Source organism: Mesorhizobium sp. ISC11, assembly GCF_037162595.1.
GTDB classification, from domain to species: domain Bacteria; phylum Pseudomonadota; class Alphaproteobacteria; order Rhizobiales; family Rhizobiaceae; genus Mesorhizobium; species Mesorhizobium ciceri.
In genome coordinates, this window is record NZ_JAVSPW010000002.1 from 395,028 (window position 1) to 451,457 (window position 56,430).

At 60.0% G+C, this 56,430-nt stretch carries 52 protein-coding genes and 3 pseudogenes (2 of these 55 running past the window's edge); 25 read left to right on the top strand and 30 right to left on the bottom strand.

Annotation, left to right across the window (positions count from 1 at the left end; translation table 11 throughout):
* Positions 1-94: the 5' portion of a pyridoxamine 5'-phosphate oxidase family protein gene (locus RPF88_RS32900; RefSeq protein ID WP_013525374.1), read on the bottom strand. Its footprint begins 353 nt before the window's first position; the window shows 94 of its 447 coding nt (coding positions 1-94); the start codon lies at positions 92-94; its stop codon lies off the left edge, out of view.
* 185 nt (positions 95-279) lie between these two features.
* Here RPF88_RS32900 and RPF88_RS32905 point away from each other — a divergent pair, with 185 nt between their 5' ends.
* Positions 280-489 (top strand): hypothetical protein, encoded by a 210-nt coding sequence (locus tag RPF88_RS32905; RefSeq protein ID WP_013525375.1) that lies wholly within the window; start codon positions 280-282, stop codon positions 487-489.
* Here the strand turns inward: RPF88_RS32905 and fixJ are convergent.
* Both fixJ and RPF88_RS32915 read right to left on the bottom strand, forming a co-directional pair.
* Positions 486-1,100: a response regulator FixJ gene (fixJ, locus tag RPF88_RS32910; protein ID WP_013525376.1), complete on the bottom strand. Its 615-nt coding sequence runs from the start codon at positions 1,098-1,100 to the stop codon at positions 486-488. The two genes, RPF88_RS32905 and fixJ, sit on opposite strands and share 4 nt — an antisense overlap.
* A complete protein-coding gene (locus tag RPF88_RS32915) occupies positions 1,087-2,643 on the bottom strand; it encodes a PAS domain S-box protein (RefSeq protein WP_013525377.1) in 1,557 nt (518 codons plus the stop codon). Before RPF88_RS32915 ends, fixJ begins: the two co-directional genes overlap by 14 nt.
* 188 nt (positions 2,644-2,831) lie before the next feature.
* Between RPF88_RS32915 and RPF88_RS32920 the strand changes: the two genes are divergently transcribed.
* The gene (locus RPF88_RS32920) at positions 2,832-3,644 is read left to right on the top strand and encodes a universal stress protein (protein ID WP_337124089.1); all 813 of its coding nucleotides are present in this window, start codon (positions 2,832-2,834) and stop codon (positions 3,642-3,644) included.
* 159 nt (positions 3,645-3,803) lie between these two features.
* On the top strand, positions 3,804-4,073 hold the full coding sequence (locus tag RPF88_RS32925; protein WP_013525379.1) for a DUF6455 family protein: 270 nt from the start codon (positions 3,804-3,806) through the stop codon (positions 4,071-4,073).
* A 57-nt stretch (positions 4,074-4,130) separates the two neighbouring features.
* Here RPF88_RS32925 and RPF88_RS32930 read toward each other — a convergent pair whose 3' ends face one another.
* Positions 4,131-4,829: a CBS domain-containing protein gene (locus tag RPF88_RS32930; RefSeq protein ID WP_013525380.1), complete on the bottom strand. Its 699-nt coding sequence runs from the start codon at positions 4,827-4,829 to the stop codon at positions 4,131-4,133.
* Between the two features lie 148 nt (positions 4,830-4,977).
* Here RPF88_RS32930 and RPF88_RS32935 point away from each other — a divergent pair, with 148 nt between their 5' ends.
* Entirely contained in the window at positions 4,978-5,193 is a 216-nt protein-coding gene (locus tag RPF88_RS32935; protein ID WP_013525381.1) for a DUF1858 domain-containing protein, read from the top strand.
* 2 nt (positions 5,194-5,195) lie between these two features.
* On the opposite strand, the gene RPF88_RS32940 is transcribed toward RPF88_RS32935, so the two are convergent.
* Positions 5,196-5,897, bottom strand: a complete 702-nt coding sequence (locus tag RPF88_RS32940) for a Crp/Fnr family transcriptional regulator (RefSeq protein WP_013525382.1) — start codon at positions 5,895-5,897, stop codon at positions 5,196-5,198.
* 150 nt (positions 5,898-6,047) lie between these two features.
* Between RPF88_RS32940 and RPF88_RS32945 the strand changes: the two genes are divergently transcribed.
* The 3 genes from RPF88_RS32945 (at position 6,048) to RPF88_RS32955 (ending at position 8,514) form a co-directional block, all read left to right on the top strand.
* Positions 6,048-6,485, top strand: coding sequence for a pseudoazurin (locus RPF88_RS32945; RefSeq protein WP_013525383.1), 438 nt, complete (start codon positions 6,048-6,050; stop codon positions 6,483-6,485).
* Between the two features lie 102 nt (positions 6,486-6,587).
* The gene (locus RPF88_RS32950; RefSeq protein ID WP_013525384.1) at positions 6,588-7,763 is read left to right on the top strand and encodes an NnrS family protein; all 1,176 of its coding nucleotides are present in this window, start codon (positions 6,588-6,590) and stop codon (positions 7,761-7,763) included.
* 253 nt (positions 7,764-8,016) lie between these two features.
* Entirely contained in the window at positions 8,017-8,514 is a 498-nt protein-coding gene (locus RPF88_RS32955) for a cytochrome b (RefSeq protein ID WP_024505308.1), read from the top strand.
* A 56-nt stretch (positions 8,515-8,570) separates the two neighbouring features.
* Here RPF88_RS32955 and RPF88_RS32960 read toward each other — a convergent pair whose 3' ends face one another.
* From RPF88_RS32960 to ccoN, 10 genes are all read right to left on the bottom strand, one after another.
* On the bottom strand, positions 8,571-9,440 hold the full coding sequence (locus RPF88_RS32960) for an SUMF1/EgtB/PvdO family nonheme iron enzyme (RefSeq protein WP_013524993.1): 870 nt from the start codon (positions 9,438-9,440) through the stop codon (positions 8,571-8,573).
* A gap of 52 nt (positions 9,441-9,492) precedes the next feature.
* Positions 9,493-10,599, bottom strand: a complete 1,107-nt coding sequence (gene nirK / locus RPF88_RS32965) for a copper-containing nitrite reductase (protein WP_013524994.1) — start codon at positions 10,597-10,599, stop codon at positions 9,493-9,495.
* A gap of 183 nt (positions 10,600-10,782) precedes the next feature.
* On the bottom strand, positions 10,783-10,938 hold the full coding sequence (gene ccoS, locus RPF88_RS32970; RefSeq protein WP_013524995.1) for a cbb3-type cytochrome oxidase assembly protein CcoS: 156 nt from the start codon (positions 10,936-10,938) through the stop codon (positions 10,783-10,785).
* 5 nt (positions 10,939-10,943) lie between these two features.
* Positions 10,944-13,223: a cation-translocating P-type ATPase gene (locus RPF88_RS32975; protein WP_337123968.1), complete on the bottom strand. Its 2,280-nt coding sequence runs from the start codon at positions 13,221-13,223 to the stop codon at positions 10,944-10,946.
* The gene (locus tag RPF88_RS32980; protein ID WP_337123969.1) at positions 13,220-13,717 is read right to left on the bottom strand and encodes a FixH family protein; all 498 of its coding nucleotides are present in this window, start codon (positions 13,715-13,717) and stop codon (positions 13,220-13,222) included. Before RPF88_RS32980 ends, RPF88_RS32975 begins: the two co-directional genes overlap by 4 nt.
* A complete protein-coding gene (gene ccoG / locus RPF88_RS32985; protein ID WP_013524998.1) occupies positions 13,714-15,279 on the bottom strand; it encodes a cytochrome c oxidase accessory protein CcoG in 1,566 nt (521 codons plus the stop codon). Before ccoG ends, RPF88_RS32980 begins: the two co-directional genes overlap by 4 nt.
* A gap of 181 nt (positions 15,280-15,460) precedes the next feature.
* Positions 15,461-16,324, bottom strand: coding sequence for a cytochrome-c oxidase, cbb3-type subunit III (ccoP, locus tag RPF88_RS32990; protein ID WP_013524999.1), 864 nt, complete (start codon positions 16,322-16,324; stop codon positions 15,461-15,463).
* Positions 16,325-16,326: 2 nt separating this feature from the next.
* On the bottom strand, positions 16,327-16,476 hold the full coding sequence (locus RPF88_RS32995; RefSeq protein WP_013525000.1) for a CcoQ/FixQ family Cbb3-type cytochrome c oxidase assembly chaperone: 150 nt from the start codon (positions 16,474-16,476) through the stop codon (positions 16,327-16,329).
* A 13-nt stretch (positions 16,477-16,489) separates the two neighbouring features.
* Positions 16,490-17,221 (bottom strand): cytochrome-c oxidase, cbb3-type subunit II, encoded by a 732-nt coding sequence (gene ccoO, locus RPF88_RS33000; protein ID WP_013525001.1) that lies wholly within the window; start codon positions 17,219-17,221, stop codon positions 16,490-16,492.
* 11 nt (positions 17,222-17,232) lie between these two features.
* Complete coding sequence (gene ccoN, locus RPF88_RS33005) at positions 17,233-18,843, bottom strand: cytochrome-c oxidase, cbb3-type subunit I (protein ID WP_013525002.1); 1,611 nt, start codon at positions 18,841-18,843, stop codon at positions 17,233-17,235.
* Positions 18,844-19,089: 246 nt separating this feature from the next.
* On the opposite strand from ccoN, the gene RPF88_RS33010 reads away from it, so the two are divergent.
* Complete coding sequence (locus RPF88_RS33010; protein ID WP_013525003.1) at positions 19,090-19,506, top strand: hemerythrin domain-containing protein; 417 nt, start codon at positions 19,090-19,092, stop codon at positions 19,504-19,506.
* Positions 19,507-19,558: 52 nt separating this feature from the next.
* On the opposite strand, the gene RPF88_RS33015 is transcribed toward RPF88_RS33010, so the two are convergent.
* Entirely contained in the window at positions 19,559-20,287 is a 729-nt protein-coding gene (locus RPF88_RS33015) for a Crp/Fnr family transcriptional regulator (RefSeq protein ID WP_164778319.1), read from the bottom strand.
* Between the two features lie 157 nt (positions 20,288-20,444).
* On the opposite strand from RPF88_RS33015, the gene hemN reads away from it, so the two are divergent.
* From hemN to RPF88_RS33030, 3 genes are all read left to right on the top strand, one after another.
* Complete coding sequence (gene hemN, locus RPF88_RS33020) at positions 20,445-21,794, top strand: oxygen-independent coproporphyrinogen III oxidase (protein WP_024505301.1); 1,350 nt, start codon at positions 20,445-20,447, stop codon at positions 21,792-21,794.
* 63 nt (positions 21,795-21,857) lie between these two features.
* On the top strand, positions 21,858-22,640 hold the full coding sequence (locus RPF88_RS33025) for a TadE/TadG family type IV pilus assembly protein (protein WP_337123970.1): 783 nt from the start codon (positions 21,858-21,860) through the stop codon (positions 22,638-22,640).
* Positions 22,613-22,888: a hypothetical protein gene (locus RPF88_RS33030; protein ID WP_337123971.1), complete on the top strand. Its 276-nt coding sequence runs from the start codon at positions 22,613-22,615 to the stop codon at positions 22,886-22,888. Before RPF88_RS33025 ends, RPF88_RS33030 begins: the two co-directional genes overlap by 28 nt.
* A gap of 312 nt (positions 22,889-23,200) precedes the next feature.
* Here RPF88_RS33030 and RPF88_RS33035 read toward each other — a convergent pair.
* The 5 genes and pseudogenes from RPF88_RS33035 to RPF88_RS33055 form a co-directional block, all read right to left on the bottom strand.
* Positions 23,201-23,448: pseudogene (locus RPF88_RS33035) on the bottom strand (nucleotidyltransferase domain-containing protein); the annotation flags it as partial.
* A 286-nt stretch (positions 23,449-23,734) separates the two neighbouring features.
* Complete coding sequence (xth, locus tag RPF88_RS33040; protein ID WP_337123972.1) at positions 23,735-24,520, bottom strand: exodeoxyribonuclease III; 786 nt, start codon at positions 24,518-24,520, stop codon at positions 23,735-23,737.
* A gap of 20 nt (positions 24,521-24,540) precedes the next feature.
* Positions 24,541-24,708 carry a DUF3606 domain-containing protein gene (locus RPF88_RS33045; protein WP_081714477.1) on the bottom strand — a complete coding sequence of 56 codons (168 nt, stop codon included), beginning with the start codon at positions 24,706-24,708 and terminating at the stop codon, positions 24,541-24,543.
* Positions 24,709-25,084: 376 nt separating this feature from the next.
* Complete coding sequence (locus RPF88_RS33050; RefSeq protein ID WP_337123973.1) at positions 25,085-25,828, bottom strand: hypothetical protein; 744 nt, start codon at positions 25,826-25,828, stop codon at positions 25,085-25,087.
* A 465-nt stretch (positions 25,829-26,293) separates the two neighbouring features.
* Complete coding sequence (locus RPF88_RS33055; RefSeq protein ID WP_337123974.1) at positions 26,294-26,509, bottom strand: hypothetical protein; 216 nt, start codon at positions 26,507-26,509, stop codon at positions 26,294-26,296.
* Positions 26,510-26,622: 113 nt separating this feature from the next.
* Here RPF88_RS33055 and RPF88_RS33060 point away from each other — a divergent pair, with 113 nt between their 5' ends.
* A complete protein-coding gene (locus RPF88_RS33060) occupies positions 26,623-27,330 on the top strand; it encodes an FkbM family methyltransferase (protein ID WP_337123975.1) in 708 nt (235 codons plus the stop codon).
* 53 nt (positions 27,331-27,383) lie between these two features.
* On the opposite strand, the gene RPF88_RS33065 is transcribed toward RPF88_RS33060, so the two are convergent.
* Positions 27,384-30,179, bottom strand: coding sequence for a glycosyltransferase family 25 protein (locus tag RPF88_RS33065; RefSeq protein WP_337123976.1), 2,796 nt, complete (start codon positions 30,177-30,179; stop codon positions 27,384-27,386).
* Positions 30,180-31,258: 1,079 nt separating this feature from the next.
* Between RPF88_RS33065 and RPF88_RS33070 the strand changes: the two genes are divergently transcribed.
* The 6 genes and pseudogenes from RPF88_RS33070 to RPF88_RS33095 all read left to right on the top strand — a co-directional run bounded on the left by RPF88_RS33070 (position 31,259) and on the right by RPF88_RS33095 (position 41,650).
* Positions 31,259-31,573, top strand: coding sequence for a hypothetical protein (locus RPF88_RS33070; protein ID WP_024505825.1), 315 nt, complete (start codon positions 31,259-31,261; stop codon positions 31,571-31,573).
* Positions 31,574-31,654: 81 nt separating this feature from the next.
* A pseudogene (locus RPF88_RS33075) lies at positions 31,655-32,104 on the top strand (DUF4347 domain-containing protein); the annotation flags it as partial.
* Positions 32,105-35,710: 3,606 nt separating this feature from the next.
* The gene (locus tag RPF88_RS33080) at positions 35,711-35,971 is read left to right on the top strand and encodes a hypothetical protein (protein WP_337124093.1); all 261 of its coding nucleotides are present in this window, start codon (positions 35,711-35,713) and stop codon (positions 35,969-35,971) included.
* Positions 35,972-36,160: 189 nt separating this feature from the next.
* Positions 36,161-38,461, top strand: a complete 2,301-nt coding sequence (locus RPF88_RS33085; RefSeq protein WP_063174076.1) for a peptidase domain-containing ABC transporter — start codon at positions 36,161-36,163, stop codon at positions 38,459-38,461.
* Between the two features lie 20 nt (positions 38,462-38,481).
* Complete coding sequence (locus tag RPF88_RS33090) at positions 38,482-39,885, top strand: HlyD family type I secretion periplasmic adaptor subunit (protein ID WP_337123977.1); 1,404 nt, start codon at positions 38,482-38,484, stop codon at positions 39,883-39,885.
* Positions 39,886-39,931: 46 nt separating this feature from the next.
* Entirely contained in the window at positions 39,932-41,650 is a 1,719-nt protein-coding gene (locus RPF88_RS33095) for a tetratricopeptide repeat protein (protein ID WP_337123978.1), read from the top strand.
* A 368-nt stretch (positions 41,651-42,018) separates the two neighbouring features.
* Here RPF88_RS33095 and RPF88_RS33100 read toward each other — a convergent pair whose 3' ends face one another.
* The gene (locus RPF88_RS33100) at positions 42,019-42,720 is read right to left on the bottom strand and encodes a Crp/Fnr family transcriptional regulator (protein ID WP_024505426.1); all 702 of its coding nucleotides are present in this window, start codon (positions 42,718-42,720) and stop codon (positions 42,019-42,021) included.
* A 162-nt stretch (positions 42,721-42,882) separates the two neighbouring features.
* On the bottom strand, positions 42,883-43,164 hold the full coding sequence (locus tag RPF88_RS33105; RefSeq protein ID WP_024505425.1) for a hypothetical protein: 282 nt from the start codon (positions 43,162-43,164) through the stop codon (positions 42,883-42,885).
* A gap of 380 nt (positions 43,165-43,544) precedes the next feature.
* Here RPF88_RS33105 and RPF88_RS33110 point away from each other — a divergent pair, with 380 nt between their 5' ends.
* The gene (locus RPF88_RS33110) at positions 43,545-44,417 is read left to right on the top strand and encodes an FkbM family methyltransferase (RefSeq protein WP_024505424.1); all 873 of its coding nucleotides are present in this window, start codon (positions 43,545-43,547) and stop codon (positions 44,415-44,417) included.
* 101 nt (positions 44,418-44,518) lie between these two features.
* Here RPF88_RS33110 and RPF88_RS33115 read toward each other — a convergent pair whose 3' ends face one another.
* Together RPF88_RS33115 and RPF88_RS33505 are read right to left on the bottom strand one after the other, a co-directional pair.
* On the bottom strand, positions 44,519-46,825 hold the full coding sequence (locus RPF88_RS33115) for a mannose-1-phosphate guanylyltransferase/mannose-6-phosphate isomerase (RefSeq protein WP_024505423.1): 2,307 nt from the start codon (positions 46,823-46,825) through the stop codon (positions 44,519-44,521).
* Positions 46,826-46,838: 13 nt separating this feature from the next.
* Positions 46,839-46,997: pseudogene (locus RPF88_RS33505) on the bottom strand (phosphomannomutase/phosphoglucomutase); the annotation flags it as partial.
* Between the two features lie 295 nt (positions 46,998-47,292).
* Between RPF88_RS33505 and RPF88_RS33120 the strand changes: the two are divergent.
* From RPF88_RS33120 to RPF88_RS33130, 3 genes are all read left to right on the top strand, one after another.
* Entirely contained in the window at positions 47,293-47,628 is a 336-nt protein-coding gene (locus RPF88_RS33120) for a hypothetical protein (RefSeq protein ID WP_024505421.1), read from the top strand.
* A 173-nt stretch (positions 47,629-47,801) separates the two neighbouring features.
* A complete protein-coding gene (locus tag RPF88_RS33125; protein WP_050580535.1) occupies positions 47,802-49,619 on the top strand; it encodes a GumC family protein in 1,818 nt (605 codons plus the stop codon).
* 166 nt (positions 49,620-49,785) lie between these two features.
* Positions 49,786-50,580, top strand: coding sequence for a sugar transferase (locus RPF88_RS33130; protein WP_024505420.1), 795 nt, complete (start codon positions 49,786-49,788; stop codon positions 50,578-50,580).
* Between the two features lie 12 nt (positions 50,581-50,592).
* On the opposite strand, the gene RPF88_RS33135 is transcribed toward RPF88_RS33130, so the two are convergent.
* Positions 50,593-50,823, bottom strand: a complete 231-nt coding sequence (locus RPF88_RS33135) for a hypothetical protein (protein ID WP_127219079.1) — start codon at positions 50,821-50,823, stop codon at positions 50,593-50,595.
* A gap of 127 nt (positions 50,824-50,950) precedes the next feature.
* Between RPF88_RS33135 and RPF88_RS33140 the strand changes: the two genes are divergently transcribed.
* Positions 50,951-51,088, top strand: a complete 138-nt coding sequence (locus tag RPF88_RS33140) for a hypothetical protein (RefSeq protein WP_164769510.1) — start codon at positions 50,951-50,953, stop codon at positions 51,086-51,088.
* Between the two features lie 104 nt (positions 51,089-51,192).
* Here RPF88_RS33140 and RPF88_RS33145 read toward each other — a convergent pair whose 3' ends face one another.
* Both RPF88_RS33145 and RPF88_RS33150 read right to left on the bottom strand, forming a co-directional pair.
* Positions 51,193-52,500 carry a polysaccharide biosynthesis/export family protein gene (locus RPF88_RS33145; RefSeq protein ID WP_337123979.1) on the bottom strand — a complete coding sequence of 436 codons (1,308 nt, stop codon included), beginning with the start codon at positions 52,498-52,500 and terminating at the stop codon, positions 51,193-51,195.
* A 13-nt stretch (positions 52,501-52,513) separates the two neighbouring features.
* The gene (locus RPF88_RS33150; RefSeq protein WP_337124090.1) at positions 52,514-53,386 is read right to left on the bottom strand and encodes a glycosyltransferase family 2 protein; all 873 of its coding nucleotides are present in this window, start codon (positions 53,384-53,386) and stop codon (positions 52,514-52,516) included.
* A 244-nt stretch (positions 53,387-53,630) separates the two neighbouring features.
* Between RPF88_RS33150 and RPF88_RS33155 the strand changes: the two genes are divergently transcribed.
* Positions 53,631-54,863 carry a glycosyltransferase gene (locus tag RPF88_RS33155; protein ID WP_442921318.1) on the top strand — a complete coding sequence of 411 codons (1,233 nt, stop codon included), beginning with the start codon at positions 53,631-53,633 and terminating at the stop codon, positions 54,861-54,863.
* Here RPF88_RS33155 and RPF88_RS33160 read toward each other — a convergent pair.
* Positions 54,856-56,046, bottom strand: coding sequence for a glycosyltransferase family 4 protein (locus RPF88_RS33160; RefSeq protein WP_337123980.1), 1,191 nt, complete (start codon positions 56,044-56,046; stop codon positions 54,856-54,858). The genes RPF88_RS33155 and RPF88_RS33160 overlap by 8 nt on opposite strands.
* Positions 56,047-56,180: 134 nt before the next feature.
* Between RPF88_RS33160 and RPF88_RS33165 the strand changes: the two genes are divergently transcribed.
* On the top strand, positions 56,181-56,430 hold the 5' end (the start) of the coding sequence (locus RPF88_RS33165; RefSeq protein WP_024505414.1) for a glycosyltransferase family 4 protein. 1,028 nt of this gene lie beyond the right edge of the window; only the first 250 of its 1,278 coding nucleotides appear in the window; it begins with the start codon at positions 56,181-56,183; the stop codon falls past the right edge of the window.

Below are 56,430 nucleotides of genomic sequence, written 5' to 3' on the forward strand. Positions count from 1 at the left end.
AGGGCTGCCCACCCTTCGCGCATGCCAGATGACCGACACGGTTGGCGGTCAGCAATTTCGTGCATTCCAGGGCGGATAATGTGCGGATCAGCATGTGTGATCTCCTGAGTCTATTGGTCGTCCAACAGACTGTTGGCCCAGCCGCCGGAGCTGTCATTGATCGCAATCAAGGCAGCTTGCCGCTCGTCCGCAGCGGCATAGGCGGCAATTTCGTAAATGATTTAAATCAAGGCGCTGCTTGCCGCTTCCCCAGATCATGGGGAGATGTGGAAGCCGATCATGAGCGCTCCGTTTGGTCGCGAACTCGAACTCGCCGTCTTCGACGAGGAGGGCGAACATGCGCTCGTATTTCCCTGTATAAAAGGCCGGCAGGGTTGGAAGCACGCCGGGACTGGCGTGCGCGTCGATATCCGCCCGACCCATTGGCGCTACTGGCAGCCGAAGGCAATGCCGACAGACGGCGGCAAGTCTCTCGGGGACGCTTGCTAGTGTTTGGATTCCACGATCAACGCCATGCGCACGAGATGCGACAGGCTGCCCGCGGCCATCTTGCTCATCACATTGGCACGATGAATCTCGACAGTGCGCGGACTGATACCCAGATCATAGGCGATCGTCTTGTTCGGCAGACCCGACACGAGCCCGTCCAGAACCTGCCGCTCCCGCTCCGAAAGTGTGGCCAGGCGGCCGTGGATTTCGGAGGATTGCGGATGCGTTGCATTCGCCTGGTTGCGGTTGGCCAACGTGGAGCGGATCGCGTCGATCAGCATCTCGTCATCAAACGGCTTTTCAATGAAATCGGAAGCGCCTTCCTTCATTGCCTGAACGGCGAGCGCCACATCGGCATGGCCCGTCATGACAATAACTGGAATTGTATGCCCGCCGGATCTCAGTTGGCGCAGGAATTCGATGCCGTCTATGCCCGGCATGCGCACGTCGGTGACGATGCAGCCGTCGAGGTCGCCCTTTGCCGTCGAGAGAAAAGCCGTGGCCGATTCGTGCAGGCGTACTGCAAAATCTGCAGTCGCCAGAAGAAAACCGAGCGACTTGCGCACGTCCATGTCGTCGTCAACCACGTGCACCAGATCACTGCCGGCCATTTGTGACCTCTTCCTTCTCCACAATGCGCAAGGTGAATCGGAAGGCGGTCCCGCCAGTCGGCATCGCCTCGGCCCATATGTGACCACCGTGCGATTCCACGATGGTGCGGCAAATGGAGAGACCGACACCCATGCCTTGCTTCTTGGTGGTTACAAACGGCTGGAAGAGTTGAGCCGAGACTTCCGGCGCGAGACCCGGGCCAGTATCGATCACGCTTACCTCGGCCATCCCATCATCCCGGGCAATTGTTGTGACTTTCAATTCGCGGCGCGGCGAGTCCTGCATAGCCTCAACCGCATTGCGCATCAGGTTGAGCAAAACCTGCTGAATCTGGATGCGGTCGGTTAAGACCAGTTCGGCGACTGGATCAAGCTTGTAGCTGACGAGGAGATTTATCTCTCTTGCACCAACCAAGGCTAGGGAGGCGGCTTCCTCGATCAGCATTGGCAGTCGTTCGACCTGGCGCTCGCTTTCGCCCCTGGCTACAAAATCCCTCAGGTGACGGATGACGTCGCCCGCCCGCAAGGCCTGCTCAGCTGCCTTTTCCACGGCATCCCGAAGCATGGGCGCATTCTCGTCCCGGCTCTTCTCAAGCAGCCGACGACTGCCTTTGAGGTAGTTCGTGATGGCGGTGAGCGGCTGGTTGATCTCATGAGCAAGCGTTGAGGCCATCTCGCCGAGTGCGGTGAACCGCGCCATGTGCAGCAGTTCCTGCTGCTGCTCCTGGATTCTTGCTTCTGCCCGGTGGCGTTCGGTCAAGTCGCGGCAGAAGCCGGTAAAGAAACGTCCCGTCCCCGGATGCATCTCGCCAACGGAAAGCTCCATCGGGAAAGTCGTGCCATCCTTGCGTGCCCCGGTCACGGTGCGGCCGAGCCCGATGATCCGGCGCTCTCCCGTCGTCAGGTAGCGAAGCAGATAGGCGTCATGCTCGTCGCGGTAGGGCGAGGGCATCAGCATTTTCACGTTTTGACCGATGACTTCGCCTGACTGGTAGCCGAACAGCGTTTCGGCAGCGGTGCTGAAGGATTGAATCCCACCCTGCTCGTCGATGACGACCATCGCGTCCGGCACTGTTGCCAGGATCGACCGCAAATGGTCCTCACGCAGCCGAAGTGCTGCATTTGCAAAGGAGAGTTCGCTGACATCAGTACCTTCAATGAAGATCGCGGTGATCCGGCCATCGTCAGCCTTGACTGGCTGATAAACAAAATCAAGGATGCGCTCTTCGACCGGGCCGTCGGCTATGTTGCGAAGGCCGACCTTCACCCCGTGGCCAATGTAGGGCTCGCCGGTCATGTACACATGGTCCAGATGTTCGAAAAACCCATTCCCTTCGAGCTCGGGAAAGGCGTCCCGCACTGACTTTCCAATCACTTGCCTGTGGCCAGTCAATCGCTGGTAGGCGGCATTGGTCAGCTCGAAAATGTGACCTGGCTCGCGCAGCAGCGCTATAAAGCCTGGTGCCTGATCGAACATTTGAGACAACAATGATTTCAGTGTCGTCCCGCCGGGTGACAAACTGAGTGCTTCGTCTTTGATCACCTGAAGTTCCTGGGTTCGACGGTGCTACCGGGGCTAACTATCACTTCTCGCCGCACACGCAAAACGGATCGAGCCGAGGTTTTCGAACGCAGATGCTGCAGTTGCCGGCCTTTGATGCGCATCAAGGCATTGGACGCTGTCGAATGCAATTCATCCCGCATTCCATCGTTCAGCGAAAGGCGCCCGCAATGTCTTACAAGTCGATCATCGTCAACCTCGCCATCGATGCGCCTCCCGCACCTATTGTAAAGCTGGGGATCGAGCTCGCGGAACGGTTTGGCGCCCGTCTCATCGGTCTGGCGGCTGCGGATGTTCCGCCCTTGGTCGCGACCGGCGACGGTATGGTCTACGAAGGCGAGGTCATGCAGATCCAGCACACCGAAATCGAAAAGCGGCTTGCCGAATTACGCGCCGAGTTCGAGAGGCTGCTTCCTGCATCGATCTTTAGCGAATGGGGCCAAGCTGTTTGCAGCCCAACCCGTTTCCTGAGCATTTCGGCTCGATCCGCCGATCTTATTGTCACCGGCAGCGAGAAGGGGGGAAATGTCTTCCGTGCAGTGGACGTCGGCAGTCTGGTACTTGGTATTGGGCGGCTAGTCCTGGTTGCCGCGAGCAATGTCGAGCCTGTCATGGCAAAAACCGTTCTTGTTGCCTGGAAGGACACCAGGGAAGCGCGGCGGGCGATAGCAGATGCGTTGCCCCTTCTGGCCACGGCCAACGAAGTCGTTATTGCCACAATGGATACCGACCGCGACAAGAGTATCCGCGACAGCCTTGCCGACGTCGCGGTCTTTCTCGAACATCACGGCATCATGGCAGGAACTGAGCTGATCGCCGGCGACCCAGACGGCGACAGGTTGCTGACATTTGCGCGGTCGATCCATGCGGACCTGATCGTCTCGGGTGCCTATGGGCACAGCCGTCTGCGGGAATGGGCGTTCGGCGGGATAACCCGCTCGCTGATTGAGGAAAGCGGCATCAACCGCTTCATGTCGTATTGATGGGTGGACGCCCCAGCAGCCGAGTACGCGGTGGGGTCCAGGAACTTCACTCTACCCCTTTCGCCGCCTTGGCCCGGCGACGGCTCCGTCGGTTGATCGAGATCAAGTCGTCGGCTGCCTGCATGGCTATGAGTCTCATAAGGGGCAGGAGTGACCAAGATGAGCTTTCTCGACTACCTGATTTCAGTCGACGCCAGGGTCGCGTTGATGGGTCGCATGATGCGCAAGCTGGGTGTCGACAGGCAGTTGAAAGTGGTGGCGGACCATGCAGCCGTCACCGATCGTGCGGTCAACCGCTGCCGATCCTGCGGCCATCAGGACGAATGCTCGACTTGGCTCGACCAAAACGAGCAAGCCGATGCTCCGCCAGACTATTGCCGCAACCGCGACCTGATCGCACGGCTACAACATGTGGCCGGACAGCGTTAGAACGTCGGGCGGCCAAGCACACATTTCGCCCCGGGAAATGGTGGTGCTAGCCCTTGGCTACGAGACCAGGATGACGGACAACGGCTCGGCGCAAAACAGATTGTCCTCAACGCCTTTAACGCCGGCTGCATTTTCGGCCGCGACGATTGCTGCCCGGCGCTCGCGCTCGTCGAAGATGGCGCCGTTCAGTTTTACGATCCCTTTGTCGACAGTGACATTGATCAGCTCATTTCGAGCCCATTTCTGCGCTGCAAGCTCCGCGACGATGCTCTGGCGTATCTGTTCGTTGTCAATGGCCATCGGGGTTGAGGCTGGCTGCATGTCAAGTAACGCACGAAGAAGATCGGAACGGGCAATCATTCCGACAACTTTATCGCCGTCGACGATCGGGACGCGTTTGATGCGGTGATGCGTCATCAACTCGACGACCTCGGCAAGCGATGCATTGGGGGATGCCGTGACGACGCTGTCGGTCATCACCTCTTCGATCCGTCGTCCGTTGGCGAGGACATATTCTTCGGCAACTCGTCCCGGGCTAACAAGAAACTCCAGCCAGCGTGGGCGCTTGCGCTGAGTGCCCAGCTCTTCACGGCGCAGGAGATCACCCTCGCTGATAATGCCCACCAGCGCGCCGTCACGGCGAATGACGGGAAGCCCGCTGATCTTGCTGGAGAGCATCAATCCGGCTGCATCGGCGATCGACGCAGACGGATCAATTGCAACGACCGGTGTGGTCATTATGGTTTTGGCTTGCATGCCAACCTCCTCAGATACTTTATCCCATTGCTTATCGAGGTCGCGCGCGCCGTGTCTTGATCTGAATCATTTTCAGATTGCGAAAGCGCAACGAGAGCGGTCCGAACGCGATTTATGAAGAGGCTTCGCAAATCGCGGAGACTTCATCGTGAAGCAACCCAGTTCGATTGACCCCGACATGGTCGTTGACGAAATCATGAGGAAATGGCCGGCAACGGTGGCTGTGGTGCTGAGATACAAGATGCTGTGCGTCGGCTGCCCGATCGGCACATTCCATACCGTGGCTGAAGCGTGCCTTGAACACCACGTCGATGAAAGCCGTTTCATCGCCGACCTGGAAGCGACTGTCCGCCGCAGAGAATGAGATCAGCGCTTGTCCCGGTTCTCGGCCCGAACTACAAGGCGGTGCGCATCCTTCACGGTGACCTTCTGGCGTCCGCTGACGATTATCCCATTGTCTTCCCACTTGCTGAGCAAGCGGCTGACGGTGTGCAGCGTCGTTCCCGTCATCTCGGCAATGTCCTGCCTGGAAATCGGGAAATCGATTTCGATGCCGCTGTCGGTCTTTCGGCCGGTCTGGTTTGCCAGTCGCAGAAGCGCATGCGCAACCCGCTGCTCCACCTGCTCGGTGGACATCTCCACGACCCGCGTCTGCGTCTCCTGCAGCCTGGTTCCAACCGTCCTGTATGTGGCCGCCCCAAACACTGGGAAGCATCCCGCCAGGTCCGGCCACAGAGCGTTTGGCCAGGCGAGCACCACGCAGTCCACCGCCGCAATTGCGCTGGCTGGGTAGGTCGTTCGGCCAAGTGCCGCGGCGACGCCAAAAATCTCGCCTTCGCTGATGTATCTGGCGATGACCTGTTGTCCGTCCGGTGTGGTGCGAACGACACGGATATGCCCGGCGATCAGCACGAAGAAGGAATGAGCCTCGGCTTCCTGCTCGAAGATCGCAGTCTCCTTGGCATAGCGAGACGACCGCGCATCCCGCAGGATCTCGCTCTGCTCGTCGGGCGTCAGACCCTGGAAGAGCGGCAGTCGCGAAATCAGCGATCGGTCCAGCGCAGCCAAGCGATTCCTCACGGCCCTACGGTTCCGCATCAGTCGTGCGGAAGACCTTTCTTATCCTGAGTTTGCGCCAGCGCAAATTGTTCCCAGCCGCGTCAGGCTAAATGGCATGGAACGGCGCAATGCCGCGAAGACGAAACAAAGGACAAATCGATGAAACTCTCCATCCTCGCCGCCGCAGTCTCTATCCTGGCGCTCGCCGGCGGCGCAAGCGCCGAAGAGCATATGGTGCAGATGCTCAACAAGGGCGAAAAGGGCGCCATGGTTTTCCAGCCGGCCTTCGTCAAGGCAGCCCCTGGCGACACCGTCAAGTTCGTGCCGACCGACAAGAGCCATGATGCCGAGTCAATCAAAGGCATGCTTCCAGACGGCGCCGAGCCCTTCAAGGGAAAGCCCAGCGAGGAAATCACCGTTACGCTGACAAAGGAGGGCGTTTACGGCGTCAAATGCGCGCCTCACTACGGCATGGGCATGGTCGCCCTGATCGTTGTCGGAAAGCCGGTCAATCTCGATGCCGCCAAGGCGGTCAAGCATCCCGGGAAGGCAAAGACGGTGTTCGCCGACCTGTTCACCCAGGTTCCGGTCAACTGATCGGCAATCGATACAGCCATGCCTGCCGCATGAGGGCAGGCGAGGGCCGGACGGACCGAGGGCGGCGGTTCATCCGGCCCTGTTCATTTGGAGACGCAAATCATGGGGATTCCACGCCTGCGGGCCTACACAGGACCCGCATTTCTTTCCTACGGATTCAGGCCCTTCTTCTTCCTCGGGTCGCTGTATGCCGCGCTCTCCATTCTGCTTTGGCTGCCGATATATGCCGGCGAAGTCGATGCCCACAGTGCGTTCGTTGCCGTCGACTGGCACATTCACGAGATGCTGTTCGGCTATCTGCCGGCGATCGTTACCGGGTTCCTGCTGACCGCCATCCCCAATTGGACTGGCCGGCTGCCCGTACAAGGCTTGCCACTGCTGGCGCTGGTCGTCCTGTGGCTTGCCGGGCGCGCCGCTGTCTACTTCTCGACCGACATCGGCTGGCAAGCAGCCGCGGTGATCGATGGCTCATTTCTGTTTGTGGTGGCTGCCGCCGCCGCCCGCGAAATCATCGCCGGACGCAACTGGCGCAACCTCAAGGTGCTGCTGCCGCTTGTCGTGATGGCGTGCGCCAACGGCATGTTCCATATCGAGGCGCACCTTCAAGGCACATCCGACATCAGCCGCAGGCTCGGTATGGCTGCGGGGATCGTACTCATCTCGCTGATCGGTGGGCGTATCATTCCGAGCTTCACACGCAACTGGCTCGCCCGGGAAAATCCTGGCAAGCTGCCTGCACCGTTCGGCCGTTTTGACATCGCATCGATAGCCATCTCAGCTATCGCGCTGGGAGCGTGGACGTTCGCCCCCCACAACCGCGTCTCAGGAATGCTTATGGCCGTCGCTGCAATCTGCCAGGTGTGGCGTCTGTCGCGCTGGGCTGGCGAACGCACATTGCGGGATCCGCTCGTGCTCATCCTCCACCTTGCATATGCTTTCGTGCCCGTCGGTTTTGCGTTGGTTTCGGCGTCGATCCTTTTGCCCGCAATCGTACCGGTCGCTGCCGGGCTGCATGCGTTCGGCGTCGGCGCCGTCGGGTCAATGACGGTCGCAGTGATGGCCCGCGCCACGCTTGGCCATACCGGCCGGCAACTACGGGCCGGACTGCAAACCATTGTTGTCTTCGCGGCGATCCTGATCGCTGCCTTGTCACGAATCCTTGCGGTTTTTCTCCCTAAGGACGCGATCGTCAATGTCGCCGGCGTTGCATGGGTTCTGGCCTTTGCTGGCTTTCTCCTAGCCTACGGCGTGGCCTTGACGACGCCGAAGGCCAAGTAGCGATCTGAGGGGATGATGTGACGCTGCCCCACAAGCTCAGACAACTGTGAGGCTAAAACTATAATCCGGACGAGGGACGTGGCCGGTGCCTCCACGAGGCGAGGGCCGCGGACGGCTGTTCGACGTCCCCATCGCCTTACAAATGCGTAAGGTTGCAGCCACAATTCCGGGAGGATTCGAGCCAAATTATGTCGATGTTCCCTGGCTATTCAGTATCGCGATCACGCAGCTGTTAAACGTCAGGAAAAATCAAATGACGGAAACCAGAATTGGCTACTCAACTTCCCAGATTGCGCTTCATTGGATCATAGCTGCGCTGGTGTTATTCCAACTGTTCTTTGGCGAGAGCATGACAACCGTGGTCGATGCTGCCGAAGATGGAGCCGCCGTCTCGTCAGCCGATCAGGCATTGGGCTCTGCCCATTACTGGATAGGAATTTCGACCCTGGCACTCGTGCTGATCCGGTTGCTAATGCGTGTAGTTTCCGGTGCGCCTGAGCCTGCAGAAAGCGGACCTGGCTGGATGCGGATCGCCGCACGTGGTTCACACGGCCTTTTCTATCTGCTCTTGCTTTTAACGCCCATTGTGGGACTGCTCGCTTTCTACATTGGCGACCCATGGGGCGACATCCATTCCCTCAACAAGCCAGTGTTTGTCGTCCTGATTTCGGTCCATGCCGTGGCGGCACTGTTCCACCAGTACTGGCTTCGCGATGGCACACTGAAGCGGATGCTGTCGCCCGGTCGATAAGCGGGTCCGTCACGTTTGTAGCCGCCGCCGATACTAAGATCCGACGGCGCTGACGGTCAGATTATTCTCAGGTGAGAGAGCAGATCGCTCGCCCAGCCAGAGCGGTCTCGCACCAGCCTGAATCCCAGATTGTCGGGAGGCGTACCGACGGCACAGCCTCCGCTTTTTCCGTCACTGACGAAGTTCGACATGTAGGCTCTGTGAAGCCCTTCAAGGACGTGGACACCGCAATTGTCGACCGAACTCGCAACACCGCTTCCATCCGCAGCCAACGTGGTGCGGACATAGCAGGTCGAAGTCCACTCCCAGACGTTGCCAGAAAAGTCGGCAAGGCCCAGGGAATTGAAACCAAACGAGCCACGGCTCTTGGGCATCGGGTCCGGTTTGCGATTGAGGTCCACCTCGGCCTTGTAGCTGGTGAGCCATCGTCTGGCGGGGTTGGTGGCGTCGTTTTCGACACCCTCGAATTCGCCTGCGAACCGCTCAGCAGCGGCAAAGGCCCACTCTTCGTCGGATGGCAGTCGCCATTGGTCGCCGGTCACTTCCGAATACCACCGGGCGTAGGCATTCGCATCGAGATAGCTTACTCCGGTGACGGGAGCTTTGCTTGGGATCGCGCGCGTCTCCTGAGCTGGCTGACAGCCGCCAGCCGACACGCAGTCCGCATAGTCGGCCGCGCCGACCTGGTAGGCCATGATTTCGAGAGGTCTGTCGAGTTGCCGCTCGAGGCGGGGGTTGCCTTGCGGGCGTCCCTCTTTCAGGAACTCGCCCGGAGTCGGATAGATGATCGAACCGGAAAGCAAGACAACCGTCATAGCGATGGGGTGGGATTGTCGATCTCCAAAGACCGCCTCTAGCGAGAGCCCTACCGGAACAGCAGCGGCGGCCAGGGCGACCGGCAGGACCTTCAGGATGAAAAGAGACATGGCTTTTGTCCTTGCCCGGACAGCGGCGCCGTCCGGGCATTTTCGAGTGCCGTCAGTTGGTGGCTATGGGTTTGGGCGCCTCGACCTGCGTCATCAGGTCGGCATCCCACTCGCCTTCGACCATGAAGTGAGCGGTCGCTCCGAGTTCCACGGCCTCAATCAGATTGTGATTCACGTAGGCGTAGACACCTGGCTGCAGGAACGTATACAGCGCCGAGCCCGCCGAGCCGCCACGGATGAACCAGGTTTCCAGGTCCTTGGCCGGCGGGTTGGCGAATTTGCCCTGTTCCCAGACATAGTCGCCGTGACCGCCTATCAGATGCGGCCGGGTATCGCGGTTGGCCTGTGAATGGACGATCAACACGGTCTCGCCGACTTTCGCCTTCATGGCGTTGTCGCCGGTCAGGGAACCTACCTTGCCGTTGAACAAGACATGCGTCGGGATCAGCCCGCGCATGACCTTGACGATGTCATCGTAACCGTCGCCGGCAGATTCGTAGCTCTTGAAATTGCCCTTCTCGTCGCGCGGAATATAGAAGTCGTTCTCGCCGATGTAGAAGATCTTGTCGTATCTGGCCGGCTCGCCCTTGTCGTTCCTGAGCCCATCGCGCGGCAACACCATGATTGCGCCGCTCATGCCGGAGACGACATGCCAAGGGATCATCGCGCCACCAGGTGCGCAGTGGTAGACGAACGTTCCCGTCCGCGTCGCCTTGAAGCGCAAGGTCACCTGTTCGCCGGGATTGATCAGCGTGAGACCGCCACCACCCAGAGCGCCAGTCGCGGCGTGGAAGTCGATGTTGTGGGCGAGTGAGTTGGTGTCGGGATTGATGAGCGTCAGCTCGAGATAGTCGTCCTGATGAACGACCATCAGCGGGCCGGGGATCGAGCCGTTGTAGGTCATCGCATTGAGCGTCGTGCCGTCGGCGTCGATGACAAGAGGCTTTTCCTCGATCGTGATGGTGAACTCGACGATCTTGGGTCCACCCTTGGCAACCTGATCGTGCGGATGGACGAACGGCGGTGCCACGAGCTTGATCTTTTCGCGGGCGAGCCCTCGAATGTCCGCCTTTGTCACAGGTGCCGAAAATGCAGGTAGTGCTGCCACGGCGGCAGCGCCGATCGCTGCCCCGAACAGAGCTTCACGTCGCGTGATCATGTCAGTCTCCTATCTCTCAACCGTTGCGGATGAGCAGAACCTAGCTGACCTGACGCAGCGTTTCTTTGCGCTGGCGCAAATTGGTGGAGTTCATTTTGGAGACCTAAGATTCTCGGACACCGATCTGGCGCGTCATAGTCAAGGTGGAGACGGTCGTGGTCCGGTTATTTTGCCAGCACTTCGCTATCTGCCGATCTTGTCTTCCCGATCGATAAGGATCCGCTCGGCGGCGCCGTCGAGATCTTCGTACTGGCCACTCTTCAAAGCCCACAGGAACCCCCCCAGGCCAAGCGCGCCAAGAAAGAGGGCCACAGGTATGAGGTAGGCAAGGGTTGTCATGAGGATTAGGCCAATTTGGTGATATCGGAACGCCTGTCGCGCCGAACATTTTTCACCGGCGAACTTGGCCTGGAACTCTGCAGACGCAGCGCATTTCCGATCACGAGCAGCGATGAAGCGGACATGGCGATCGCTGCGATAAGAGGCGTGACGTGGCCCAGGATGGCGATCGGCACGGCGACGGCATTGTAGACGATCGCAATCGCGATGTTCTGGCGGATCAGGTGTCCCGCCTTGCGCGAGACATCCAGCGCGAGAGGCACAGCCAGAAGGCTTTCGCGCAGGAATACGAAGTCGGCCGCATAGCGGCCAATGTCGGCGGCGGTGGCCGGTGCGATCGAGACATGCGCCGCGCTCAGTGCAGGCGTGTCGTTGAGGCCGTCACCAACCATCAGAACCTTGTGTCCGTCTTTCGCCAGGGTCTCGATGCGCTCGACCTTGCCGGATGGCAACAGGCACGGAACGAAGTCCTCGATACCCAGCATCTCGGCGGCTTCACCGCAGGCACCCGCAGTATCGCCCGACAGCATCTGCACCGACACCCCGGCGTCGCTCAATAGCTTGATCGCCAAGCCGGCGTCGGCGCGCAGCGCATCCTCGAAATTGAAGGTCGCGACAATGAGCCCGTCTTTTGTCAGCACCGTTCCGCCATAGCCATGTTTGCCTTCACCACCGGTCCGGGCCTTCCATCCAGCCCATCCGCGTCGACCTAGCCGCCAAGTGCTTCCGGCGTCGGTGGCTTCGATGCCAAACCCTGGATGCTCGGTCACGGTATCGAATTTGTGCCGCGCGCCAGGAGCGGCAAAGCCGGCTATGGCCCTTGAAAACGGATGGCGGGAATGCGCGGCCATGTCTCCCGCGACTGCCAGCATGCCCGGATCCATCGAGCCCGCATTGACCAGCCGGGGCTGGCCGAGCGTGAGGGTCCCGGTCTTGTCGAACACTGCTGTATCAATCGTCGCCAGGCGCTCCATGGCCGAACCGTCCTTGACCATGATGCCGTTCTCGAACAGGCGCCGCGCGGCGACCACCTGCACGATCGGCACGGCGAGGCCGAGCGCGCACGGGCAGGTGATGATCAGAACGGCAATGGCGATGGTTGTCGCCCGGTGCCAGTCGCCCGTCGCCGCCATCCAGCCAAGGAAAGTCACGAAGGCGGTGAGATGAACCACCGGAGCATAGAGCGCTGAAACGCGATCGGCGATCCGGCGATAATGCGCGCGACCGCCCTCAGCGGCTTCCATGAGCCGAACCATTTCCGCCAGAAACGAATCTTTCGCGGCGGCTGTCGCCTCAATCGTCAGCGGGCCGGTCAGGTTGAGGACTCCAGCCTGTACGGCTTCGCCTGGCGCTACGCTTCGGGGCGTGCTCTCGCCCGAGACAAGCGAACAGTCCAGGTCCGACGTCCCTCGAGAGACCTTGCCGTCGACGGGTATCCTTTCACCGGCTGCGATCAACAGCAGCATGCCGGGTTCGATCTCGCCAACCGGCAGATAGTCGCGTGCGCCGTCGCCGCGCAGCACCATGGCGCCACGTACGGCCAACTGGGACAGGCCTTTCACGGCGGTCCGGGCACGTTCGCGCATCACGTGATCCAACGTGCGGCCGATCAACAGGAAGAACAGCAGCGACACCGACGCATCGAAATAGGCGTGGTCGCCATGGTTGATCGTCTCGTAGAGGCTCATGGCGTAGGCGAGGGACACCCCGACCGCGATCGGCACGTCCATGTTCATGCGGCCGTGACGCAGCGCGTTCCAGGCCGAGCGGAAGAAGATGCCGCCCGCGAAGGCAAGTGCCGGGATCGCGATCAGCGCCGAGAGCCAATGAAACAGGTCCCGCGTTGCGCCTTCGGCGCCAGACCAGACCGACACTGAAAGCAGCATGATGTTGCCCGCCGCAAAGCCGGCGACAGCAACGGCGCGGATCAGCTCCGAAAGCGTTTTGTCCTTGTTGTCGACCTCGGGGTCGAACAGATGCGCCTCGTAGCCTAGCCGTCCCAGCGCGGCGACGAACGGTGGCACCTGGTTTCCACGCCAGCGGACCGCGACCCGCTTCGTCGACAGGTTGACCCGAGTGCTCTCCACTTGATCGAGCATTCCCAATGCCGTCTCGATCGCCTCGATGCAGGCCGCGCAATGAACCGTGGGGACTGAAAGATCGGTCTGGCGGAGATCATCGCCGAGCGATCGGCTCGCCAGCCTGATCTCCTGGCTGGACGGCAGGACCGATCCGGTGCTGACCAGATCAAGCGCCATTTCGGCGCCCGGTGCACAACAACTCATTGCAGCGCTCCATTGGAAATCATGATCCTGCGGACGTCGCGATACGGCTTTTCCAGACCGGCGTCGGCGTCGACTTCCACAATCCAGACGCCGTCCTTCGGCATGTGCTGGGCTGCGAATTCCTGGTCCGAGTCGGGCGCGAGGATGACCGACTTGTCCTCTTTCTCGTAGGCGGGATGGCGAAACAGCACCTTGACGCCATGCAAGGGAACCGGCTTGCCGGCGGCGTCGGTGAGGCCATAGCGAACTTCGCCCCATGCGATGGTCAGCCTGCCGGTCCAGCCAAGGGCTGCTTGCGCGCGACCCTCCTCGGCCTTCTTGTTGAATTGCTGGCTCGCCACATAGGTGTTCTCGACGACAAGGCCGGTCCAACTGGTGTTGGCGAGCGTGGCCATCGTCAGATTGACCGCGATGACCACGCCGAAGAAGGCAAGGATGGTGAACAGCATGTGCCTGCCGGTGAATTCGCGGGTTTTTTCAGCGTTAGCGGTCATCTGGCGATCTCCGGCGCGTTGAAGGTGGCGGTGTATTCGTCCGCCTCGAAGCTCGACTTGTCCTCGACACGGAACGTGAAGGTTTGCGCTGCGCCACGGATTTGGTCGGCCGGCTGGCGCACGAAGACCTTCAGCATTTTCAGGCGATCGGGCTCGACCGGGATGGCAAAGGAGCGGCCCGCCTTGATGTCGTCTCCGACCACGCTCATTTCGCCTCCTTGCAAGCCCTGCATGGTGACAACAATGATCCGCGGCTCGGGGATCATGTTGAGCAGTTTGACGGTGTAGCCGTTGCGGATGGAGCCGTCGGACAACGTTACGAATTGCGGATTGCGGTCGTGCAGCACATTGACTTGGAGCCTGTCGCGCGTCAGCAGCGAATAGAGCAGACCCAGGCCGATTAGCGACCACAGACCCATGTAGACGTAGGTGCGTGGCCGGAAGATCTTGCTGACATGGAAATGCGCCACCTTGTCGGAGAACAGGCCATCAGCGGTCCTGACCAGCGACGGGTTGACTGAACTGGAGCCGCCCGCGGTCGCCAGCATCATGTTGGCGTTGTAATCGGAGAGCGTTGCGTAGGAAATCAGTCCGCGTTCCCTGCCGAGCTTGCCCATGACGCCGTCGCAGGCGTCGATGCAAAGCGCGCAGGTGATGCATTCGAGCTGCTGGCCGTCGCGAATGTCGATCCCCATCGGGCAGACCGCGACACAGGCATTGCAGTCGACGCAGTCGCCGACCGACTGTCCCGCGGCTTGCACCTTCTTGGCATGACGCGAACGCGGTTCGCCGCGCCAGTCATTGTAGGTGACGGTGAGCGAACTTTCGTCGAGCATGGCCGCCTGGATGCGTGGCCATGGACACATGTAGGTGCAGACCTGTTCGCGCATCAGCCCGCCGAACGTATAGGTCGTGGCCGTCAGCACGGCGACGGTGATGTAGGCAACGGGTGCCGCGGTGCCGGTGAAGAGTTCGCCAACCAGCGTCGGCGCATCGGCAAAATAGAAGATCCAGGCGCCGCCCGTCGCCGCCCCTATGCCCAGCCAGATGGCGTGTTTCGATGCCCGCAGCGCAAGCTTGCGGGCGGTCCATGGGCCGGCATCGAGTTTCATGCGTGCGTTGCGATCACCCTCGATGGCGCGCTCGACGACCAGAAACAGATCGACCCATACAGTCTGCGGACATGTATAGCCGCACCAGGCGCGACCGATAGTCGACGTGATCAGGAAAAGACCGACGCCGGCCATGATCAGAAGGCCGGCCACATAGTAGAATTCCTGCGGCCAGATCTCGATGAAGAAGAAGTAGAAGCGCCGGTTGGCGAGATCGAGCAGCACGGCCTGGTCCGGGGCGAACGGGCCGCGGTCCCATCGCAACCACGGTGTCAGGTAGTAGATACCGAGTGTGATCGCCATCACCAGCCACTTGAACCGACGAAAGTTCCCTGTTGCCCGTTTCGGGAATATCTTCTTGCGCGCGGCATACATCGGCTGGCGCACCTTGGCGGAATTGACCGCTTCGGCTTCGAGCCGCTCTACCTGCGTATTGTCCAGCACATGCATCTCCACTCGCGCAGGCGACAATCTGCCCATGCCCAGGCTGCCAGCGTAGGCAAGTCTTGGCGCGGGGCGGGGGCAGGCGCGTTGATGCAAGTCAATTGCCGGTGCCGAATACAGGTCGAGGCCCGGCATGGCCGGGCCTCGTCGCTTGGCTGGCGAAGGGCCGGGAACAGGTCCCCGCTTCCTATTCCCCACCACCAAGCGAATGGATGTAGACGGCGAGCTCCTTGACCTTGGTCTCGCCCAGGCGTGCGCCCCAGGCTGGCATGACGCCCTGTTTTGGCGCACGGACCTGGGTGGCGATGGCTGTCTCACCGGATCCATAGAGCCAGATCGCATCGGTCAGATCGGGGGCGCCCAGCTCCTTGTTGCCCTTTGCATTGTCGCCATGACAGGCCACGCAATTTTCAGCAAAGACCTTGGCGCCGGGCTCGACGAGGCCGGCATGCTGGACCTTTCCCGACAGGCTGGCGACATAGGTGCCGACCTGAGCGATCTGGTCAGCGGTTATGATGTCGCCAAAGGCAGGCATTTCCGACAGGCGCGTGTCCGGATCGGACGCGAAGCGGATGCCGTGCGTAATCGTCTGCTGGATCTGCTCGGCCTTGCCGCCCCACAGCCAGTCGTCGTCGTTGAGATTGGGAAAGCCCTTGGAACCTTGGGCGCCGGAGCCATGGCATTGTACGCAATTGACCTTGAAGGCGGCACCACCGGCCGCGATTGCGAATTCGCGCAGGCCATCGTCCGCGGCGATCTCCGAGACGCTCTTGGACGCCACCGCCGAGATGTATTTGCCCTTGGCGGCTTCAGCCGCAGTCAGCTCGTTCCTGACTTCGTTGCGGCTGGAATAGCCGAGCAAACCCTTCGTCGCCGAGTGCAGCAGGGGCCATGCCGGATAGGCGATGGTGTAGCCGATGGCCCAGACAATGGTGATGTAAAACGTGATGACCCACCATCTGGGAAGCGGGTTGTTCAGTTCCCGGATGCCATCCCATTCGTGGCCGGTGGTCGAGACGCCGGAGATTTCATCGATATGCTCGTCGCTCATGATCACTCGTCCTCAAGGGGAATCCGGGCAGCTTCGTCGGCCAGCTTGCGGCTGCCGGGGCGGAGCGCGAAGGCAGTCGCGCCGACAAAGAAAAGCGCCATGGCGACCAGGCCCCAGCTGTCGGCAAACTCTCGCATCAAATTGTAATCCATGGGTAGAACTCCCTCAGCGATAGCCCGCGGCTTCGTCGTAGTTCTTGAAATCGACCAGCGTGCCGAGCATCTGGAGATAAGCGACAAGGGCATCCATTTCGGTGACCTGTTGCGGGTTGCCGTCGAAGTCGCCGATCTTGGCTTTGGGGTAGCGGGCTTCGAGGCCGGACGTGTCGGCGTTGGGATCGGCTTGCGCCATCAGGTCGGCATTGGCGCGGGCGATCATGTCATCGCTGTAGGGGACACCGACACGCCTGTTGGCAACCAGATGCGTCGAGAAGTCCTCCACCTCGATCGGCGTGTCTTTGAGGAACGCGTAGCTCGGCATGATCGATTCCGGCACCACCGAACGCGGATCCGTGAGATGCTCGACATGCCACAGATTCGAGTAGCGGTCGCCAACTCTGGCGAGGTCCGGCCCGGTACGCTTCGATCCCCACTGGAAAGGATGATCGTACATCGACTCGGCAGCCAGGCTGTAGTGACCGTAGCGCTCGACTTCGTCGCGGAACGGCCTGATCATCTGGCTGTGGCAGAGGTAGCAGCCCTCGCGCACATAGATGTTGCGCCCGACAAGTTCGAGCGGCGAATAGGGGCGCATGCCTTCCACCTTCTCGATCGTGTTGTCGAGATAGAAGAGCGGTGCGATCTCGACGATGCCGCCGACGGTCACCACAAGAAGAGAGCCAACGAGAAGAAGCGTGGCGTTCTTCTCGATGAGTGCGTGTCTGTCCATCAAGCCCATTGTCTGGCTCCTTATTCGGCAGGCTGAAGGGCGGGAACAGAGCCGGGCATCGGCTCCTCCTCGCGCTGGTATCCGAGGATGGTCATGGCGATGTTCCAGGCCATGATCAGGGCGCCGGAGAGATACATTGCCCCGCCAATGGCGCGCATGAGATAGTAGGGATGCATGGCGGCCACGGTTTCGGCGAAGGAATAGACCAGGAAACCCTGCTCGTCGTATTCACGCCACATCAGGCCCTGCATGACGCCGGAAACCCACATGACGGCGGCGTAGACGACGATCCCCAGGGTCGCCAGCCAGAAGTGCCAGGTGACGAGCCTCAGCGAGTAGAGCCGCTCACGGTTCCAGAGCTTCGGCACCATGAAGTAGATTGCGCCGAACGAGATCATGCCGACCCAGCCGAGCGCACCGGAGTGCACGTGGCCAATGGTCCAGTCGGTGTAATGCGACAGCGAGTTGACCGTCTTGATCGACATCATCGGACCTTCGAAGGTCGACATGCCGTAGAAGGCGATGGCCATCACCATCATACGGATGATGGGGTCTGTGCGCAGCTTGTCCCAGGCGCCGGACAGCGTCATCAGGCCGTTGATCATGCCACCCCATGACGGCATCCACAGCATGATCGAGAACACCATGCCGAGCGTCTGCGCCCAATCGGGCAGGGCGGTGTAGTGCAGGTGATGCGGCCCGGCCCAGATGTAGAGAAAGATGATCGCCCAGAAATGGATGATCGACAGCCGATAGGAATAGACCGGCCGGTTCGCCTGCTTGGGCACGAAGTAATACATCATGCCGAGGAAGCCGGCAGTGAGGAAGAAGCCGACGGCGTTGTGGCCATACCACCATTGCGTCAGGGCGTCCTGGACCCCGGAAAAGGCGGAGTAACTCTTTGAGCCCAGGAACGAGGCCGGCATCGACAGGTTGTTGATCACATGCAGCATCGCGATGGTCACGATGAAGGAGAGGTAAAACCAGTTGGCGACGTAGATGTGCGGTTCCTTGCGCTTGAAGATCGTGCCGAGGAACAAGATGAGATAGGCGACCCAGACGATGGTCAGCCAGATGTCCACGTACCATTCGGGTTCGGCGTATTCCCGGCTCTCGGTGATGCCGAGCAGATAGCCGGTCGCGGCCATGACAATGAAAAGCTGGTAACCCCAGAACACGAACCAGGCGAGATCGCCGCCGAACAGGCGCGCGCGACAGGTGCGTTGCACGACGTACAATGACGTGCAAAGCAATGCGTTGCCGCCGAATGCGAAGACCACTCCGGACGTATGCAGCGGCCGCAAACGGCCGAAGTTGAACCAGGGCTGGATGTTGAGATCGGGGTAGGCAAGCTGCAGCGCGATGACCACGCCGACAAGCATGCCGACGACACCCCAGAACATGGTGGCGATGGCGCCGTAGCGGATTGGACCATCCATGTAAGCGGATGGGTCAATCGGAGCGGCCACCTCGAAATTCGTGTTGCGGATGAGGATGGCGACAAAACCAAGCAACACAAAAAACAGCACCCACATATGCTGTCGAAAGGGCTGGTCCACGCCGAAGCCCGCGGCCACCAGGGCTGCAAATGTGAAAAGGCTCAAAACGAAGATTTGCGTGCCGAACTTCATGAGCTATCCCCGACCTCGGATTCCGATGCGCGGACGCCAATCCGCATAGACACCAATTCAGCAGTCGCGTTGTCGCCGCCTTGATCCATGTCAAAGCCCAGCCCCTTCTGAGTGGGCAGCGTGGTCTTGCACTCGGAGGCCGCCCTTGAGCCGGAAGAAGGGGCTGGGATCGTCGCTGTTCGAAGCAGGCGATGAAAATCCCGCACCGACTGATCGATCCAGCAGGGAAGTGGTCCAGCCGCGGTGATGAAGCGCGCGCACAGGGAAAAGCTGCAGCTCTGCGACGCCCTGGAAAGAATGGCGGGCGCCTTGCCCGGCGTCGATCGCCTGGAGTGTCTCGGCGCGGCCAACGCGATCGTTCCGCTGCTGCGCAACATTGATCAATACGAAGAGACGGTCATCTTTCCCGCCTACGAGGATGCCGTGGTCAGCAGCAATGCGAACCTTGCCTCAACCCGGCGATTGCGGGCCGAACATATGGAAGACGAATGCGTTGGCGGTGAGGTGACCGAAATTCTGCTGGCCATCGGTCATGGCGAGGCGGTCGAAAACCCCGAAGCCCTCGGGTTCATGTTGCGCGGCCTGTTCGAGAATCTGCGCCGGCACATCGTGTTTGAACGCGAGCATGTCCTGCCGATGATCGGGATCGTCGATCGAGACTAGAGTTGACGCAATTCCGGACGGAAAACTGTTTCAGCCTTTTCCTGGAATTACTCTAGGCTCCGGAGCGGCTCGCCAACCGGGCAAGGCTGTCCACAGTCACATGGCGGTTGTTGTCGATCCGGATCACGCCGTCTGTCCGCAGCCGGGTCAACTGGCGGCTCACCGTCTCGATTGTCAGGCCGAGGAAATCGGCGATGTCGGCACGTGTGAGAGGCAGTTCGAAGCTCGTCGGATTGGTGTTTGGATCGAGCGTGGGATCGATGTTTCTGGCAATCATCAGCAGAAAGCTCGCCACTTTTTCCGCAGCGGTCTTGCGTCCCAGCGTGACCATCCAGTCGCGTGCATCGTCGAGTTCGTTCAGCGTCTGCTTGAGCAGGCGGTGCTCGAGATCCGGCGACTCCCTCATCATCCTTTCGACGGAAGCCCTTGGAAACGAACACAGGGAGACGGCCGTTGCCGCTTCCGCGTGGATCACGCTTTCCACCTTGAACGGCCGTCCCAGAAAATCGGGGGCAAACTGAAGCGCGACAATCTGCTGGCGCCCGTCCGAAAGGCTCTTCGTCAGCTTCACGACGCCGGAAAGCACGTTGGAATAGCTGTCGACGGTTTCGGCGTCGCCCATCAGTTCTGACCCCGGTTCAACGGTGTGCTTTGACGAGGTCTTGGCGAGCCCGACCAATTGATCGGGATCAAGGGCACCGCAAATGCCGCGATGCCTTGCCTCGCAGGATTGGCAAAGCACGGGAATACCGGCACTATGAACATCCTGACGCACTGTCATCACGATCGTCCGAGGATCCAGGGTATCGGCAAGATAAGCATCGGCCATTGAAAAAGCCTTGTGGCAGTTTGTCCGGTGCAAAGGCTTTGACCGAAATCAAGGTATCGGCGTGCCGTTGCGGTCATTTTCCGGGCCATGCAACCACAGGAATGGCGAGATGCGACCGGAACTAGCTGCCAGACTTGGCGAGAACGTGCCGCGCTACACGAGCTATCCGACCGCGCCGCATTTCCATCCGGGGGTCGATGCCACTATCTGTCGAGGCTGGCTGGAGGCGCTGGAGAACGGCGACGAGATTTCACTCTATCTGCATATTCCCTACTGCGACAGACTCTGCTGGTTCTGTGCCTGCCACACCAAGCAAACACGTCACTATGAGCCGGTAACTGCCTATCTCCGCTCGTTGCACGCCGAGATCGCCACCGTTGCCCGTATTGTCGGCGGCAAGGCTGGCGTGCGCGCCGTCCACTTCGGTGGCGGCTCTCCGACGATGCTGAAGTCCGAGGACATGGTGGTGCTGGGGAAAGCATTGCGGTCCAGCTTCGATTTCCTTCCGGACGCCAAGATCAGCGTCGAAATCGATCCCAATGATATGGACGACGCCCGTCTTGATGCGCTGGCCGAGATCGGCATGACCCGGGCGAGCCTCGGCGTCCAGGACTTTGACCTGAAGGTACAAAAGGCAATTAACCGCGAGCAAAGCTTTTTGCAGACCAAAGCGGTCATCGATGGCGTTCGTTCGCGCGGCGTCGAATCGGTCAATCTGGACCTGCTCTACGGCTTGCCGCACCAGACCAGGGAGAGCGTCTCCTCAACCGTCGCGCAGGCACTGACCCTGGAACCGGATCGGATGGCGTTGTTTGGCTACGCGCATGTACCCTGGTTCAAGAAGCATCAGACGATGATCGACGAGGCATGGTTGCCTGGTCCGGCACAGCGCCTTGCTCAATCACAACTGGCCGCGTGTCTTATGCTGAACGCGGGGTATGAGCCCGTCGGCTTCGACCATTTCGCCAAGCCCAACGATGCGTTGGCTGTAGCGGCCCGAACCGGCTGCTTGCGCCGGAATTTCCAAGGCTATACCGAGGATCGCTGCGAAACCTTGATCGGCCTCGGCCCATCGTCCATCAGTCAATTTCGCCAAGGCTATGTGCAGAATATGCCATCGAACACGGAGTATGGACGCATGGTCTCAGACGGTGGGCTGGCGGCTGTCCGCGGCATCGCGCTTTCCGACGACGACCGCGTCCGCGGCTGGATCATCGAGAGGCTGATGTGTGATTTCGCCTTCTCAGCCATCGAGCTGGTGGAGCGTTTTGGCAAAGCCGGCCAGAGGCTTCTGCTGAAGGCAAGTTCCACGGCCCTTCATGATCCGGCGCGGTTGCTTGAACTTGATGGTGACCGCTTCGTCGTGCCGGCGGAAAGCCGGCCCTTTGTCAGAAGCATCGCAGCGAAGTTCGACAAATATCTTGAAACCGGCAAAGCCAGGCACTCGGTGGCGGTCTGAGCCGCTCAGAAATGCTCCCACGTCTGAATTGTAGACCGGTTCGCGCGTTCCCATGACGGTTCGATGGCCCCATTGTTTGTTTTCATGCTGGCGCCCATCATCACCGCCATCGGGTTCTCGGTCGACTATACCAGGGCGGTCCAGACCCGGTCCAACGAGCAGCAGGCGCTGGATGCCGCGGTCCTATCGATCACCGGTATGGACACAACCTCAACGTTGGCGCAGCGCCAGACTATGCTGCAGAATACCTTCATCGCCAACCATGGCCTGGGTACCCCGACACTGAACAGCTTTGTGGTTTCCGCCAATGGCACCGCCACCGCGCAGGCCATGGCAAGTTACTCCATGCCCACCGTGTTCATGCAGATCGCCAGGATCAACACGGTGCCGGTCGCCGTTGGGTCGGCGGCGAGCAAGACGCCGGCCCTGGTGCAGACTACCTTCAAGGTTTCCAAGGTGTCGGGCTGGTGGAACAAGACGATGACGCTCTACGGCACGACATTTGGAGCGACGGTGGCCAAGCCGCTGATGTCGATCGAGTATACCTATAACGGCTTCGGTGATCCGAAAGGCTACGGCACAACGAATGTGTACACAATCACCAACAACGGCGGGGCCGACATCAAGACGCTTGTCCAGTCGCAAGTTTGCACCACCGCCAGCGTGAGCACCTTCACGGGTCTGACTGCAGACGCGATACTCCAGACCAGCGGCACCAAGAAATATTCAACCACTTGCCTCAACACCATGTACCCAGCCAACAGCGCCGGCGCGTCGATCGACGTCAGCCAGATGCTGGCCTCTCCCTGCAGATGTACGTGCCATCGGGCAACCCGAAGTACCTAAAGTCGGATGATCCGACCACCTCCAACCGACTCTACAGCGGCGTGGACGCGAACAACCTGACCGAGACCCCGACTGGGCAGAAGGTCGACATCTTCACCATCGTGCCTTGTGGTGTAACCAGCTATCAAGCCTGGGAGGACGGCGGCACAACCGTGCCGACGCCGTCTTCAAATGCCGACTTCTTCTACAGCGTCACCGGCAAGTGCGACTTCAACAAGCGCCCCTCGATAACGGCCCTGACACAGTAGGAGGTGCATCTCTGTGCCCTTTCCTTGTCCCTTCCTCCCTGTGAAAAAGCGGCCGAGCGAGGCTCGGTCAGATGGGAGGTGATCCAGCCGCTCTGAGGGCTGCTCGTACATTACCGGTTTCAGCCAAAACTGGCGGCCCGCAGCACTCGCGCGCAGGGCGACAAAAAACACCGGAGGTTTCGTCTGATGGCCTTCCTGTTGCTGTTTTGGGGAAACACCCCTTTGCCGGCCGCTACGCGGGAACCGGCGACATGCCGATTTCTAAGGCGATGGAGGAGTACCGCTTTCCGTACGGGGCGAACGCCGCCGCGGCAGTTTGCGATTGTTCACCACCACCAGCAGATCGAAATCCGAACGATAGCCCTTCCTGGTATGCGGCTCGTCGACCCAGTCGCCACGCGCATAGGACCCAAAAGTATGATCTTGAGGATGCGCCCACGCCTTTTGAAGTCGGCCGTCCCGCCCTTGAGGGCATCCTCAAACTCCTCGAGAAGGAGTTTGACCGTCTTTCTCAGCTCGCGCTGTTTTGGTGGCGGGAGGTTGTCGATGCTGGATTTCATAAACAAAGGTCGGTCGACCATTGCGTACATAGCCGAGACAAGCCTCGAATCTACAGACTGACGCGTTTGCCCGCGTGAAGCAACGTGGTCAGTTCCCACGCATTCGATGCTGTCGTTCCCAAGTACCTGCTCGTGCGGATCGTATGGAGATCCAAACACAATATTCCGCTCGGTGGCAAAAGTAATGCGCGACGCCACGTGGTCCGAAGAATGACTACAAATGTCGGACAAAGGGGGCGAAGTCTGGAGCAGCCAGCACCGTCTGAATCGGACGGCATTTCAAGTCTCAACTCGGGCTATCAAGTTCTATCCATGCAGGCGCATGATCGCTCGGCTTCTCCCATCCTCGCGTCTCTGCATCCACCCCCGCATTGCGAAGCCGGGACGACAACGAGGGACTGACCAGCAGATGGTCCATTCGCAGGCCAGAACTCCTGTCGTAACCGCCCCCATAGGAGTGATTCCAATAAGTGTAGACACCCTTGTCCGGATGGATGCGCCTGAGCGCATCGGTCCAGCCGTCCTCAAGCATATCGGCATAGGATTGGCGACTCTCGGGAAAGTAAACCGCATCGCCAATCCATCGTCGCGGCACCACGGCATCAATCGGAGTTGGGACGACATTATAGTCGCCGCACAGCACGGTCGGCGCGCCCTCTTGGAGAAGAGCTCGGCCGTAGCGCATCAGACGGTCGAACCAGCGCAGCTTGTAGTCAAACTTGTGACCAGGCGCGGGATTTCCGTTTGGCAGGTAAAGACAGCCGACAACTAGCCCGCCGATCTCCGCCTCGATATAGCGGCTATGGCTGTCGTCAGGGTCGCCGGGAAGCCCGCGTCGGCGCTCGATCGGGTCTACTCCGCGAGCCAGGATAGCGACGCCGTTGTAGGATTTCTCGCCGTGCCAGATCGCGCGGTATCCCGTCTCGCGGATCGCCCCAATTGGAAACTTCTCGTCAGACGTTTTCAGTTCCTGCAGGCAGACGATGTCGTAATTCGTAGTCGTCAGCCACCTAAGGAGCACGGGCAGCCGGCCATTAACGCCGTTCACATTGAAGGTGGCTAAGCGGATCATTTGCGCACGCGAACGGTGGTCTATTCTTTCAGCTTGTCCTCAATCTTCTTGCGGCTGTTGCCCACCGATTTCACGTCAGCCTTCCTCGCGCCGGTCTTGCCCGCCTCGTATTTAACTTCATTATCCTGCCCGCCAGCAACCTTCGCGCGGTCCTCATTGTGTCCACGGGTTGTTCCAGTACTGGCCATTTCGTCCTCCAAAGGATTGCCATTCCAGACCCGATAACGCCGCCAGACTCTTCCGGTTCAATCTGTCGACTACCGCTTTGAACCGAATTCCACGCACACGATTGAATCGAGCCATGAATTCGAGTTCGACAAGTTGATGGGTATCGCGCTCAGGTCGCGATTCCGGCCCATGTTGCATGTCGCGCGGCCTGACCAGTCCTGCCAGAGCTCACGATGGCGGACTCGGCGCCGAAAAGCGCCGCGAGCCGAGATGCCATATCATAACGCCAATGTGCGTGTGAGCCCGCGAGCAAGGAAACGACCGACATGTCTTTGACCGGACACGGTCATCGAGCGCAGGCTAAGCCGGTCCGTCGCCTACCGGCCTAAGCGCTCTTCACTTGGCCCGCTGTTGAACGTGCAGCAGATCACGCAGGCGGATCGGCAATCTGGGCGAAGCGCGCAATTCGACACAACTCGCCTCCCAGTGTCCGAGGTACTCGGCGATCGGCATGCTGGTGCGGCCAGGCCAGCGGTTGAGTGCCCCCAAAGCCTCTACGCAGTCCGGCGCGCGGCCGTATTCGGCGAGGATGGTCAGCGACATTGCCTGGGCGAACGGATTAAGAGCGGGCATTTCGATCTCGCCGCGGTGGTCGGCGAACCACGCAGCGGCGTCGCGCGTGAGCCCCTGGCTTTCAGCGAGCGCTGCATAACGATCGATGATGTCCTGGCGGTACCGGGCGATGGCATCGCCGAAGGCATTGTCGCCGGCGAAGGGCGGCGCCTCCTTCCAGCTTTTCGCCAGACGTGCGAGCCCACGCAGCGAGTGGGCCTCCACCATGGTCTCCTCGATCCATTGGCAAGGCGGCGCCGGCCTGGCGTCCGGTTGCCAGCTGTTGCAGAGCACATGGCCGAGTTCGTGCCCGAACTGGTAGGCGAGCTTCGACCAGTCACGCTCGCCGATATCGACGATGATCCAGGCCATACTGCTGCCGTCCGGATGCAGCCAGATTGCCGGCGTGCCGGAAGTGTGCTCGTCGACACGCAGGCGCGTCGGCTGGCGGTCGGACAGCAGGCGGACGCCGTCGAGGCATGCATGCCGCATGCGTTCGACGACCTGATCAGCGGCTCCCTCAAGCATGTGGCCCCAGTCGCCGGCAAGCTCGATGGGGGCGGTTAGGAGGTTTGGTTGCGAGCTAGCTGAGGAAGGTGGGGAAGACATGACCCCGTAGCCTGTGCTCCAACCGCCCGAGGGTGTCAACGCCACTGGTGTGAGGCTGCCGGCCACTGAACCTGCAAGCAAATTTAGGAGATCTCGTCGCAGCAACTTCGAAACTCGACCATGTTGCCCTGCAAGGAGAAAAATAGGAAGTCCAGCTTGTTCTGCCATCGGCCGAGGTCTAAGCGTAGACCCCTTGAGAGTTGAACTACTCGGAAGCGGCTAGGGGACTCGAGGGTGGGCGAGGCGATCTTTTCCAAAACGTATGTTGGCGATGCTTTATCAAGCTGGCAGGTCGTCCACGAAATGTCGAGTCATATCGTTGGCGGAGCTTTGGTCGTTCGCGACAGTGACCGCCGTGACTGGCATCTTCTAGGACTTCACGATTCAGCTTTTCTGTTTCGAATGGTTCGGATGAGGTGCGTCCTCAGATTCTTCCCCACGACCACCACAAACTTCTATATCCATCACTATGGTTCTTTGGATGTTGCCGAAATTGCACTCGACGGCACCATAATAAACAGGGGTATCAGTCACACCATTTCGATCAACGCTCATCCAGATGACACGATCGAGATCGATGTGAGCTTTTTGAGTTGCCACGGGTCTCTCTCAATAGGCTGCTCCGACAATGGTCGTCCCGTCTACGCCGGCACTGGACTCGAACAGTTTGCACTCTTGAGCGTTCTGTTGAAACGTTTGATGCATACCCGGAGTTGTCTCGCACGCCGGCAGAGGAGCGGATCACCCTCGTCGATGTTGGCGGCCAAGGAGGGCTACAGCTCAAGTGGATGCTGCGAGCCGATCATATTACGCCCGTCGTGTTCGAACCCTTGTCGTCGGAAGCGACGGTGATACGACAAACCCTCGATCGAATTCCGGGCGCGCAAGTGGTGGAAAAGGCGCTGGCAAACACTTCTGGCCCCCAAAAGCTGTATATTACTGCCGGATCATACTGCTCGTCTTTGCGAGAGCCAAACTTTGAGATCCTGCAGAACTACTCAGTAGCCCGTGTCTTCAACGTTGTCAGCATGCAAGAGGTCGAATGTGTTCGATATGACGAATTGTTCCGCGCAAGCGCGGTTCCGTCACCGGATGTTATAAAAATAGACGTCCAAGGTCTTGAATACGAAGTTCTGCTTGGTTTCGGCCACCTTCTGGAATCCTGTTTGGCTATCGAGCTGGAAACGCATGTTGTTCCGATATATCGAGGACAAAAGCTGATTGGTGACATAGTCAACATTCTGGGCGATTTCGGTTTCGCCCTACGCCAGCTTAATCAAGTACCGCACTTCGATGGCGATGCAGTCGAGTTTGATGCCCTTTTTACGAAGAGGCGCGACAAGGTTGCAACTCTTTCTGATCTAGAAAAGCGAAAATTTGCTGTAATCATTCAGGCGTTAGGAATTCTTCCGTACCCGTGAGGCCATGAATAGAACGACCGTTCGCCAGCGATCGAGGTAGAGTCCTTCAAAGCTCACCCCTGATCCGTCGCCACTCGATCTGAAGGTTGCTCATCGTCTAGAATAACGAGTGGCGGCATGCAAAGAAAAGCTTGCATCGAGCCGTATGCCGCACACATCGCGCAGTCAATGCCCGTGTCGTCAAGGACGACGCCAGTTCCAGGAAACGGGATAAGTCTGCTGCGGAGCGGCAGACACTTTTCCAGAAGTATCCGCGCACCCCTTGGTGTGATTGTGTATGCCTGAAGCCCAAACGAATGCTCTACCTTGATAAGGAATCTGGAGAATTTATCGGACTGGAACAAGGCAGTTCTATTAGTATATTGACGATCGTAGAATTCCATTTTGGCTTTTGAGAAACCAAGGTCCAGCCAGAGAAAGGATGGGTCAAAAATATAGCCCCACTGTATGATATCCCAATCTGCCCGTGCTTGAGATATAATACTGGTGGATTCCTCCGTGAATCGAAACGATGACCGAATATCGTCTTCGAAAATAGTTATTGTCTTGTTTTCTGAAGCCGACAGCTGCCACAAGCTGATATGGGATAGAGCGCACCCCAACGTGCCCGGGGGATACGGACAATCACTGGTAATCAGACCTTCCTTGATGAGCGCCTCCCTGTCGAGAGAAGTGCCGTCAACGGCTGATACGCGAACGGTATTGTGCAATAAATGCCAGTTGTTACTTTGGTACCTGCTCCAGCGCTCGACGCTGCGGTCTAGGTTTATCAGGTGAATTTTCGGGGAACCCGTCGGCTCGACAGGCCGGGCTGGCATCGTCCCGGAGACAGAGGGTGTGGCGGCAGTGAATGCGGAGGTATCGCCCGCACCATGCAACAGCGCTCGAGCCCGCTCGATGCCATCACTCACATGGTATTGGCCATCGCCAAAGGTGATGTAGCCATAGACTTGTCGGTTATCCATATACTGGACGATTCCGGCCTTCCTGGCGCTGGCAGCAAAGACAACGTACTCGTACCGCGATGTGCCGTCCTCGTATGTCAGTTCGGTCAGCACGTCAGCCCGGACAAGATATGTGCAATGCACGAGCGGCACCTCGATGGCGCCGCGCACGTGGCGGTTGAGCACCCAACCATACTGATCGCACTGCAAATAATACCCGTTGGCATCGATCTCGGCATGAAAGTTCGAATAATATTGGCCCGGCGAGATAGAGCGAAGCAGAGGCGCGACGATTGGCAAATCAAGCGCGACAAGTTCTCGCAGCGTGGCCGATCGCACGAAATTGTCGACGTCGGCCACGAAATAGAAATCGCAGCCGTGCTCGAGCGTTTTCCGCAGACTTATGTTGCGGATTCGGCCAAGCACCCTGAAGCGCGTCTCATTCCATTCGTGCTCGCCAAACTGCTCAACACGATCGACGACGTCCGAGGCGTCGATTTCGACCGCCGCATAGAGGTGACCCACGCGCTCTACCCATTCGCGCAGTATATGCTCGGTCCTGTCGGTATTGTTGTTTGTCCTGATGTATAGGACGATCGATGCCTTCGGGTAGTCGAGCGCCTCGATGCACTCGAGGTGAAGCGGCAGTGCCGGTTCCTTCTGCTTTGCCAGGATTGCAATCAGGATGCGCGGTGAACCCTTCAGGCGCGACCGCAGCGAACGCTGCCGGATAAGCTTGTGCTGATCGATCAAGCTCTCTGTCCCGAACGCCCCGAGATTCGACGGTTCATGCACCGGAAGCTTGTCAGTGGCGAAACGCGCGTTGGCCACCACGCGCTTCGCCATTTCCGCCGGCAATTTTTCGCTGGCGAGCAATTTCAGACAGGCGTCGAGTGAATCCCGGTAAGCGCCTGTCCAGTAGGCATTGACGGCAAATTCGTCGAGCAATCCGTAATCGTAGACCCAAGGCTGTATGAAAAGTCCGGGGGGTTGCGCAAGGTCGAGCCCTCGACGCGCAAATTCCGCTCCCTCCGCGTTCCGGCCCTGGGTGCGGCAATAGAGGCTCGCGGCGTGAAGAGCTTCAGCGCGGGCGGGAACGGCCTGCGTCGCACGCTCAAAGATTGCAACGACCTCGTCGAATGGCCGTCCCAGCGCTGCCATGAGATTGCCCGCTTCGAGCAGGCTGACATAGATTTCCTCGTCCCAGAAGCCCAGCTCGGCGCGCTTCAGATAGTTTGCCAGCGATTTTTCACGTTCTCCGGAATCCCTATAGCTCTGCGCCAGATAAAAGGTGTATCGCGAAATAAGGAACGGGTCGGTCTCCGTAGCAAGCGCGCTTTCAAGAACCGTCGCGTCGTCCTGGTACTTTCGCGGGTTTTGACTGCGTGCTCCGCCACGCCCCGTCGCCACGCGAAAACCCTTGGCGGTCTCGCGTGTGAGATGGCCGGGAGGGGCCTCGAGATATTCGTGCAGCACGCCCTTGAAGGAGAAGGGAAGCCGGTTGCGGCAAATCTGCGGGCGATAAAACGAAATGCCCCCATGGGACACCTCGACGTCGTAGAGATCGTGTTCCATGTTCGACTTGAACGCGATCGGATCGAAGTCAGCGTCTTGGACCACGACGTCGTCGGCGTCGATGATCATGGCGTAGTCGACCGTCTCGACTTCACGCAGGCGGTCAAGGGCAAAGGTACGGTTGTACGCAAAGTCCCGCCAAGGCTCGTCGATGACTGTGCCTTTGACATTGTGAAGGGTCAGGAAGGTACGGATGACGTCCTGCGTGCCGTCCTCGGAACCCGTGTCGATGACGAGCACGTAGTCAACGAGAGGAAGGGCGCTGGCGAGGCATTGCAAGATGACCTTTGCCTCGTTCTTGACGATCATGCACAGGCCGATGGTGCTCATGCTAATCCCTTGGCGGAGCGACGTTCGTTACACGCTGCTGGAAATTGTTGAAGGGAATTCCTGCGCCTTTGTCCGGCTTTATATCTCATGCATCACCCCGCCGCCTTGGCCATTTGCATGACCTTTGTTGCAAAGAACGATTGCCCCTTCACAGCCAAGTGCTGCCCTCAACCCGTCCATTGTTTAGCCAGCGCTTTCCGTCGCAGCAAGGGTCTTGCGGTCGCTCGGGACCAGAGGGTTAAGAACAGAATTTCCCGTCGACCCAATCGCTGAGGCGCAAATTCCGCCGCGACATCGAGGGTTCGACGCGAACCAGAGGGCACCCTTAAGCCTCGGATTTTTCGATGCGTTCGGCCCATGCGCGCCATTTGATGTCGACCGAAAGTAGTTACTCATGGTCCACAATTAATAAATTGTTAACTTGGTTATTTACAAGTTGCTAATTTTAGATTTTACTAATGTCTTGTGTTGAGAGGGTTCCCGCGAACCGGGCAGAGGGCCTGTTGGGCTGCGTCTGCGAAGCCAGGAGAGTGTCTGGAGCAAGTCACTTCGTGCGTGAGGGCGTGGCAAGTGTGTGGTGACGTGCAAGAGAAGACGTTGTACGGCCTTGAACTCAAGGCCGGCGTTTTCCCAAATCTGATGTTCCCCCCGCAAGCAGTTGGTTCCCTCGTTAGTCGTCGTCGAGAAATCGGCGACACGCGTGACGGGAGTGACCGTGGTTGGGGTGATACCGTGTACGAGTCGATGGGGCCGTGACGCAGGCTTAGGCGTAGAACAACGCCTGAATTACCCGCAGTTGGCCAACAGCACGGATTACCCAGCGATTGATGGGTATTCCTCGGTGTCCTTTGGACGCCTCACTCACCTGGGCGAAGACAACTGGGGCGCCATCCGATCGAGCGGCACGAAGAGGCTGCCAAGCCTTGCGCACCCGTCTCTTAGACCTGCCCGCAATGCGGCAATGCGCGCGACCGGCCTCACCGGGCGCCCGCGCTCTGCAGCCATTGAACCAGCGATTGAAATCTAAGGTACGACCAAGAGAAGCTGCGGCCCGGCCGCCGGCGACCAAGGAGAAGATGATGAGCTTCACGGCAGGATTTGCGGCTATGGAAGTCACCGTTCGAGGCATTTTGCCGATCGGCGACACGATTGAAAATGTAAATTATTTCATTCTGGACACGGCCAAGAGCGCTATTGTCGGTCAGGTCGTTCTTCCCAGAGCCGCCAAGCGAAGCCTCGCTGTCGCCCTCACCGTCAAAGTCCCAAGCACCGCCGGCTCGCTTGCCATTGGGACGTTTGATGAAGGCGGGAACTTCCAGGTCGCCAACTTCCTCCGCGTGGAGACGCCAGTCGTGGAACGTCCCCACGGCGCCGTCGGGCCGTCCGGGAGGTAAATCTCTTTGGTCGCAGCACTTGCCGGCTAGGCCAGTGAGTGGCTGCCGGTGAATTGAGTTCGAAGCCAACAGGAGCCAGTCATGGCCCGTGCCTCTGAAGTTCTTTTTGTCGATCCTTCAGTTTCCGACCTCCAGGCGATTCTCGGCAGCGTGCGACCCGAGGTTCAAGCGATTGTGCTCAACGGCCGCCGACCGGCGGCGCGGCAGATCGCTGCCGCGCTCGCAGGGCACGCAGGGCTCGATGCGGTGCACGTTATCGCACATGGTGGGTCTGGGCGTGTCGGCTTCACAGCAGGGGAGTGGTCATCAACTACATTGCAGGAAGAGGCCGAGGATCTTGCCGCAATCGGCCGTGCGCTTGCCAAGGACGGCGAGCTGCGGCTGTGGAGCTGCGAAACGGCATCGGGGGATACGGGGGAAGCCTTCATAGAGGCGCTGGAAGAGGCAGTAGGCGCGGACGTTCTCGCGTCCGGGTCGCTGATTGGCGCGGCCGCCCTGGGCGGCTCCTGGGAGATATCCTCACGCGTAGGCTCGTCCACGCCCTTGCCTCCAATGACTTCGGCTGGCGTGGCCAGCTACTCGGGGGTGCTTGCGGCTGATCTCACACTCAGTGGGGACATAACTGCCGGCGGCAGCTCTTCGGCTGTTAACACGTATTATGTAGTGGATACTCACGTGGCTCCGCCGACTAATCCGGCTCTTAATCGTGCGGATGATACAGTCGTTGGTAGCTTTCAGCTACCATCTGCAAACCAGGGCGGTTTAATAAATGACTTTTCTGCGACCATAACGATCCCCAACACTACTGATATTTATTTCGTTTATGACAGCAATTTCAAATTATACGGCACGCTTTCCCCGGTTGTAGGAGGTTATAGTTTTACACCCGTGCTTGCTAATAATGGCGATAATGGCAATTTCTTTGATACCGCTTCTTTTATCGCCACCACAGGTCAAGTAGGCGCGACCGGACCCGCCGGAGCGACCGGCGCGACCGGCGCCACGGGTGCGGGCTCGACAGGTGCCACGGGCGCGACCGGTGCCACCGGCTCTACTGGAGCAACCGGCTCGACTGGCTCGACTGGAGCAACAGGCTCTACTGGTGCGACCGGATCGACCGGAGCAACCGGCTCGACCGGCGCCACAGGAGCAACCGGTGATACCGGTGCAACAGGCTCTACAGGTTCGACCGGAGCAACCGGCTCGACCGGCGCCACAGGTGCAACCGGTGATACCGGAGCAACTGGCTCGACCGGATCGACAGGTTCGACCGGCTCTACTGGGGCAACAGGTTCGACCGGATCGACTGGAGCAACAGGCTCTACTGGAGCAACCGGCTCGACCGGTGATACCGGAGCAACAGGCTCGACTGGCTCGACTGGAGCAACAGGTTCGACAGGTTCGACCGGAGCAACCGGCTCGACGGGCGCCACAGGTGCAACCGGTGATACCGGAGCAACAGGCTCGACTGGCTCGACTGGAGCAACAGGCTCTACAGGTTCGACAGGTTCGACCGGCGCCACAGGTGCAACCGGTAATACCGGAGCAACTGGCTCGACCGGATCGACTGGAGCAACCGGCTCTACTGGAGCAACCGGCTCGACCGGTGATACCGGAGCAACTGGCTCGACAGGTTCGACCGGAGCAACCGGCTCGACCGGCGCCACAGGTGCAACCGGTGATACCGGAGCAACTGGCTCGACAGGTTCGACCGGCTCTACTGGGGCAACAGGTTCGACCGGATCGACTGGAGCAACCGGCTCTACTGGAGCAACCGGCTCGACCGGTGATACCGGAGCAACTGGCTCGACAGGTTCGACTGGAGCAACAGGTTCGACTGGAGCGACCGGTTCGACCGGCGCCACAGGTGCAACCGGTAATACCGGAGCAACTGGCTCGACCGGATCGACTGGAGCAACCGGCTCTACTGGAGCAACCGGCTCGACCGGTGATACCGGAGCAACTGGCTCGACAGGTTCGACTGGAGCAACAGGTTCGACTGGAGCGACCGGAGCAACCGGCGCCACAGGTTCAACCGGTAATACCGGAGCAACTGGCTCGACCGGATCGACAGGTTCGACCGGCTCTACTGGGGCAACAGGTTCGACCGGATCGACTGGAGCAACAGGCTCTACTGGAGCAACCGGCTCGACCGGTGATACCGGAGCAACTGGCTCGACAGGTTCGACTGGAGCAACAGGTTCGACTGGGGCGACCGGTTCGACCGGCGCCACAGGTGCAACCGGTGATACCGGAGCAACTGGCTCGACCGGATCGACAGGTTCGACCGGCTCTACTGGGGCAACAGGTTCGACCGGATCGACCGGAGCAACCGGCTCGACCGGATCGACAGGTTCGACCGGCTCTACTGGGGCAACAGGTTCGACCGGATCGACTGGAGCAACCGGTGATACCGGAGCAACAGGCTCTACTGGTTCGACCGGAGCAACCGGCTCTACCGGCGCCACAGGTGCAACCGGTAATACCGGAGCAACTGGCTCGACCGGATCGACAGGTTCGACCGGCTCTACTGGGGCAACAGGTTCGACCGGATCGACTGGAGCAACAGGCTCTACTGGAGCAACCGGCTCGACCGGTGATACCGGAGCAACTGGCTCGACAGGTTCGACTGGAGCAACAGGTTCGACTGGAGCGACCGGAGCAACCGGCGCCACAGGTTCAACCGGTAATACCGGAGCAACTGGCTCGACCGGATCGACAGGTTCGACCGGCTCTACTGGGGCAACAGGTTCGACCGGATCGACTGGAGCAACAGGCTCTACTGGAGCAACCGGCTCGACCGGTGATACCGGAGCAACTGGCTCGACAGGTTCGACTGGAGCAACAGGTTCGACTGGGGCGACCGGTTCGACCGGCGCCACAGGTGCAACCGGTGATACCGGAGCAACTGGCTCGACCGGATCGACAGGTTCGACCGGCTCTACTGGGGCAACAGGTTCGACCGGATCGACCGGAGCAACCGGCTCGACCGGATCGACAGGTTCGACCGGCTCTACTGGAGCAACAGGCTCTACTGGTTCGACCGGAGCAACCGGCTCGACCGGCGCCACAGGAGCAACCGGTGATACCGGAGCAACAGGCTCTACTGGTTCGACCGGAGCAACCGGCTCTACCGGCGCCACAGGTGCAACCGGTAATACCGGAGCAACCGGCTCGACCGGATCGACAGGTTCGACCGGCTCTACTGGGGCAACAGGTTCGACCGGATCGACTGGAGCAACAGGCTCTACTGGAGCAACCGGCTCGACCGGTGATACCGGAGCAACTGGTTCGACTGGAGCAACAGGTTCGACTGGCGCAACCGGCTCTACCGGCGCCACAGGTGCAACCGGTAATACCGGAGCAACTGGCTCGACCGGATCGACAGGTTCGACCGGCTCTACTGGGGCAACAGGTTCGACCGGATCGACTGGAGCAACAGGCTCTACAGGTTCGACAGGTGCAACCGGTGATACCGGAGCAACTGGCTCGACCGGATCGACAGGTTCGACCGGCTCTACTGGGGCAACAGGTTCGACCGGAGCAACCGGCTCGACCGGCGCCACAGGAGCAACCGGTGATACCGGAGCAACTGGCTCGACCGGATCAACAGGTTCGACCGGCTCTACTGGGGCAACAGGTTCGACTGGATCGACCGGAGCAACCGGCTCGACCGGCGCCACAGGAGCAACCGGTGATACCGGAGCAACAGGCTCTACTGGTTCGACCGGCTCTACTGGGGCAACAGGTTCGACCGGATCGACCGGAGCAACCGGCTCGACCGGCGCCACAGGTGCAACCGGTGATACCGGAGCAACTGGCTCGACCGGATCGACAGGTTCGACCGGCTCTACAGGTTCGACCGGTTCGACTGGAGCAACAGGCTCTACAGGTTCGACTGGCTCGACCGGAGCCACCGGTTCGACAGGTCCGACAGGTGCGACTGGCTCGGGCGGCGGGACCGGTGACCGCGACCATGGCAACAACGGTGGCGGCAACGATCCTGATGGAAGCGACAGCAGCAACCCAGGCAAGGGGCATGGCAATGACGGGTCCGACAACGATGGTTCGCCAGGTAACGGCAACCACGCCAAGGTCTCGGCCGATACGATCGGACTCAAGGACTCCAAGCAGTTCTTGCAATCGCACCCGGCCACCAGCAGCGACACCGATAGCCAAGCCTCGTTCCGGCAGCTCGTTGGCCTGGCTGGGGGTTCGGTGACGAGCGATCTCTTGAACGTTCTCAATACGATCAAGGGCCTTAGTCCGAACCAGAACAAGACATCCGGTGCAACGTCCGACTTGACTTCTGACAAGGGCAAGCAAGGCGCCGGATACACTAACACCGACGACACGCTGAAGAAGGCAATGAAGGATATTCTGAAACCTAATGACTGAGTCCAGGTTGAAGAAAGAACGCGCGGCCCTTGCGGGAACGCAAGTGCCGCGCGTTCACCATTTCCAGGCGGGCAAAGGGCCCGTGCGGCTGGCCTATTTGGAATATAGTGGGTTTTGTCAGCAGTCCCGGCTGGGACGGCTTGCCCGGAGCATCCTTGAACCCTCGCTTGTGGGCCGGAGGGGAAGTGCATGGTGAGCATACCTCTGAACGCCGATGCACGGCCAACCTCGATCCGCGTGGACGCGGAGGCGACTGGCAAGGTTGGCAGCCAGAGCGAGGCGGGGAGGGCACCCGGCGGACCCGCCGAGTTCGACCGGATTGCCCCGCGCCTCGAGGCGGTGCTACGCGTCGCCCGCTATCATGGCGTCGAACTCGACCCGAACGAGTTCAAGGTGGCGAGCGCAAGCCCGGTTCCAAACGCGACCGATCTCTCGCAATGGGCCCAGAACGGCGGCATGTGGTCGCGTGCGCTTCGCATCCGCTGGTCGCATCTTCTGCGCTTCGAGCACACGGGACCGGTCGTCCTGCTGTTCAATGACGGTGGCGCAGGTCTCCTCACCGGGGCCAGTCCAGAGCGGAATGTCGTCTTCCTCAAAAGTGCGGACGCGCCCGAGGATGCCGAAGCCATCGCCATCGACGAGTTGCGGCTGTCGCAGGTGTGGGCGGGTGAGGCCGTGCTGTTGCGTCCAGCGCGATCCTATATCGCGGCCGATGCGCCTTTCACCCTCGGTTGGTTGATCGACCTGGTACGGTTCGAAAGCCGTTCTATGCGTGACATCGGTATCGCCTCGTTCACGCTCAGCCTCCTTACCGTTCTGCCGCCTCTCATGGTCATGACGCTGGTCAACAAGGTGCTGCAGTTCAACAGCGTTTCAACCCTCGTGCTCCTGTCGGCCACAATTGCCGTCCTGTTCGTTTACGAGACGCTCCTCGGTCACGCCCGACGGCTGATCATCAACGTCGTCGGCGCCCGCCTGGATACCAAACTGAACTTGCATGTTTTCAGCAGGCTCCTGCGTCTGCCACTTGATTATTTCGAGCGTCATCCGGCCGGCGAGACGATGTACCATCTCGCGCAGATCTATCGCATCCGCGAATTCCTGACCGGAAAACTCCTCAGCACGTTCCTGGATCTGATCACGCTCTGCGTGCTGATCCCGGTGATGTTCTATATCAACGCCACGCTGGGCTGGATGGTGCTTGCCTGCGCGGGCGTGATTATGTTGATCATCTTCGCCTTTCTCGCGCCGTTGCGCCGCCGCTACCAGCAAGTGGTCGATGCCGAGACCTGGAAGGCGGCGGCGCTCGGCGAAACCGTCGTCGGCATCAAGACGGTGAAGGCGCTCGGTCTCGAACCGCAACGCAGGGCGCTTTGGGACGAGCGGGTGGCGGAAGCGGGCAGGGCGCGCCTTGCCTTCGGGCAGCTTGCCAACTGGCCGCAAACGCTTGTCACGCCAATCGAGCGTGCGATGGTCCTCGGCACCATGCTGATCGGAGCTTATCTGGCGATGAGCGACACGTCTGGCTACATGGTCGGCAGCTTGTTCGCATTCATGATGATCGCCCAACGCGTCGCACAGCCTCTCGTCGGTCTTGCTCGACTGGTCGAGGACTTCGAGGAGGTAGGGGCGGCAATCAGCGAGGCAGGATCCGTCCTCAACCGACCCCTGGAAAGCAGTTCGAATTCCACAGGCCTGAGGCCGAAGCTCGTTGGCGAGATCAGTTTCCGTGATCTGACCTTCACCTACATCGGCACCAACACGCCAGCGCTTGACCGGGTCAACTTCGACATTCCAGCAGGGACGATGTTCGGCATCGTCGGGCGCAGCGGTTCAGGGAAATCGACAATTGCGCGGCTTCTGCAGGGGATCAATCGCGATTACAGCGGTTTTCTCAAGCTGGATGGCGTCGACCTCAAGGAAATCAACCTGCGTCACCTTCGCCAGGGGCTCGGCGTGGTCCTCCAGGACAATTTCCTTTTCCGCGGGTCCATTCGAGACAACATCATCGCCGGGCGCCCCGGCCTGACCCTTTCCGACGCCATGCGAGCCGCTCACCTTGCCGGCGCCGAAGAATTCATCGAACGCATGCCCAACGGCTATGACACCTATATTGAGGAAGGTTCGCCCAACCTGTCGGGTGGTCAAAAGCAGCGGCTGGCGATTGCGCGCGCGCTCATCCACGATCCGACCGTCATGATCCTTGACGAGGCGACCAGCGCGCTTGACCCGGAGAGCGAGGCGGTGGTCAGCGCCAATCTCATGCGCATCGCCAGGGGCCGCACGATGATTATTGTTTCGCACCGGCTTTCCTCGCTGACCGAATGCGACCAGATCCTGGTCATGGATCAGGGCCAGGTCCTCGATGTCGCGCCGCATGCGACCCTGCTCGAACGATGCGCGCTCTACCGCCAGCTTTGGATGCAGCAGAACCGGCATCTTGACAATCGCCAAGCTCGTCTGGCCGCTGTGCCGCCGAGACTTGTGTGAGCATCGGCTTCGGGGCGCCCATGAGCAGCATCACCCATTCCAGTCTTCCCGTCCGGCGCCGGACAGAGCCGAGCGATCCGACGATGCCCGTCATCCTGGAATTCCAATGGCCGTCGACGGCCATCGCCAATGCGCCCGTCCCACGAATGGCGCGCGGCATGGTCTGGATCATCTCAAGCATGGTCGTTGCCCTGATAACACTCTCAGGGCTCATACCGGTCGATCAGGTCGTCTCCACCAGAGGGCTCGTGGTGTCGCAATCGCCGAATATTCTGGTGCAGCCGCTCGAGACGGCGATCGTCCGCTCGATCGAGGTGCGCGAAGGACAGCGCGTGCGAGCCGGTCAAACGCTTGCTCGCCTCGACGCGACCTTCGCCTCCGCTGACCTTGCTGCGCTGACGACACAGGTCTCGACACTTGAAGCCGAAGTGGCCCGTTTGAAAGCGGAAGCCGACGGAAAGCCCTTCAGCTATGACGGTCTGGACCCGAGTTGGACCCTGCAGGCATCAATCTTCGATCGTCGAAAAGCCGTCTACGACGCCAAGCTGTCGAGTTTTGACCGGCAGAGCGATGAACTCAGTTCCGTGATCTCGCGTTCCCAGTCCGATGCTGACGGCTACCGCCAGCGACTGGCCGTCGCGGCTTCGATCGAACGGATGCGCAAGCAACTGGAAGCAAGACAGGTGGGCAGCCGCCTCAATACGCTTCTGGCCGAGGACAACTGGGCAGAGATGTCCCGGGCGCTCGGCAACGCCGAGCAGACATCGGAAGCTGCCAAGCGACAACAGGCGACGGTGGCCGCCGACCGCGATGGCTACATCCAGAGCTGGCGCGCGGAAGTCTCGCAAGGCCTGTCGGAGGCGGGCTCGCGTATGTCCGATGCCCGTGAGCTTCTCAACAAGGCAAAGCTGCGTAAACAGTTGGTTGAGCTGAAAAGCGATGCAAACGCCATCGTTCAGTCAGTGGCGAAGGTTTCCGTCGGGTCGATCCTGCAATCGGGTGACCGGCTGATGACCCTGGTGCCGGACGACGCGGTGCTTGAAATCGAAACGAACATTGTCGGCCGTAGCAGTGGGTTCGTCCACGTCGGTGACCCCGTGGCCATCAAGTTCGACACCTTTCCATATTCGCAATATGGCGTCGCGCATGGCACTGTGCGCACGGTGAGCCCGGATTCCTTCTCGGCCCGGGAACAGGCGCGCGACCCGAACAGCTCGTTGGCCATGCTGCCCCCGGACGCTGACCTGTTTTACCGCACGCAGATTTCCATCGACGAGGTCGCCCTCCATGGCGTGCCCGCAAGTTTCACGATCGTCCCTGGCATGCCGGTAACCGCTGACGTCAAGGTCGGCCGCCGTACCGTGCTCAAGTATATTCTCGGCGCCATACTCCCCCTAGGCCAAGAAGCGATGAGGGAGCCATAGGCTCGGGCGCCGTGCGCGACAAACGGAGGTATGCGTTCTCGCATCGATGGCAATCCTTGACCGCCTGACTGCTTACGGTCCACCAGCGCTGGTATTGCGCCGGGCGATCCAGCTTTCTGACAGCGGCAAGCCTTTAGAAGCCTTTCCGCTGCTGGCAATTGCGGCACGCGCCGGGATTGTCGAGGCCGAATACCGCGTCGCTCGTTGCTATCTCGAAGGTTTGGGTGTGCCGCCAAGCCGGTCGGAAGGCGCGCGTTGGCTGCGGCGAGCGGCCGATCACGGCAGCCCCGATGCCCAGTCGCTCCTCGCCGCGCTTTACGTGGCTGGACTGGCGGCGCAGGAGCCCGACGGCAATGGCTTGGAATCGCAAAGCTTGTTCGAACGGGATTCCTCGCGGGAGCCGGAATTCGCGGCAGCGTTCGGGCTCGCGAAAAAGGCAGCCGAAGCTGGCTCCGCAACCGGGCAGGCAATTCTCGCCTATATCCTTAGCAGAGGCCCCGAAGCGATGCGGGACCTGGATGCGGCGCATGGCTGGTATGAGAAGTCTGCGGCAGCCGGCTGCCCTGAGGGATGCCTGGGCCTTGCTCTTTCCCTCGCCCGGCGCGGGCAGCCTGCGCAGACGGCCAAAGTTGCCGCCGAGGTTCGACGCGCTGCCGACGCCGGTCTGCCAACCGCAATCTACCTTCTTGGGGTCCTGACTGAGCATGGACGCGGCATGCCAGCTGATCGACCGGCAGCCGCGCGACTGTATCAGCTTGCCGCGGAGAAAGGCTTGCCCTCAGCCCAATTCCGGTTGGGATCGGCGCTCATCGATGGTGGCCTTGCAGGGCAAGATATCGCCGCCGGCGAGGCGTGGATGCGGCGGGCCGCATTGGCAGGAAATATTGAGGCAGCCTATCGTCTGGGCGATCGGCATGTGAAGAGTTCGCCGCCAGACTATGCGGACGCCGCAACATGGTACCGACGGGCGGCAAATGCCGGCCATCAGGCTGCCGCCCGTGCGTTGGCATCGCTATATCTTTCCGGAAACGGAGTCGCACGGGACGTCGAAGAGGGAGCGCGCTGGCTGCGTACGTCCGCAAATGCGGGAAATCAGCAAGCGCAGGTCGACTTTGCCAATCTGGTTATCGAAGGTGCAGGCGAGCCTGGCGACCGCGCCAGCATTGCTGGATGGTTCGAGGCGACCGCCTCATCGGGCGATCTGATTGCAGCGTTCAACCTCGGCCTCTGCTTTGCCGAGGGCGTCGGCGTGCGAAAGGACGAGGAGCAAGCTGCCCGATGGGTGAGGCGGGCGGCCGAAGGCGTGGCCGATGCGCAATATGCCTACGCGCGCATGCTTCAGGACGGGCGCGGCGTGGCTGCCGATCTGAAACAAGCCCGTTTCTGGTTTGAGCGGGCGGCCAATGCTGGCATGGTCGACGCGCAGGTGGCGTTTGCCGAAATGCTTCTCAACGGACGTGGCGGCGCCTGTTTGCCTCAGGCTGCCGCGCAGTGGTTCAAGCGGGCAGCCGCAGCCGGGCACGCCGGGGCTATGTTTGCGATCGGTGCCCAGTACGCGAATGGCCAAGGTCTGTCCTTCGACCCGGTCGCAGCGCAGAAATGGTTCGCGGCCGCCGCCGAGCGGGGACATGGCTATGCCCAGCTCATGCTCGGGGGCTATCTCTGCAATGGTCGTGCCGGGGAACACAACCCGGTAGCAGGCCGCCTTTGGCTCGAGCGAGCATTTGCGCAGGGTGTTCAGGAAGCCGCGAATGAACTCTCATAGTTTGCCTCGAAGGCTGGCTCTGCGGGGGCCATAGGTCTGGTGGAAGAGCTACGCTCTGTTTAGGATCCGAGCACCGAGCACCAATTATCGCTCCTGATTGTGGTCCTTAAATTGGGCCGAGCGGACTCGCCGCTGCAGCGGGACGCCAAGGACGGTGTCGTTTAGGCAACCGCGAAGAGATCGCGCCAAGAAACCGAGATTGAATTGGCCGGCGCCTGGCCAGCGGACGCCAGTCGGGATAGGGAGCGGGCCACACGGAACAGATCCGCCGCCGGAAAGTGGATGCTGCCCGGGAAAGCCCGTCCTCGATCTTGCCCGATGGCCGCTACCGGGGAACAAGATTGCTTGCCATCGCATGCCGGGACGTCTCAACCGTCGACATATTCCTGCTCGAATCCAGCAAACTTAGTCAGGCCCTGCTGATCGAGCACACGAACGTGGCCCTGCCGAAATTCGAGAAACTTGCGCTCGCGCAGTTCCCGCAGCATCCGGTTGACATGAATGGGAGTGAGTCCCAGTGCGTCCGCCAGATCGTACTGGGTGAGAGGGCATTCATAGCTGTTGCGCGTGACAGAGCCGATTCGTTCCAGACGCGTCATCAGTTCGAGGAAGAGATGCGCCGTCCGCGCCAAGGCGCTGCGTCGTCCCACATTGGTGAGATGTTGAGCGACAACCGCTGCATTGTGCACGAGGGTTTCGAGAACAAGGGAGAACAGATGGGGCGACTGCATGGCCGCAACGGCAAATGTCTTGGTCGAAGCCACCAGAACTGAAATTTCGGTTTGAGCCACAAACGTTTCAAGAGCCCTGCCCGAGTAGGACTGAGGTAGGACGATGTCGCCTTTCAGTGCAAAATCTAGAATCTGTCGCTGCCCGCCGGCAAGTTCATGAGAAATGCACCCCCAGCCCGACTCGACAATGAACATGCGATCGCAATCCTCGCCCTGATTGACGATGACCGTCTCCGCCAGATAGCGCTTCGGCGTGAATCCCAGCCTTTTGATCAGCGCCGTATCGTCCTCATACGACAGGCGTTTTTCATTCCCGCGCAAAAATGGATGTGGCGTCATTCAGAAGCAACCCCGCCCAACTACTGCCCGAACTACCTCCCTCGCATACACCGTACATTAAAATTGATGTGAAGAATATGCTCCAATGCACTATCGATGACGTGGCAACGGCAGTTTTGGTTGAAGATAACAAGTTTTTCCCGGTCGGCCGATGGCGACAGGTTAAGTCTTATTTCTCTTGAAATTTTCCCGCATGGAATCGACTATTTCGCTGGCGACGAGGCAGCTGCGATTGTCCGCTTGCTCGGCGGCATTTCGTAACGTCATCGACGCGTCCTTAAGTAGCCCTCTAATCTCTGCTGCTGACAAAAGCTCGGACGCTTCGAGTTCCAGCAGCACGGATTCACTCACGTGCAGCGCAGCAAGCGCCACCGCTCTAGGCCTTGTGGCAAGCAGTTTCAGAAGGTCACTGCTGGGTCTCGCACGGACTTTTTTTTTGGCCATCGTTGCGTCTCAACCGTTCGGACAAGATGGTTCACGTCTCAAAGTTACAACGCCTTGACGAATTAACCGCATTTCCATGATCGGGAGAGGTCGTTCAATGTGGCGTCAGGCATCTTCCCAAAGCATACTATCCCGCTTTGAGGCAGCGACACAGAGGCAAGTGCTACCGAATTTGCCGTAGCTACGACGTCGCTATCACCTTGCGGTACCTTGCTGATAAGCGGCGCAGGAAGCATGCCTACGACCGAACCGGGGAGGGCATGATGGCAGGAATATGCATGCGGGGGGTGTGTGCGGGCAATTTGCTTCGGTGGCGAGCCGGCCTGGCTACTCCCTAAGGGTGTATGGAGATTGGCACATCCTCAGGTGATACTGCGACGATGAACCGGACGTTCTACGCCAAGCTCTATCACATTGACGGGCTCGCGCGCGCCATCGGCTGGAGGAAACTGGTCTCAGTACTCCTTCGCCGCGCACTCGGGATCGGCTCGGCGATGAAAGTTCGCTGTGGCGATCATGAATTGCTGATCAGGCCTACCGACAGCGACTTGTTTGTCATGTCACAAATTTTTGGGCACGGCGAATATGAAATTGGAAAGGGTGGACAGAGCGCGCTCAACCGGCTCGCGGCAGGATGGAGACGGAGGGGGATCATACCCGTTATCGTGGATGCCGGCGCTAACGTTGGCTACTCGTCGATTTTCCTCAGAGACCAGTATCCTGATGCTGTGGTGATGGCCATCGAACCGGATCGCCAAACGCATGAAGTCTTACTCTCGAACTGCGCCGGTCTAGAGCGGATCATGTCTGTCTACGGCGCACTCTGGTGCCACGAGGGCGAAGTTGCACTTGTCAACAGCGAGCGCCCATCGTGGGCACGGGGCGTGGCAGACGGAGAAGGCGTGCCGTCGGTCACCTTACGGGGCCTTCTTGCCAGACTGCCCAAGGCGAAATTGCTGATGCTTAAGATGGACATTGAAGGCGCGGAGCTGGAGGCAACACGAGACTGCGGCAAGGTCCTCAAGCATGTGCCGTGCATCATCGTGGAACCACACGACTTTATGTTTCCCGGCCGAGGCTGCCTCACTTTCGTCTACTCGCTTTTGAGCGGAAGGAAGATCGACAGCCTCGTCAACGGCGAGAACCTCATATTCATTGCCTCGGAACTCCTGGCAGCACCGGCAGCCTCACGGCGGCCGACGACCGGGGGAAAGCGAGCGTTGCCGGTGCGCGCGGCCAAGGCTGTGCCTTAGCGGCCACGCCAGGAGCCGATATCTGCGGTCTTCAAGGTTCGGTGCAGACGACCTTCGCCAACCACGGTTCGGCACGAACACCGTATCTCAGGATCGTCGCATCAGGAGCGACCCAGTACCTGCCTCAAACCCGTCTTGCTCACGTCCGAAGCAGGAAGCGGGAAAGGTTCGACTTGGCCTGCGGTCTTGTCCAGATACTGCATCAATGCCGTCACCAGATGGTAGAAGATGCTCGCCGGCACCTCCGTTGCCAGTGACCTTCCGCGCTCGTCAATCCTGTCGATCCACAATCCAAGCGGCGCGGGATCGATGTGCCATCTGAACAGGCGCGCGACACGGGCTTCGATCTCAGCTTTCAGGTCAGGCCCGCCAATGCCATCCAAGGCTACGGCTGCCTTGACGGCTTCGCATTGCGGCCAGCTGCGGGAGAGCCGGTCGAGAGGGATTCCCTGCCGCGATACGGCAGCAAAAGCCAGACCTGTTGTCCGGTTCAATCCACTGGCGACCGCCGATGAATAGAGCTTCCTTGCGTAGGCGACCAAGTCTTTCTGGCCGCTCGCTCTTGCGAAATCGACAAGGAGCGAAGCCCATTCGAAGTGATGCCCCGGTTCGGTCCACTGTCCTTCATCTCCCTGCAACGGCAACCAATCGGCGTCGAAACGTTCCCCAACCGTCCAGCTTTCCTGGTCGAAGAAATGGCTCCGGAAGAGATCGATGATGCGTGCTGCCCGACGCAGATATTCACGGTCGCCCGTGGCGCCATACCAGGCAAGAAATGATTCCAGCATGTGCATGTGTGGGTTCGAAGACCGCGCACCGTTCCAGCCGGGGCTCTCGAGGAACCCGGTCAGACTGTCGTGCTCGAGGTGGGCGTCGATGAAACGAAACGTCTGTTGTGCCAGTGCCAGGGCATCGTGGTGTCCGCATCGGTGAGCTTGAGCCAGCGCCAGGAGCACGCAGGCATGGTCGTAGGCGTCCTCGGTCGGGTCGGCCACGCTGCCGTTGGCATTGAGAGTTCGCACCCACCCGCCGCGGTTCGTGCGGCCGAATCTTGCGATGAAGTCGATACCGTGTTTGATGAGTTTGTCCGCCGGACCAGTCCAGCCACGTTCCTTGGCGACTGCGAAAGCGTAAATCTGGCGAGCCGCAGTGCGCATGCGCTTGGGTTTGCCCAATGGCCTCGCATCGAAGCCCAGGGCCTCATGGAAGCCGCCGTAAACATCGTCGACGCCAGCGGTGGACCACAGCGGCAGGGTTTCTTCGAAGAGCCAGTGCTCCACGCGCTTGCGCCATGAGCCACTGATGATGATCCGGTCTTCGGAGGCAGTAAATTTCGTTTCGAGGCGCCCGCTCTTCTCCAGCTGTTCGACGATTTTTTTCACGTTCTGGCTGTGGCTGACGGGTGCGACGAATACCGCATCTGGCGTCGCCACGATCGCAACATCCTTCATCCCGACCACGGTCAGCAGTCTGCCCTGGCTTCTGAAGTAAGAGTCCTGGCAATCGATGGCGACGATATCGCCCATTGTGACATTGCCGTTGCTGTCCGTGGGGCTGGCCTCCATTAGGGATTGCCATGAGCCAAGGTCGGTCCAGTGGAACGAGGCCCTAACCATTGCGATGTCGCGCGCATGCTCCATGATTGCGTAGTCGATCGAGGTCGAGGGGACGGCCAAGTAGAAGCCTTGTGTCAAATAAAGGCCCGAGACGTCGGTCCGCGCTCCCTTGTAAGCCCGTTCCGCGGCGTCCCAGATGTCGGGCTGGAACTCGAGAAAAGCCTCCCGCATGGTGTCGGCTCGAAAGAGGAAAATGCCGGCGTTCCAGTAGAATTGTCCCGAAGACATGTATTTGCGAGCCGACTTGGCGTTCGGCTTTTCGACAAAGCGCGAAACCGAGGCTACTGCGTCAGCATCTGCCGTGGTCTCGATGTAACCATATCCGGTTTCGGGATGCGTCGGCTTGATCCCGAACACGATGATCTTTCCTGAATCGGCGGCAGGCACGCCGGCCTTGACGGTTTCCCAGAATTGCGTTGTCGTCGATATCTGATGGTCGGAGGGGACCACGAGCACAAGGGCGTCGGCTCCATATTCGGAGATCGTTTGCAGGGTGGCTATGGCGACGGCGGCCGCGGTATTGCGGCCGACCGGCTCGAAGATCGGTCTGCCGCCGTTCAGGCCGAGCGGTACTAGGTCCGAGATAACGCGCTCGGCATGCCGTTCGGAGGCTATCAGGTAGATCGGCGTCTCTCCGTCCGGCCGCGCCTTAAGGCGACGAACAGTCTTGGCAAGCATAGAGCCATCCCCCGAAAGATCGTGGAATTGCTTGGGGTTGTCTTCGCGCGAGAGCGGCCACAGCCGTGAGCCGACCCCCCCGCTCATGACAAAACTTACGATCCGGTCAGACATGGTCCAATTCCTCTCAGAATGTCTGGTTGTAGGCTCCGACCTCTGGATTGCCGCCCAGCACGCCATCGAGAGCCTCGTGTATCTCTCGGCGCCGCTCTGGCGACACAGGCTTTCCACAACCAGGACGATCTCCGCTTTGTTCGACGACGCCCAGCCCCCAGGTGCCGTCCTGAAAGCCCGTGGCTTTGATCGGGGCACTGGTTTTGAAGGCGAATGTGTTTGGACTCGCGTGTCCGACTATGTTCACGGTCACGATTTCCGCTCCGCAGTTTAGCGCCAACAGTCGTAACACGCGCCGCACGTGGCCGCCTTCATGAATTCGAGTAGCCCTATCGCCCTAGCTGCCACCCCTCATCCAATATGAGCATGCCCGCCGATGACCGAAAGGATGTCTCGTGCAAGCATGAGAGTCTTGTATTCTGCAAGGTGCGTCCCCTCTCGGGTGCAACGAGAAAGATGGCTGCAACATGCCGCTGACCGCATTCAGGTTCCCATTCGGCCAGAATGTCGACCAACGGCGGTTCGGTCGCCTGACCCGTCTTCTGGAGGTCATTCAGATGGACATCGAGAAGGAAATCGCGGCACTGCGCCCTTGCGTGGAAAGGGTCACGGACTGTGCTGCGTTCGCCCTGGAAGCGATGGAAAATGGCGAGAGTCCCGAACGCATGTCCGCGCAGATCGGTACTCTCGAGCAGAACCTGGCGATCATCCGCGGACGGCAGGCCTTGCTGGAACAGCAAACGTCATTTGTCGACGCCGCGAGAGCAGCGCTGCCGCGCGTTCTACCGCCCCACGGGTCCTAAGTTTCGCATACGCCAATTGGCGGCATTTACCTTCCGGATCACGGGAGTAATCTTCCGCAGCAGTCTGGGATCGCGGGGCCTCGGCTTTCAATGCAAAGACCGGCCGCATGCAACGGCCGCCTGCATGGAGCGGGCTGCTCTGGGTGTCTGCGTATGCCTGCAGGAGAAGCTGAATGAATCGCATGTTCACCAATCAATGGCCCTCGATGACGGACCAGCAGGCTTCCGCCGGCCAAGAGTTCATTGGGCTCTCCGACATTACCGAATTTCTGCGCCGCTACGCTGGAACTATCATTGCCTGCCTTGCCATGGCTCTCTTGTTGGCGGGGTTTTACAATTCGAGCACCGACCCAACTTTCATCGCCAGCGCGCAGATTCTGATCGAGCCGAAATTGCCGCAACACCTGCAGGAGGGCGGCGAAGTGGATCTGTCACTGGATACTGCCCAGGTGGAAAGCCAGATCGCTGTAATGCAGTCGGAAAAAATCGCAGCGATGGTGCTCGACCAGTTGAAACTCGTCGACGATGCGCAGTTCAATCGTTCCCAGTCTCCGACTTTGCGGGACAGATTGACGAAGACCGGAGCTGTCCTGCTTGACGCCTTGGGGCTGCGGAAAAGCGCCTGGCTGCAGCATTTCGCTCTTAGCGAGCCTGCCGCACCCCCCATGCTGACCGATTTTCAGAAGTTCCGTCGGAGCATGTTGGTTTTCCGCAACGGCCTCGACGTCCGCCGAGTCGGCGTTTCCTACGCGATTGACATATCCTTCACCTCTCCTGATCCCGAGGGCGCAGCCAGGATTGCGAACGCCACGGCCGATGCCTTCGTACGTGAGCAGATCGAAACCAAGACTGACGCAGCCAAGGAAGGAGGCGCGTGGCTGGAAATGCGGCTTCAGCAGCTGCGAGCTCAAATGAATGAGGCCATGGCAAAAGCGCAGCAGTTCCGGTCACGGCACGACTACAGCGTCGGCATTGAAGCCAAAGCAGACGGGACGAGTGCTGAGCCGACGCTCGAAGAACTTGAGGTGACGGCTGAAACCTACCAGAAGATGTACGAGAGCTTCTTGCAGGCCTACACCAACTCGGTAAGCCAACAGTCGTATCCGGTTGCCGATGCAAGGGTCATCACAGCGGCGACGGCGCCGCTCAATCCGAGCGCTCCAAGGCCGAAGTTGATGCTGGCCTTCGCGGTGGTTGCCGGTCTCATTTTCGGTATTGGACTTGCGTTTGTAAGGCACGCGTTTGACTGGACCATAAGGTCGCCACGACAGATCCGCGACAATCTGGGCGTCGAATGCCTCGGAGAACTGCCACCGATCGGCAGAAGATCGGGCCTTGTCGACCAGGTGGCAAGATCTCCGCAATCCCGATACAGCCATAGCCTGAGAAAAGTGCGAACCGAGATCAGCCTTGCGGAAACCAGCCGCCCGATCAGGTTTCTTGGGTTGACTGCCGTATCCAACGACGGTTCGAAGAGTTCGGTGGCCAGCAATCTCGCTACGCTCTACTCGATGTCGGGCCTGAAGACGCTGGTGATTGACGCCGACATCCGGCGCCCGACCATGACCCCCTCGCGGCTTCTGAGCCAGTCGGGAGCCCTCGACCTACCGTGCCAGGACCCTGTCCGTCTCAACATCGTTCGTGCTGCGGGGCGGCCGTTCGACATCCTTTCCAGTTCGACCGTGGACGCCAGACACCTCCTGGCGCCTAGCAAGATGGAGGCGTTCCTCTCGGAGCTAGCCGCTAGTGACCTTGCCGCCAACGGACTTCCTGCCTACGACATTGTCATACTCGACCTGCCGACGCTTGCCTCGGGTGCCGACGAACTGATTGTCGGATCTGTCCTGGACGGCGTGGTGATCGTTGCCGAGTGGGGCAAGACACAGGTCCAGACGCTGCAGGAACTTGTCAAGACGTTGCAGGCCTGCAGGACCCCGATACTAGGCGTACTCTTGGCCAGGGTCCGCGCGCCCAAGCGCCGTAAAGCATGAAACCGTAGCGAGACATTCTCCTTCGGAAGTTGCAAAAAGTCTAGGAGGATCATTCCTTGGGATTAGGGGGATAGCCCCTGAGCGTCACGCTACCTCCTTTGCCCTTCTTGTCGACAACCTCCGACCTTGGAAGAGTGCAACAACAAGTCGAAACAGCGATTGTTCCATGACAACGAACGCCTTCGAGTCACATCAGGCAGCCCCGATCTGGGTTCAGCCATCTCTGCCTATCCCGTCCGACAGCCGAACGGCAGTCCTGCACGTCCTTCCCGCATCCGACAACAACGGTGCCGGGGCAGTGTTGACGGACCTTTCGCCTGCGCTCAGGTTGGGAACGACGAACCCTCCTGTGGGCGGTCTCCTGAAGCGCATCATGGATCTGGTAGTAGCATTCACGGCGCTTATGGTTGCCGCGCCGGTAATGATTGTCGTTGCTCTGCTGATCAGGATGACGGCAGGAGGCCCGGCAGTGTTCTCGCATAGCCGCATCGGCTTTGGCGGAAAGCCATTCGATTGCTACAAGTTCCGCTCGATGGTCACCAATTCGGACGAAGTTCTGAAGTCATTTCTCGACAGCAACCCTCAAGTCAGGTTGGAATGGGAGGAGACCCGCAAGATCAGGAACGACCCCCGCGTCACGGTGCTTGGGTGGATGCTGCGTAAGTCGAGCCTCGACGAACTCCCGCAATTGTTCAACATCATCCGCGGCGACATGAGTTGTGTGGGTCCAAGGCCCATCGTCAAGGACGAACTAAAATGCTACGGCGACCACTTAGGGGAATACCTTCGGGCAAAGCCCGGGCTCACCGGTCTGTGGCAGGTGAACGGAAGAAGCAGCATGGACTACGCCAACCGCGTGAAGCTGGACTGCCAGTATGTGCGGAACTGGTCGGTTTGGCTCGATATCGTGATCCTGTTCAGGACGGTTTTCGCAGTCATACGTTTCGACCGGGCTTCCTGAAGTCCCGCCGTGTCACCTTTCCTTGCGCTTCCGGTGGACGGACAGGGACAGACCGATGATATAGGCGCCAGCCAAGACGAATGACAGTATCAGGAACTTAGTGACGGTCACGTAGCCCGGCAACCCGAGCCCATTCCAGGCAAAGCTTCCGACCACAAGCAGCGCAGTCGCCGCGATCAGCGCAGGAGCCTTGAAGCGCAGTCCCATCAGAACGCCTGCCGCCGATATAGCGATTACACTCATGAGCACCGACATCTCCAGTGATACCCGCAGGAACTGATCGCCTCACTGCGGCAGGGAAGGCATCGTCAGCGTGCCCACTGATATGCGGCCTCAAAGTGCAAGGCAAGTGCCGCCGGAAATTGCTAGCATGGTCGGCCAGATCATTGAACTTGAAGCGAACCAGTTCAAAGAAAGGTGCGCGGCGGTTTTCCGTGTGGAACAGCAGAAAGACAAGCACCTGCAGCGAGCTGGCAGCTCCGCCCACTCTGAACCGTTCTGGCCATGACGCCGGCGCGTTCTTTACCCGTCCAGGCGGCCACCAACGGTCTCGGGTTCGGAGGTCATGTCGAAGGCGTTGCGAGCCGGCACCCGCGCCAATCATGAAGCCTGTCAATTGGTACCTTGAACAGAAACCGTCCCTGCCTGGACGTCGTCCTCTACAGGTAGAGCAGCCAAGCCGGACGGCGGGGCGGGGATATCGATCTTCACGGTATCGCCTGGCTCGATCGGCGTCGTTTCCTCAGCCGTGAGTTCTTGCGAGCCGCTGTCCGTCGTCCTCACGATCTTGAAGATCGGCTTGGCCCTTTCGGCGCGCTCTCTAAGGGCGAGCAGAGCAGGGGCCGTGACCTCGGTATCGTGCAACAACTGCACCGCGGTGTTGGCCTTGCTGGTCACTTCATTGAGCTGCAGTTGCGTCTCGCGCAAGGCAGCAGCGACTTCGCTGGCTTGGCTATTGCCGAGGTTGAGGATCTCGATGTCGGTCTTGCTTATCTCCTGCCTGACTCGCAAGAGCGAGGTCTCGGCAACCAACCTGTCGCTCTGCATCTGTGCGACCGTTCCCTGTAGAGAGAGTTCCCGCGGTGCAACCGCCAGCCCCTTCTGGACAAGGGCCGAAACACCCGCGAGTTCCTTCTGGATAAGTTCGATCTGTTGGTCGTGGAAGGCCATCTGCTGGCCGAGCGAGGTCAGTTCCTTTTCGAGGAAATCCTTGAGTTCGCGCAGGGCACGGAGTTGCGTCGCCATGGCGTCCTTGCGGACGGCGAAGATCTTGCGCTCCTGCTCCATCGCCACCGCGACCGTCTCGTTCGAAGCTCTGTCCTTCAGTTGCGCAGGGAAGGCGATGTCGTCGCTGCCAGCTAGTTCTGATTCCAGCCGTGCTTTGCGAGCGAGCAGACTGACGTTGCTCAGCGCCAACAAACCCACATCGCCCTGACCCACGATGACTTCACGCTCGAGCCTCGACATGTCTTCCTCGCGTGTTCGCAGGCCGCCGGCGATTCCCAGCGCCTGCAGCACCGTCAGCCCGGGCCTGTAGGGGAACTCGCCTGGCTGCGTGACGTAGCCGACAATGTAGAACGGCCTGTACTGGACAATCTCGACAGCGACATCCGGCTGGCGGCCGAGGCCCATGTGCTGCATCAGGCGGTCGCCGATCGCGCGGGCGAGGTCGCCGGGGGCGGTGCCCTGCGCGCGTATCTGGCCGACAAATGGAAGGAAGAGCGTGCCGTCGGCACCGACGACGAAACTGTCGTTGAGAGCCGTCCATTCGAAGATCACGTCGCGTGATGCGCGCCATTCGTAGACCTTGAGCCTGACCTTGTCCTGAGGTCCGAGGAGGTACTCGGCAGCCACCGTCGGCAAGGGGCAGGCAGCCGCCGCCAATGAAGCCGCCGCCACTGTCACAAGCCATTTCTGCATTGTCTTCCCACCTTCAGATTTTCAGGATGTATTCGGGTTCGATTCGTCCCATGGCGATGTGCCGGATCGCCAGCATGTTACCCCTGAGCCTGCCCCTGCGATCGATATACGGCTCAGGCCGCAGGCTCTTTGCGAGATTCGCGGCGATATTCCTGAACATCAGCGGAAGAGCGAAAGAGGCCGGAACGGAGCCCTTCCTGATCAGATAGATCGCATTCGCAACCTGGGAGTAGCCGAACCGCTCGCCGCTGACCCGCCCTGTCTTGATACCGAGATGGACGCCCGTGATCGCGGTCACGCAGACCACGCGGCCTTTGGATCTCATTTGGCTGGTGAAGTCGATGTCTTCCTGCCAGCCGTACAAGACCAGGCGCTCGTCGAAGCGCAAATCGCCCACAAGCGAGGAACGCAAGGACATGTTGCATCCGTATGCTCCGACATGGTCGACCACCTGCGGTCCATCATGTTTTTTGCCCTCGTTTTCCCGCAAGGCGGCTTCGGCATTTTCCCAGGTGAGGCCAGCATTCGTGGCACCGTCCCTGACGACCGTGCCCATCACCACCGCCCATCCGTCATTTTCCACGAAAGCTTTCTCGACCTGCTGCAGATATTCGGCGGACGGAACGAAATCATCGTCGAAGAACGTGATGATGTCGAAGCGCCCCAGGGAAGGTACGAGAGCCCTGTTCCGCTGGGCAGCCAGTCCTTTCGGTCCGAAAACGAGTGACACCTGGAAAGGACAGCTTTCCGGCAGGTCGACATGCGAGGCGTCGGGCGCCGACACTATGACCTCATCAGGAAGCCTCGTCTGGCCGCCCAAATATCCAAGCAAACGCCCGACCTGTCCGCTGCGGCCAAGCGTCGGGATGATCACTATGAGTCTCATGCTCGATCCAGCTTCGGTTCCGCCGAAACCTAGACCGACGAGTGGACCGACACAGCCTGCATAAAAGGAGACGGGAGGAGCCTGGCCTACCGCCGGACACAGGCTTTCGGAGTATCCCGGTGACGGACCACATCCGCAAGTATTAGATGGCCATGCGCCCGTAGCGGTGTGTAGCCGATCGGACAGCTTGCCGGAGCAACGACATGGAATGGAGACTGCCAGCCTTATGAGGCTAGGGGGAACCATGCTCCACGAACGCTCTTCCGATTTGGCCGTCGCTGCCAAGATCGATGTATCCATCGAAGAATTGCCGGCCGCGCCGGGGCCCGGCTTCGACAGCAATGCCAGGATAGCGATCGTTCATGACTGGTGCCCGAATTTCCGGGGAGGGGAAAGGGTTCTTGCGCAAATCTGCAAGCAGTTCCCCAACGCCGAGGTCTTCACGCTTTTCGATTTCCTGCCACAAGAGGTGAAGGAGCAATATTTCCACGACGTGGAATTCCATACGTCTGCGGCCAACCGGATACCGATGGTCCATAAATTCTATCGATCCCTCTTCTTTTTCTGTCCCTTTCTGATCGAGCAATTCGACGTGACGGGCTACGACGCGGTGATCTCGTCGTCGGCCGCCTTCTCGCGCGGCGTCATCACCAGGCCGGACCAGCCGCATCTGTGTTATGTGCACAGTCCCGTCCGCTACGCCTGGGATGAACAATTTTCCTATCTTCAGCAGGGACGGCTTGGTTTCGGCCCCAAGGGAATGCTCTATCGCTACATGCTCCATCGCCTGAGGACATGGGATACGAGAACCGCGCACGGTCCGGACCTGATGCTGGCGAACTCGAATTATGTCCGCTCCCGTATCCAGCACATTTACGGGCGCCAGGCGCGCGTCGTTTTCCCCCCGGTCACACTGGGCGAATTGCCTTGTATGGAGGATAAGGACGATTACTACGTTTCAGCGTCCTTCCTCGCCCCCTACAAGCGCACCGACCTTGTCATCCGGGCCTTCAACGAAATGCCGTCGCGGCGACTGGTCATCGTTGGCGAAGGGCAGCAATCAGCCTGCTTGCGGGCGCTTGCCGGTCCCAACGTCACCTTCTCGGGCTACCTGCCCCGGAAAGACTATGTGGACACCCTGGCGCGAGCGAAGGCGATGGTGTTTGCGGGCTGCGAGGATTTCGGCATAGCGCTGGCCGAGGCACAGGCCTGCGGGACGCCGCTGGTCGCCTTCGGTCGCGGCGGCGCCGTCGACATCGTACAGCGGCTAGGATCATCCTCCGAGCCGACAGGAGTGCTGTTCAAGGCTCAAACGGTCGATCACCTCAAGCAGGCAGTGGAACGGTTCGAAGAGAATAGCCATGCCATTGCGCCGCGCGCTTGCGCCAGAAATGCGGGACGTTTTTCAGAAGAGAACTTCGACCGCGCGATCCTGGAATCGCTAGACGCCGTCCAGGCACTTCACGAGATCATGTGAATTCGGGAGCCCTGACGATCTTCGTTTCCGTATCGACGCCGTCTGCGGCCGCCATCGCCTGGAGATAACGCAGGCCCGTCGCCCTCCAGCTGTATTCCGCGGCTCTCGCCTTTCCCTTGCCCATCATCTGAGCGCGCAGGGCCTGAGAAGTGCGAAGCTGCACGAAACTGTCGAACCATGCGTCCTGGTCGTCTGGGGATGCAAACAGCGCTGCATTGCCGCAGACTTCAGGCAGGCTGGCGCGGTCTGAAACCACGACAGGACAGCCGACGGCCATCGCCTCGAGGGCTGGGAGACCGAAGCCCTCCGTGAGCGAGGGGAAAGCCAGGCATAGCGAGTCCCCGAGGAGGGCCGCCAACTCGCCATCCGAAATGCGGCCGAGCCAGTGGATGTTTCGCGCTTCGGTCCTGGCGGATCCTGACCTAAAGACGCGCGAATCCGACATGCCGACAATCGCGATTCTGAGTCCGGCTTCGCCAAGACGATCAGCCATGTTCAGGAGGAGATCCAGATTCTTGTGAGGTGCGGCACTGCCGATCAGGACAACGGTTTCCCGCGAGGCCGCCAGCCGCGTCTGTGCTGAGTGTTCAGGCTCCCACCGCAAGGCATGCTCATGGCCGTTCGGCGCCACGAAAGCCCGCTCTGCCGGGATGACGTCGCGGCGAACCAGTTCATCCAAGGAGTAGTTGGAAACGGTCGAAATACCGCACGCCGTCTTGCCGAGGGCGGGCAACAGATTCCTGTAAAGAAGTCTAAAGGCAAATGAATAGCTCTGCGGGGCATTCCAGACGTTTGCATCATGGACGCAGACGATATGCTTGCGGGAAAGCAGCGGCCCTGTGTTGCAGAGGCTGAGCAGTCCGCTGCCATCCAGGGATGAGGGGAGCTGCACCTGTTCCCAGGCATGCCCGTTCATGCCGCCGATCTCCCGACGCTCGATGCAAGCCAGGGGGAAGTCTCCGGACCCTGGAGGGTGGAGCAGTGCAAGCTCGAGGCCGCGGGTCAGCGGGTTCTGCTCGGCCAACAAGGTGTCGAGAGCGCGCACGACCTCGCGCGCGTAACGCTGAACGCCTGTTGTCGGCTGCGAAAGAAACCGCCCATTGATCGTCCAACGTCGCGCCATGTCGTCCCCCCTTGGAACTTTCAGTGTGGAACCGTCAAGACGCCAGGTCACCATGGCCATCGGGTCATTCGGCTAAGTGGCAATCATCCGGATTGGCGACGTCGGACAGCGTACCTACCTCGAACGTTTAAGGGCCTTGGTGTTCCTGGGAATGCTAGTCTGCCTAGGGTGCCGGAAGGTCGGGGAAGCTGGACATGGCCAAGCTCGGGTTCGATACGAGGGAGTCGCCGCAACCAAGATCGGCCTGGCCGGCGAACAGACACCGTGCCGACACGCCCTTGGCCAGATCCGCTGTCGCCGGCGCCGACTTCCTGATCGGCCATCCCGCTGCGGTGTGCGCGGACCGGGAAGCGCCGAGACGGCGCTGGACGATAAATGGAGACTTCACGACGCTTCGGCCAACCGGTGTGGCCCGTTACGCCCGCGAGGTCACCTTGGCTCTCG

What these genes read in the sequence shown, in the direction of transcription:
- RPF88_RS32905 (WP_013525375.1), top strand. Translation starts at nt 280, where the DNA reads ATGAGCGCTCCGTTTGGTCGCGAACTCGAACTCGCCGTCTTCGACGAG.
- fixJ (WP_013525376.1), bottom strand. Translation starts at nt 1,100, where the DNA reads ATGGCCGGCAGTGATCTGGTGCACGTGGTTGACGACGACATGGACGTG.
- RPF88_RS32920 (WP_337124089.1), top strand. Translation starts at nt 2,832, where the DNA reads ATGTCTTACAAGTCGATCATCGTCAACCTCGCCATCGATGCGCCTCCC.
- RPF88_RS32925 (WP_013525379.1), top strand. Translation starts at nt 3,804, where the DNA reads ATGAGCTTTCTCGACTACCTGATTTCAGTCGACGCCAGGGTCGCGTTG.
- RPF88_RS32930 (WP_013525380.1), bottom strand. Translation starts at nt 4,829, where the DNA reads ATGCAAGCCAAAACCATAATGACCACACCGGTCGTTGCAATTGATCCG.
- RPF88_RS32945 (WP_013525383.1), top strand. Translation starts at nt 6,048, where the DNA reads ATGAAACTCTCCATCCTCGCCGCCGCAGTCTCTATCCTGGCGCTCGCC.
- RPF88_RS32950 (WP_013525384.1), top strand. Translation starts at nt 6,588, where the DNA reads ATGGGGATTCCACGCCTGCGGGCCTACACAGGACCCGCATTTCTTTCC.
- RPF88_RS32955 (WP_024505308.1), top strand. Translation starts at nt 8,017, where the DNA reads ATGACGGAAACCAGAATTGGCTACTCAACTTCCCAGATTGCGCTTCAT.
- RPF88_RS32960 (WP_013524993.1), bottom strand. Translation starts at nt 9,440, where the DNA reads ATGTCTCTTTTCATCCTGAAGGTCCTGCCGGTCGCCCTGGCCGCCGCT.
- nirK (WP_013524994.1), bottom strand. Translation starts at nt 10,599, where the DNA reads ATGATCACGCGACGTGAAGCTCTGTTCGGGGCAGCGATCGGCGCTGCC.
- ccoS (WP_013524995.1), bottom strand. Translation starts at nt 10,938, where the DNA reads ATGACAACCCTTGCCTACCTCATACCTGTGGCCCTCTTTCTTGGCGCG.
- RPF88_RS32975 (WP_337123968.1), bottom strand. Translation starts at nt 13,223, where the DNA reads ATGAGTTGTTGTGCACCGGGCGCCGAAATGGCGCTTGATCTGGTCAGC.
- RPF88_RS32980 (WP_337123969.1), bottom strand. Translation starts at nt 13,717, where the DNA reads ATGACCGCTAACGCTGAAAAAACCCGCGAATTCACCGGCAGGCACATG.
- ccoG (WP_013524998.1), bottom strand. Translation starts at nt 15,279, where the DNA reads ATGCATGTGCTGGACAATACGCAGGTAGAGCGGCTCGAAGCCGAAGCG.
- ccoP (WP_013524999.1), bottom strand. Translation starts at nt 16,324, where the DNA reads ATGAGCGACGAGCATATCGATGAAATCTCCGGCGTCTCGACCACCGGC.
- RPF88_RS32995 (WP_013525000.1), bottom strand. Translation starts at nt 16,476, where the DNA reads ATGGATTACAATTTGATGCGAGAGTTTGCCGACAGCTGGGGCCTGGTC.
- ccoO (WP_013525001.1), bottom strand. Translation starts at nt 17,221, where the DNA reads ATGGGCTTGATGGACAGACACGCACTCATCGAGAAGAACGCCACGCTT.
- ccoN (WP_013525002.1), bottom strand. Translation starts at nt 18,843, where the DNA reads ATGAAGTTCGGCACGCAAATCTTCGTTTTGAGCCTTTTCACATTTGCA.
- RPF88_RS33010 (WP_013525003.1), top strand. Translation starts at nt 19,090, where the DNA reads ATGAAGCGCGCGCACAGGGAAAAGCTGCAGCTCTGCGACGCCCTGGAA.
- RPF88_RS33015 (WP_164778319.1), bottom strand. Translation starts at nt 20,287, where the DNA reads ATGACAGTGCGTCAGGATGTTCATAGTGCCGGTATTCCCGTGCTTTGC.
- hemN (WP_024505301.1), top strand. Translation starts at nt 20,445, where the DNA reads ATGCGACCGGAACTAGCTGCCAGACTTGGCGAGAACGTGCCGCGCTAC.
- RPF88_RS33025 (WP_337123970.1), top strand. Translation starts at nt 21,858, where the DNA reads ATGGCCCCATTGTTTGTTTTCATGCTGGCGCCCATCATCACCGCCATC.
- xth (WP_337123972.1), bottom strand. Translation starts at nt 24,520, where the DNA reads ATGATCCGCTTAGCCACCTTCAATGTGAACGGCGTTAATGGCCGGCTG.
- RPF88_RS33045 (WP_081714477.1), bottom strand. Translation starts at nt 24,708, where the DNA reads ATGGCCAGTACTGGAACAACCCGTGGACACAATGAGGACCGCGCGAAG.
- RPF88_RS33050 (WP_337123973.1), bottom strand. Translation starts at nt 25,828, where the DNA reads ATGCTTGAGGGAGCCGCTGATCAGGTCGTCGAACGCATGCGGCATGCA.
- RPF88_RS33065 (WP_337123976.1), bottom strand. Translation starts at nt 30,179, where the DNA reads ATGAGCACCATCGGCCTGTGCATGATCGTCAAGAACGAGGCAAAGGTC.
- RPF88_RS33070 (WP_024505825.1), top strand. Translation starts at nt 31,259, where the DNA reads ATGAGCTTCACGGCAGGATTTGCGGCTATGGAAGTCACCGTTCGAGGC.
- RPF88_RS33085 (WP_063174076.1), top strand. Translation starts at nt 36,161, where the DNA reads ATGGTGAGCATACCTCTGAACGCCGATGCACGGCCAACCTCGATCCGC.
- RPF88_RS33090 (WP_337123977.1), top strand. Translation starts at nt 38,482, where the DNA reads ATGAGCAGCATCACCCATTCCAGTCTTCCCGTCCGGCGCCGGACAGAG.
- RPF88_RS33095 (WP_337123978.1), top strand. Translation starts at nt 39,932, where the DNA reads ATGGCAATCCTTGACCGCCTGACTGCTTACGGTCCACCAGCGCTGGTA.
- RPF88_RS33100 (WP_024505426.1), bottom strand. Translation starts at nt 42,720, where the DNA reads ATGACGCCACATCCATTTTTGCGCGGGAATGAAAAACGCCTGTCGTAT.
- RPF88_RS33105 (WP_024505425.1), bottom strand. Translation starts at nt 43,164, where the DNA reads ATGGCCAAAAAAAAAGTCCGTGCGAGACCCAGCAGTGACCTTCTGAAA.
- RPF88_RS33110 (WP_024505424.1), top strand. Translation starts at nt 43,545, where the DNA reads ATGAACCGGACGTTCTACGCCAAGCTCTATCACATTGACGGGCTCGCG.
- RPF88_RS33115 (WP_024505423.1), bottom strand. Translation starts at nt 46,825, where the DNA reads ATGTCTGACCGGATCGTAAGTTTTGTCATGAGCGGGGGGGTCGGCTCA.
- RPF88_RS33120 (WP_024505421.1), top strand. Translation starts at nt 47,293, where the DNA reads ATGCCGCTGACCGCATTCAGGTTCCCATTCGGCCAGAATGTCGACCAA.
- RPF88_RS33125 (WP_050580535.1), top strand. Translation starts at nt 47,802, where the DNA reads ATGAATCGCATGTTCACCAATCAATGGCCCTCGATGACGGACCAGCAG.
- RPF88_RS33130 (WP_024505420.1), top strand. Translation starts at nt 49,786, where the DNA reads ATGACAACGAACGCCTTCGAGTCACATCAGGCAGCCCCGATCTGGGTT.
- RPF88_RS33135 (WP_127219079.1), bottom strand. Translation starts at nt 50,823, where the DNA reads ATGAGTGTAATCGCTATATCGGCGGCAGGCGTTCTGATGGGACTGCGC.
- RPF88_RS33140 (WP_164769510.1), top strand. Translation starts at nt 50,951, where the DNA reads ATGGTCGGCCAGATCATTGAACTTGAAGCGAACCAGTTCAAAGAAAGG.
- RPF88_RS33145 (WP_337123979.1), bottom strand. Translation starts at nt 52,500, where the DNA reads ATGCAGAAATGGCTTGTGACAGTGGCGGCGGCTTCATTGGCGGCGGCT.
- RPF88_RS33150 (WP_337124090.1), bottom strand. Translation starts at nt 53,386, where the DNA reads ATGAGACTCATAGTGATCATCCCGACGCTTGGCCGCAGCGGACAGGTC.
- RPF88_RS33155 (WP_442921318.1), top strand. Translation starts at nt 53,631, where the DNA reads ATGCTCCACGAACGCTCTTCCGATTTGGCCGTCGCTGCCAAGATCGAT.
- RPF88_RS33160 (WP_337123980.1), bottom strand. Translation starts at nt 56,046, where the DNA reads ATGGCCATGGTGACCTGGCGTCTTGACGGTTCCACACTGAAAGTTCCA.